General features: G+C 70.1%; 52 protein-coding genes and 1 pseudogene (2 of these 53 cut by a window edge). 23 read left to right on the top strand and 30 right to left on the bottom strand.

The genetic code is table 11. The features are described from left to right. Positions 1–618 carry the 5' portion of a helix-turn-helix transcriptional regulator gene (locus tag DFR72_RS26625; RefSeq protein ID WP_090063184.1) on the bottom strand. Its footprint begins 315 nt before the window's first position, so 618 of the gene's 933 nt are visible here — the first part of the coding sequence; the start codon lies at positions 616–618; the stop codon falls past the left edge of the window. 101 nt (positions 619–719) lie between these two features. Here DFR72_RS26625 and DFR72_RS26630 point away from each other — a divergent pair, with 101 nt between their 5' ends. Together DFR72_RS26630 and DFR72_RS26635 are read left to right on the top strand one after the other, a co-directional pair. Further along, the gene (locus DFR72_RS26630) at positions 720–1619 is read left to right on the top strand and encodes an MBL fold metallo-hydrolase (RefSeq protein WP_090063186.1); all 900 of its coding nucleotides are present in this window, start codon (positions 720–722) and stop codon (positions 1617–1619) included. Between the two features lie 5 nt (positions 1620–1624). Then, entirely contained in the window at positions 1625–3076 is a 1452-nt protein-coding gene (locus DFR72_RS26635) for a carboxylesterase/lipase family protein (RefSeq protein ID WP_090063188.1), read from the top strand. An 18-nt stretch (positions 3077–3094) separates the two neighbouring features. Here the strand turns inward: DFR72_RS26635 and DFR72_RS26640 are convergent, their stop codons facing one another. The 3 genes from DFR72_RS26640 to DFR72_RS26650 all read right to left on the bottom strand — a co-directional run bounded on the left by DFR72_RS26640 (position 3095) and on the right by DFR72_RS26650 (position 6271). Next, on the bottom strand, positions 3095–3319 hold the full coding sequence (locus DFR72_RS26640) for an Atu4866 domain-containing protein (protein WP_090063610.1): 225 nt from the start codon (positions 3317–3319) through the stop codon (positions 3095–3097). A 132-nt stretch (positions 3320–3451) separates the two neighbouring features. Beyond that, positions 3452–5680, bottom strand: a complete 2229-nt coding sequence (locus DFR72_RS26645) for a molybdopterin-dependent oxidoreductase (protein ID WP_090063189.1) — start codon at positions 5678–5680, stop codon at positions 3452–3454. Positions 5681–5692: 12 nt separating this feature from the next. Beyond that, a complete protein-coding gene (locus DFR72_RS26650; RefSeq protein WP_211335544.1) occupies positions 5693–6271 on the bottom strand; it encodes a TetR/AcrR family transcriptional regulator in 579 nt (192 codons plus the stop codon). 169 nt (positions 6272–6440) lie between these two features. On the opposite strand from DFR72_RS26650, the gene DFR72_RS26655 reads away from it, so the two are divergent. Then, positions 6441–7181 (top strand): ribonuclease activity regulator RraA, encoded by a 741-nt coding sequence (locus DFR72_RS26655; protein ID WP_090063192.1) that lies wholly within the window; start codon positions 6441–6443, stop codon positions 7179–7181. A gap of 37 nt (positions 7182–7218) precedes the next feature. Here DFR72_RS26655 and DFR72_RS26660 read toward each other — a convergent pair whose 3' ends face one another. The 4 genes from DFR72_RS26660 to DFR72_RS26675 form a co-directional block, all read right to left on the bottom strand. Beyond that, entirely contained in the window at positions 7219–8496 is a 1278-nt protein-coding gene (locus DFR72_RS26660; protein WP_090063195.1) for a mandelate racemase/muconate lactonizing enzyme family protein, read from the bottom strand. Further along, positions 8493–10502: an ABC transporter permease gene (locus DFR72_RS26665; RefSeq protein WP_090063196.1), complete on the bottom strand. Its 2010-nt coding sequence runs from the start codon at positions 10500–10502 to the stop codon at positions 8493–8495. The genes DFR72_RS26660 and DFR72_RS26665 overlap by 4 nt, the downstream gene beginning before the upstream one ends. Continuing rightward, positions 10499–11923, bottom strand: a complete 1425-nt coding sequence (locus DFR72_RS26670) for an ABC transporter substrate-binding protein (protein ID WP_090063611.1) — start codon at positions 11921–11923, stop codon at positions 10499–10501. Before DFR72_RS26670 ends, DFR72_RS26665 begins: the two co-directional genes overlap by 4 nt. A gap of 135 nt (positions 11924–12058) precedes the next feature. Further along, a complete protein-coding gene (locus DFR72_RS26675) occupies positions 12059–12802 on the bottom strand; it encodes a FadR/GntR family transcriptional regulator (protein ID WP_245983532.1) in 744 nt (247 codons plus the stop codon). Between the two features lie 74 nt (positions 12803–12876). On the opposite strand from DFR72_RS26675, the gene DFR72_RS26680 reads away from it, so the two are divergent. After that, positions 12877–14034: a mandelate racemase/muconate lactonizing enzyme family protein gene (locus DFR72_RS26680; RefSeq protein WP_090063200.1), complete on the top strand. Its 1158-nt coding sequence runs from the start codon at positions 12877–12879 to the stop codon at positions 14032–14034. Positions 14035–14037: 3 nt separating this feature from the next. Here the strand turns inward: DFR72_RS26680 and chvE are convergent, their stop codons facing one another. Then, positions 14038–15132: a multiple monosaccharide ABC transporter substrate-binding protein gene (chvE, locus tag DFR72_RS26685; protein WP_090063201.1), complete on the bottom strand. Its 1095-nt coding sequence runs from the start codon at positions 15130–15132 to the stop codon at positions 14038–14040. A gap of 278 nt (positions 15133–15410) precedes the next feature. On the opposite strand from chvE, the gene DFR72_RS26690 reads away from it, so the two are divergent. The 3 genes from DFR72_RS26690 (at position 15411) to DFR72_RS26700 (ending at position 16806) form a co-directional block, all read left to right on the top strand. Continuing rightward, positions 15411–15902, top strand: a complete 492-nt coding sequence (locus DFR72_RS26690) for an SRPBCC family protein (RefSeq protein ID WP_090063203.1) — start codon at positions 15411–15413, stop codon at positions 15900–15902. 117 nt (positions 15903–16019) lie between these two features. Further along, positions 16020–16427, top strand: a complete 408-nt coding sequence (locus tag DFR72_RS26695; protein WP_143086594.1) for a peptidase inhibitor family I36 protein — start codon at positions 16020–16022, stop codon at positions 16425–16427. A gap of 13 nt (positions 16428–16440) precedes the next feature. Further along, complete coding sequence (locus DFR72_RS26700) at positions 16441–16806, top strand: peptidase inhibitor family I36 protein (RefSeq protein WP_143086595.1); 366 nt, start codon at positions 16441–16443, stop codon at positions 16804–16806. A gap of 131 nt (positions 16807–16937) precedes the next feature. Here the strand turns inward: DFR72_RS26700 and DFR72_RS26705 are convergent, their stop codons facing one another. Beyond that, positions 16938–18917, bottom strand: a complete 1980-nt coding sequence (locus DFR72_RS26705; protein ID WP_170176408.1) for an AfsR/SARP family transcriptional regulator — start codon at positions 18915–18917, stop codon at positions 16938–16940. A gap of 196 nt (positions 18918–19113) precedes the next feature. Here DFR72_RS26705 and DFR72_RS26710 point away from each other — a divergent pair, with 196 nt between their 5' ends. The 5 genes from DFR72_RS26710 to DFR72_RS26730 all read left to right on the top strand — a co-directional run bounded on the left by DFR72_RS26710 (position 19114) and on the right by DFR72_RS26730 (position 24303). Further along, positions 19114–19683, top strand: a complete 570-nt coding sequence (locus DFR72_RS26710; protein WP_090063210.1) for an RDD family protein — start codon at positions 19114–19116, stop codon at positions 19681–19683. 74 nt (positions 19684–19757) lie between these two features. Beyond that, the gene (locus tag DFR72_RS26715; protein ID WP_245983533.1) at positions 19758–21410 is read left to right on the top strand and encodes a CocE/NonD family hydrolase; all 1653 of its coding nucleotides are present in this window, start codon (positions 19758–19760) and stop codon (positions 21408–21410) included. Between the two features lie 456 nt (positions 21411–21866). Continuing rightward, a complete protein-coding gene (locus DFR72_RS26720) occupies positions 21867–23003 on the top strand; it encodes a N(5)-(carboxyethyl)ornithine synthase (RefSeq protein WP_090063212.1) in 1137 nt (378 codons plus the stop codon). A 51-nt stretch (positions 23004–23054) separates the two neighbouring features. Beyond that, the gene (locus DFR72_RS26725) at positions 23055–23450 is read left to right on the top strand and encodes an HPF/RaiA family ribosome-associated protein (RefSeq protein ID WP_090063214.1); all 396 of its coding nucleotides are present in this window, start codon (positions 23055–23057) and stop codon (positions 23448–23450) included. 442 nt (positions 23451–23892) lie between these two features. Beyond that, complete coding sequence (locus tag DFR72_RS26730) at positions 23893–24303, top strand: STAS domain-containing protein (protein ID WP_170176410.1); 411 nt, start codon at positions 23893–23895, stop codon at positions 24301–24303. A 21-nt stretch (positions 24304–24324) separates the two neighbouring features. Here the strand turns inward: DFR72_RS26730 and DFR72_RS26735 are convergent, their stop codons facing one another. The 4 genes from DFR72_RS26735 to DFR72_RS26750 are packed head-to-tail and all read right to left on the bottom strand — an operon-like array spanning position 24325 to position 28823. Next, on the bottom strand, positions 24325–26091 hold the full coding sequence (locus DFR72_RS26735) for a tetratricopeptide repeat protein (RefSeq protein ID WP_090063217.1): 1767 nt from the start codon (positions 26089–26091) through the stop codon (positions 24325–24327). Then, positions 26088–27281, bottom strand: a complete 1194-nt coding sequence (locus DFR72_RS26740; RefSeq protein WP_090063218.1) for an ATP-binding protein — start codon at positions 27279–27281, stop codon at positions 26088–26090. Before DFR72_RS26740 ends, DFR72_RS26735 begins: the two co-directional genes overlap by 4 nt. Continuing rightward, positions 27278–27721: a hypothetical protein gene (locus tag DFR72_RS26745; RefSeq protein ID WP_090063220.1), complete on the bottom strand. Its 444-nt coding sequence runs from the start codon at positions 27719–27721 to the stop codon at positions 27278–27280. The genes DFR72_RS26740 and DFR72_RS26745 overlap by 4 nt, the downstream gene beginning before the upstream one ends. Before the next feature lie 19 nt (positions 27722–27740). Further along, entirely contained in the window at positions 27741–28823 is a 1083-nt protein-coding gene (locus DFR72_RS26750; protein ID WP_170176411.1) for an outer membrane protein assembly factor BamB family protein, read from the bottom strand. A 155-nt stretch (positions 28824–28978) separates the two neighbouring features. On the opposite strand from DFR72_RS26750, the gene DFR72_RS26755 reads away from it, so the two are divergent. The 5 genes and pseudogenes from DFR72_RS26755 (at position 28979) to DFR72_RS47150 (ending at position 32690) form a co-directional block, all read left to right on the top strand. Next, the gene (locus DFR72_RS26755; RefSeq protein WP_090063223.1) at positions 28979–29296 is read left to right on the top strand and encodes a hypothetical protein; all 318 of its coding nucleotides are present in this window, start codon (positions 28979–28981) and stop codon (positions 29294–29296) included. 74 nt (positions 29297–29370) lie between these two features. Then, the gene (locus tag DFR72_RS26760) at positions 29371–29751 is read left to right on the top strand and encodes a hypothetical protein (protein WP_090063225.1); all 381 of its coding nucleotides are present in this window, start codon (positions 29371–29373) and stop codon (positions 29749–29751) included. 43 nt (positions 29752–29794) lie between these two features. Continuing rightward, positions 29795–30337 carry an SMI1/KNR4 family protein gene (locus DFR72_RS26765; protein ID WP_090063228.1) on the top strand — a complete coding sequence of 181 codons (543 nt, stop codon included), beginning with the start codon at positions 29795–29797 and terminating at the stop codon, positions 30335–30337. A 130-nt stretch (positions 30338–30467) separates the two neighbouring features. Continuing rightward, positions 30468–32276: pseudogene (locus DFR72_RS26770) on the top strand (glycoside hydrolase family 3 protein); the annotation flags it as partial. Between the two features lie 27 nt (positions 32277–32303). Then, positions 32304–32690 (top strand): carbohydrate-binding protein, encoded by a 387-nt coding sequence (locus tag DFR72_RS47150; protein ID WP_245983557.1) that lies wholly within the window; start codon positions 32304–32306, stop codon positions 32688–32690. Here DFR72_RS47150 and DFR72_RS26775 read toward each other — a convergent pair. From DFR72_RS26775 to DFR72_RS26790, 4 genes are all read right to left on the bottom strand, one after another. Continuing rightward, positions 32687–33778 (bottom strand): glycosyltransferase 87 family protein, encoded by a 1092-nt coding sequence (locus DFR72_RS26775; protein WP_090063229.1) that lies wholly within the window; start codon positions 33776–33778, stop codon positions 32687–32689. The genes DFR72_RS47150 and DFR72_RS26775 overlap by 4 nt on opposite strands. 109 nt (positions 33779–33887) lie before the next feature. Next, the gene (locus DFR72_RS26780; protein WP_090063231.1) at positions 33888–34514 is read right to left on the bottom strand and encodes a response regulator transcription factor; all 627 of its coding nucleotides are present in this window, start codon (positions 34512–34514) and stop codon (positions 33888–33890) included. Next, complete coding sequence (locus DFR72_RS26785) at positions 34511–35503, bottom strand: sensor histidine kinase (protein WP_090063232.1); 993 nt, start codon at positions 35501–35503, stop codon at positions 34511–34513. The genes DFR72_RS26780 and DFR72_RS26785 overlap by 4 nt, the downstream gene beginning before the upstream one ends. Before the next feature lie 69 nt (positions 35504–35572). Next, positions 35573–36799 carry an aspartate aminotransferase family protein gene (locus DFR72_RS26790; RefSeq protein WP_090063233.1) on the bottom strand — a complete coding sequence of 409 codons (1227 nt, stop codon included), beginning with the start codon at positions 36797–36799 and terminating at the stop codon, positions 35573–35575. 76 nt (positions 36800–36875) lie between these two features. Here DFR72_RS26790 and DFR72_RS26795 point away from each other — a divergent pair, with 76 nt between their 5' ends. Then, positions 36876–37754: a LysR substrate-binding domain-containing protein gene (locus DFR72_RS26795; protein ID WP_090063235.1), complete on the top strand. Its 879-nt coding sequence runs from the start codon at positions 36876–36878 to the stop codon at positions 37752–37754. 43 nt (positions 37755–37797) lie between these two features. After that, complete coding sequence (locus tag DFR72_RS26800; RefSeq protein WP_090063236.1) at positions 37798–38802, top strand: LLM class flavin-dependent oxidoreductase; 1005 nt, start codon at positions 37798–37800, stop codon at positions 38800–38802. A 14-nt stretch (positions 38803–38816) separates the two neighbouring features. On the opposite strand, the gene DFR72_RS26805 is transcribed toward DFR72_RS26800, so the two are convergent. Then, positions 38817–40037: a lanthionine synthetase LanC family protein gene (locus DFR72_RS26805; protein WP_245983534.1), complete on the bottom strand. Its 1221-nt coding sequence runs from the start codon at positions 40035–40037 to the stop codon at positions 38817–38819. Positions 40038–40103: 66 nt separating this feature from the next. Here DFR72_RS26805 and DFR72_RS26810 point away from each other — a divergent pair, with 66 nt between their 5' ends. Next, positions 40104–40955 (top strand): aminoglycoside phosphotransferase family protein, encoded by an 852-nt coding sequence (locus DFR72_RS26810; RefSeq protein WP_090063239.1) that lies wholly within the window; start codon positions 40104–40106, stop codon positions 40953–40955. Positions 40956–40985: 30 nt separating this feature from the next. Next, a complete protein-coding gene (locus DFR72_RS26815; RefSeq protein WP_090063614.1) occupies positions 40986–44015 on the top strand; it encodes an AfsR/SARP family transcriptional regulator in 3030 nt (1009 codons plus the stop codon). Between the two features lie 18 nt (positions 44016–44033). On the opposite strand, the gene DFR72_RS26820 is transcribed toward DFR72_RS26815, so the two are convergent. From DFR72_RS26820 to DFR72_RS26860, 9 genes are all read right to left on the bottom strand, one after another. Further along, positions 44034–44807, bottom strand: coding sequence for an ABC transporter permease (locus DFR72_RS26820; RefSeq protein WP_090063242.1), 774 nt, complete (start codon positions 44805–44807; stop codon positions 44034–44036). After that, the gene (locus DFR72_RS26825) at positions 44804–45754 is read right to left on the bottom strand and encodes an ATP-binding cassette domain-containing protein (RefSeq protein ID WP_090063243.1); all 951 of its coding nucleotides are present in this window, start codon (positions 45752–45754) and stop codon (positions 44804–44806) included. The genes DFR72_RS26820 and DFR72_RS26825 overlap by 4 nt, the downstream gene beginning before the upstream one ends. Positions 45755–45820: 66 nt before the next feature. Further along, positions 45821–46933: a MalY/PatB family protein gene (locus tag DFR72_RS26830; RefSeq protein WP_090063615.1), complete on the bottom strand. Its 1113-nt coding sequence runs from the start codon at positions 46931–46933 to the stop codon at positions 45821–45823. A 96-nt stretch (positions 46934–47029) separates the two neighbouring features. After that, positions 47030–48505, bottom strand: coding sequence for an alpha/beta hydrolase (locus DFR72_RS26835; protein WP_245983535.1), 1476 nt, complete (start codon positions 48503–48505; stop codon positions 47030–47032). A gap of 74 nt (positions 48506–48579) precedes the next feature. Then, the gene (locus DFR72_RS26840; protein WP_090063245.1) at positions 48580–49329 is read right to left on the bottom strand and encodes a glucose 1-dehydrogenase; all 750 of its coding nucleotides are present in this window, start codon (positions 49327–49329) and stop codon (positions 48580–48582) included. Beyond that, positions 49330–50835 (bottom strand): aldehyde dehydrogenase family protein, encoded by a 1506-nt coding sequence (locus DFR72_RS26845; protein WP_090063246.1) that lies wholly within the window; start codon positions 50833–50835, stop codon positions 49330–49332. A gap of 8 nt (positions 50836–50843) precedes the next feature. After that, positions 50844–51692, bottom strand: a complete 849-nt coding sequence (locus tag DFR72_RS26850; protein ID WP_090063248.1) for an SDR family NAD(P)-dependent oxidoreductase — start codon at positions 51690–51692, stop codon at positions 50844–50846. A gap of 79 nt (positions 51693–51771) precedes the next feature. Further along, a complete protein-coding gene (locus DFR72_RS26855; RefSeq protein ID WP_090063249.1) occupies positions 51772–52857 on the bottom strand; it encodes a Zn-dependent alcohol dehydrogenase in 1086 nt (361 codons plus the stop codon). 245 nt (positions 52858–53102) lie between these two features. Beyond that, positions 53103–53294 (bottom strand): ferredoxin, encoded by a 192-nt coding sequence (locus tag DFR72_RS26860; protein ID WP_090063251.1) that lies wholly within the window; start codon positions 53292–53294, stop codon positions 53103–53105. A 45-nt stretch (positions 53295–53339) separates the two neighbouring features. On the opposite strand from DFR72_RS26860, the gene DFR72_RS26865 reads away from it, so the two are divergent. Continuing rightward, positions 53340–54500, top strand: a complete 1161-nt coding sequence (locus tag DFR72_RS26865) for an acyl-CoA dehydrogenase family protein (RefSeq protein ID WP_090063252.1) — start codon at positions 53340–53342, stop codon at positions 54498–54500. A 9-nt stretch (positions 54501–54509) separates the two neighbouring features. Then, positions 54510–55421, top strand: coding sequence for an acyl-CoA dehydrogenase family protein (locus DFR72_RS26870; RefSeq protein WP_090063254.1), 912 nt, complete (start codon positions 54510–54512; stop codon positions 55419–55421). Here DFR72_RS26870 and DFR72_RS26875 read toward each other — a convergent pair whose 3' ends face one another. Both DFR72_RS26875 and DFR72_RS26880 read right to left on the bottom strand, forming a co-directional pair. Then, the gene (locus DFR72_RS26875; protein WP_143086596.1) at positions 55422–56420 is read right to left on the bottom strand and encodes a hypothetical protein; all 999 of its coding nucleotides are present in this window, start codon (positions 56418–56420) and stop codon (positions 55422–55424) included. Then, positions 56420–57086, bottom strand: partial view of a hypothetical protein gene (locus tag DFR72_RS26880; protein ID WP_090063258.1) — the 3' portion only. It continues 326 nt past the right edge of the window; only the last 667 of its 993 coding nucleotides appear in the window; its start codon lies off the right edge, out of view — the gene reads right to left on this strand; its stop codon occupies positions 56420–56422. Before DFR72_RS26880 ends, DFR72_RS26875 begins: the two co-directional genes overlap by 1 nt.

A 57086-nucleotide genomic window follows, 5' to 3' on the forward strand; every position in this document is an offset into this window, starting at 1 on the left:
CTCACCCACGAGGGCGCTCAGTTCCCGGTCTTCCGGGTACCTGCCGGCGGTGAGGCGGAGGTTGCCGACCACCGCACGGGCCTTGACCGCCCAGTTCTCGTAGAGGGCGCGGGTGTGCGCGTCGAGGAAGACCAGCTTGGTCATGTTGGGACGGTCGGCGGGGCGTCGAGGACTGGACTGGTCGAGGTGGCCCGCGAAGAAGGCGTGGCCCAGCGCGTTCCACGCCAGCACGTCGCCGCGCCTGCCCAGCAGGATCGCCGGTTGGGCCAGCGTGGCGAGGAGTTCGGCGGTGTCGGGCGACACGCGTTCGGGCGGTGGCTTCGGCGCGGTCCGGTGGCGTCGTGGCTGGGCCAGTTCGCGGAGGTGGGCGTGTTCCTCCGGGTTCAGTTGCAACGCCCTGGCGAGTGCGGCCACGACCTCCTGCGACGCGTGCAGCGCCTGGCCCTGTTCCAGCCGGATGTAGTAGGAGGCGCTGACGCCGGCCAGGCCGGCGACCTCCTCGCGACGCAGACCGGGGACGCGTCGCCGTTCGCCGTAGGTCGGGAGACCGACCTGGTCCGGTCGCAGGCGCGCCCGGCAGGCCTGGAGGTACTCGGCGAGCTGTCCCTGTCCGCTCATCCGGCCAGTATGCGGAAGCCGGATGCGGCGAGCCTGACCACGCCAGGGGTAGGCAAGAGCGGGTCTGGTTGCCCACGGCCGGAGTTCGCAGCATCGACGGCATGGACACGATCGAACTGGGTGACGTCTCCGTCACCCGTGTGTGGGAGTACCACGGCTCGGTGGAGATGACGCCCGAGGTCTTCTTCCCCGAGAGCTCGCGGCAGGTCTGGGAGGACACGGAGCCGGAGTTCCTCGACCCCGCCACCGGGAACGTGCGTGCCGCCATCCAGACGTGGCTGTTGCGCAGCGGGGGCAGGACGATCCTGGTCGACACCGGGGTCGGCAACCACAAGGAGCGTCCGTACGCCCCGGTGTGGAGCCATCTCTCCACTGACTTCCTCGGCAACCTCGCCCGTGCCGGCGTCCGCCCCGAGGACGTGGACGTCGTCGTCAACACCCACCTGCACGTCGACCACGTCGGCTGGAACACCCGCCTCGAGGACCGCGCCTGGGTGCCGACCTTCCCCAACGCCACCTACCTGATGCCGAAGGACGACTTCGACTTCTGGAACCCCGCCAACGAGAGGACCGCCGTGCTCGGCCGCGGCAACCAGAACGTCTTCGAGGACAGCGTCGCCCCCGTGCACCAGGCCGGTCTGGTGCGGTTGTGGGAGCACGGCCACCAGATCGACGCCCACCTGCGCCTGGAACCGGCACCCGGCCACACGCCGGGCTCCAGCGTGCTGACCCTCGCCTCCGGCACCGACCGCGCGGTGTTCGTCGGCGACCTGGTGCACGCCCCGGCACAGGTCCTCGAACCGGACGCCAACAGCTGCTTCTGCGAGGACCCCGCCGAGGCCCGCGCCACCCGCCGCAGGATCCTGGGCGAGGCCGCGGACACCCGCACCCTGGTGTTCCCGGCGCACTTCCCCGGTGGGGGCGCAGTGGAGGTCGCGCGCGACGCGGACACGTTCGTCATCAAGGACTGGGCCTCCTTCTCCCCCTACGAGCAGAGGTGAGGCCGATGGAGGTCGTCACCGCCCAGGGCGCCGTGCGCGGACTGAGCCGGGACGGGATCACCGCTTTCCTCGGCATCCCGTACGCCGCCGCGCCCACCGGTGCCGGCCGGTTCGCGGCACCCGCGGAGCACGAGCCGTGGCGGGACGTGCGCGACGCCACCGAGTTCGGGCCCACCGCACCGCAGGCGCCGCGGCTGCTCGGCACCATGGACCTGCGCGCCTACTTCGGTGAGGGCTGGCACCGCGGCGAGGACTACCTCACCGTCAACGTCTGGACTCCGGATGCCGCCGCCACCGGCCTGCCCGTCATGGTGTTCGTGCACGGCGGCGGCTTCGTCGCGGGCTCCGGACGCGCCGAGATGTACGACGGATCTGCGTTCGCCCGTGACGGCGTCGTGCTCGTCACCGTGAACTACCGCCTCGGTGTCGCCGGGTTCCTCGACGTACCCGGCGCACCGGCCAACCGCGGCCTGCTCGACGTGGTCGCGGCCCTGCGCTGGGTGCGGGAGAACGTCGCCGGGTTCGGCGGCGACCCCGGCACCGTCACCGTGTTCGGCCAGTCCGCCGGGGCGACCATCGTCGGCGGGCTGCTGGCCACACCCGAGGCCGCCGGGCTGTTCCAGCGCGCGATCGTCCAAAGCGGAAGCGGTCTGGGAGCCTTCTCGCCCGGGCAGGCGTCCCCCGTCACCCGTGCCGCCGCCGAACTCCTCGGCGTCGAGGCGAGCGCCGGCGCCTTCGCGGGGATCTCCGACGAGCGTCTCGTGGAGACGGCGTCCAAGCTCGCGGGCATCGACCTGCGGACCGCCACGCACACCGATCCGCTGGTGGGGCTGAGCCCGTTCAGCCTGGTCCTCGACGCACAACCGGCGGACGCCACCGTCGCCGAGGTCGATCTGCTCGTCGGCGCGAACACCGAGGAGGGCAACCTCTACCTGGTGCCGTTCGGCAAGTACGACAGCTCGACCAGCGCCGACGTGGACGCCGTCGCGGCCAAGGCGCACCCCGATCCCGTGCGGCTGGTCAAGACCTACCGCGAACAGCGGCCGACGGCCACCGACGGCGAGATCCGGTCCGCCGTCCTGGGGGACGCCCTGTTCGGCGCGGGCACCTGGGCGCTCACCGAGGCCTACGCTCGTCGCTCGCGGGCTTTCGCCTACGAGTTCGCGTGGCGGTCACCCGTGCTCGGTGCCACGCACACGGTCGAGCTCCCGTTCGTCTTCGCGCGGACCGGCCTTCCCTCACTGCACGGACCGAACAGGCTGCTCGGCGAGGACGAAGCGCCGTCGTCCCTCACCGCGCGGGTCCACGACAGCTGGGTCCGCTTCGCCCGCACCGGAGATCCCGGCTGGCCGCGCTACACCGAGGACCGGCGCACCACCATGCGGTTCGACCTCGACAGCGGCACGGTCGACGACCCGCGCGGCGCGGAACGGCAGGCGTGGGAGCGGCCTGGCTGAGCTCACGTCCTGGACCGTTCAGGACGCGGCGACCTCCCGGTGCAGGACCAGGTGCTCGTGGTGGAGCACCCCGTCCCGCACGTCACCGGTGGCGGTGAACCCGGTGTCGTCGACGTAGTCGAGGTGCGCACCGGTCACCGTGTAGCTGCCGGTGTACGCACTGGCGCGGCTGCCGCGGGCCTCGTCGTACCGGCCGTCGGCGCGCAGCTCCTGCCGGATGTGGCCGTCCGCGGTGACCCACATGCCCACCACGTCGACGTTCTCCCGGATCTTCTGCTCGTTCACCCGGTTCGTCACGCTCCTGATCCTGCGAGCCTGAGGCTCAGGCGACCAGGGCTCGTTCTTCCTGGGTGCGGCACACCCAGGAAGAACCCTTCACCCGAGCGGTTCGAGCCTGGCCGGCACGTGCTTGTGCCACGGCGTTCCGGCCCACTCGTCGCGGTCCTCCGCGGCGGTGAGCTCGTTGGGAGCGACGCCCGTGCGCTCCTTCACCGTGAGCCCGAGGCCGTTGGGGAGCGAGATGTGCCCGGAGCGCATGGTGTCCGTGGCCTCCACGGACACCTCCGCGCTGCCGCGCCGGGTCGTGAGCTTGACCCGGTCGCCCGTCGTGACGCCGAGCCTCGTCGCGTCGGTGACGCTCATGCGCAGGCGGCCGTCCGGGTCGCGCCGTCGCCAGCTGGGGTCGCGCATGATCGTGTTGGCGGTGAAGGCGCGTCGTTCTCCCGCGGACAGCACGAACGGCCAGTCCGGATCCTGTTGTGGGACAGGCCGGTCACCCAGCGCGGCCACCGCGGCGAGCAGCTCCGGCACCGCGAGGTTGATCCGCTCACCGCGCAGGCGCCGCCACGAGACGTCGTACTCGTCGTCGGTGATGTTCACGCCGTGCGCACCGTTGACGATCGCCTCGAAGAGCCGCTCCCCTGCTTCGAGCCCGGACCCGTAGCCCGCTTTCTCGACTCCGGCCGGGTTCTTGCGGGCGCACTCGTGCGCGGCCATCCACAGCACCGCGGCTGCCGAGGCGTCGTGCGGCAGCGTCGGGCCGAGCGTGCGGTACAGCAGAACGGACGCGAGCCGCCGTTTCACCGGATCCGCGAGAGCGGAGAGGAACGCCTGCGCGAACTCGGCTCGCCCAGCCTGCGCTGCCGCACGCAGTGGCGCGTAGTCGTTTTCGGTGAGCGCGCCGGAGGCCTCGACGAGACGGGCGTGGATCTCCGGCTCGGGCAGCACGCCCTGCGGTGCGGGCACCACGGGGTGTCGCAGGTGGAAGATGTTGCGCGGGAAGTCGAAGTTGAAGAACGTGGCCTCGAACTTCTCGAACTGCGTCGGCGCCGGCAGCACGTAGTCCGCCAGGCGTGCGGTCTCGGTCATCGCGATGTCGATGACGACCACGAGTTCCAGTGCGGCAAGCGCTTCCCGCATCCGGGCCGAGTCGGCCAGGGAGTGCGCGGGGTTCGCGCTCTCGACCAGCATCGCCCGGTAGCGGGCCGGGTGGTCGGTGAGAATTTCCTCCGCGATCACGTTGCACGGCACCAGACCGCTGATGATCCGTGCGCCCGCGACCGGGCTGCGCGGTCCCTCGTCGCCGGCGTGCCCCCGGTCGCGGCCGATCGGCACCAGGCTGGAGGGCACGTACTGGGCGCCCTGCTTGCCGAAGTTGCCGGTGAGCAGCCAGACCAGCTTCTCGACGTAGCTCACGAGCGTGGAGTCGCGGTTCATCTGGACCCCGAGGTCCTCGAACACGGCCACGGAGTCCGCGGCGGCGATCCGGGCGGCGACCGCCCGCACCAGCGCCTCCTCGACGTCGGCGACGGCGCAGTAGTCGCCGACGGGCACCTGCCGCAGGACGGCGGTGACGGCGTCGAGACCGTCCGCGTGCTCGGCGAGCCAGTCCGCGGCGATCAGGTCCTCCTGCACGAGCACGGCGGCCAGCGCCGTCAGCAGGTAGAGATCGGTGCCCGGCCTGACCTGGAGGTGGAAGTCGGCCAGCTCCGCCGTCTCGGTCCGCACGGGGTCGATCACGACCATCGACCGGGCCGGGTCCTTCGCGATCTCCTTGAGCACCGAGCGGGCGCGCGGGAAACCGTGTGACTGGTAAGGGTTCTTGCCGACGAACAGCGCGACCTCGCAGTGCTCGAAGTCCGCGCGGGTCATGTTGCCGAGCATGCGGGCACTGACCCAGAACTCGCCGGTCTTCTCCTGCGCGAGCGCGGACGAGCGGTAGCGGGCGCCGAACGCGGCCAGCGTCGCGGGCGAGTAGGCGCCACCGAGGTGGTTGCCCTGACCGCCGCCGCCGTAGTAGAAGATCGTCTCCCCGCCGAAGGTGTCGCGGACCTCCCCCAGGCGCGCCGCGATCTCGCTGATCGCGGTGTCCCAGTCGATCTCCTCGAAGGTGCCGTCGGACCGCCGGCGCAGCGGGTGCGTGATCCGTCCCGTGTCACCGTTCTGGTGCAGGTCGAGGCGCAGCGCCTTGTTGCAGGTGTAGCCGGCTGACGCGGGATGGAGCTTGTCGCCGCGGATCTTGTCGAACGACCGGCCGTCGTCACCGACGAGGACCTCGATCCCGCAGTTGCACTCGCAGAGGATGCAGGCACTGGGTTTCCACATGGGCCAAGGCTCCTAGTCTCGTCGCTCCAGCAGGGGCGCGATCTCGACGAGCACGTCGTCGAGAGGGCCCAGATCTCGGTGGGCGCGGCAGAGGATGACCGCTCCCTCGATCGCGGACACGACCAGCGTCGCCAGCCGCTGCGCGCGTTGTAGCGCGAACCCGTTGTCCGTCAACGCTTTCGCGAGGCTGCTCTGCCACCCGGTGAAGATCTCCCGCACCACGTCACCGGCATCGGGGACGAGGTCGCGGCTGTCCAGGGCCATCGCGACGACGGGACAACCCGCCCGGTAGTCGGTCTTGGTCAGCGCCCGCTTCCAGAAGACGACGAGACGCTCCATCATCTGCCGGACGTCGCCCTGGGCCGCCGACTCGTTGACCATGGCGGTGATGTAGTCGCCGGCCTGGCGGACCGCACCCAGGACCATCTCGTTCCTGCCGCCGGGAAAGTGGTGGTAGACGGAACCCCGTGGCGCACCGCTGTGCGCCAGCACCGCGTCGACCGTCACGCCTGCGGCGCCACGTTCCCGCAGAAGCAGCACCGCGCTGTCGAGCATCCGCTGCTTGGTGCCGCGCCTGCCTTGCCCGCTCATCGCGCCGTCCCCGACTCAGGAATATGACAGAGACCATAGTCGGTGCCGTCCGCCGTCGCCACCGTGAAAGATCGAGCTGCCGACTTTCCTTACCCCGCAGAGGTTCGGCGGACTAGGCTTGGATCATCGAACTCTCCGATGGCCGGCCCGATCCGAGGGAGCTACCGACGTGGTCGAGACGCACGACATCGTTCGCCCGCCCGCCGAACTGAGTGCGGGCCTCGCGGCCATCGGCAGCGCGACGGCCAGCGCCGAGCTCAGCCGCATGGGCATCCGCAGCGCGTTCATCCGCGGCCCGGTCTCGGTGACGCCCGGCCTGCGCGTGGCCGGCCCGGCGCTGACGCTGCAGTTCCTGCCGAAGCGGGAGGACCTCTACCCCGTCGACGAGTACGAGGAGCCGGAGAAGCAGCTGCACCGGCACGTCATGTACCACGCCCAGCCCGGCGACATGATTGTCGTCGACGCGCGGGGTGACATGGCCAGCGGTGTGTTCGGCGAGATGATGCTGACGTACTTCAAGGGTCGCGGCGGTGCCGGTGTCGTGATCGACGGGTGCCTGCGCGACATCGGTGAAGCCAAGCAACTCGGCCTCGGGCTGTGGATCCGTGGCGCCACACCGAACTACCACGCCCAGACCGACATCGTCCCGGCCGCCGTCAACGTGCCAGTGGCGTGCGGCGGCACGCTCGTCGTGCCGGGTGACATCGTCGTCGCGGACGACGACGGGGCGGTCGTGGTGCCGGTCAAGCTCGCATCCGCCGTGCTGGCCGTCGCTCAGGAACACGCGGAATGGGAGGAGTTCTCCCGGATCCGGCTGTCCGAGGGCGGCGACCTGCGGCGGTACTACCCGCTGTCGGAGGAGGCGCGGCCCGAGTACGAGCGGTGGCGTGCCGAGCAGGGTGAGGCCTGACCGGTGGTGTTCCCCGGCAACGTCGCCGGGAACACCACTAGCTCCACAACCGGTCGTGGCTCGACTCCGCGTCCCAGTGCGTCGTCTCGGCGAAGAACACCGGGTCGCGCGGGTCGAGCTGGCGCCGCAGCAGTTCCTCGTCGATGTCGCCGAACCCCAGCCCCGGCGTGTCCGGCACCGTGATGTGGCCGTTCTGGATCAGCGGCCGGGGCAGGCCGGTGACGAGGTCGCTCCAGAACTCCACTTCGGCCGCGTGGTGTTCGAGCGCCAGGAAGTTCTCCGTGGCGGCGGCCAGGTGCACGCACGCCATGGTCGCGATCGGTGACGCCGCCAGGTGCAGCGCCATCGGGATCCCGCGTTCCTGCGCGTGGTCGCCGAGCCGTTTGGTCTCCGCGATCCCGCCCGCCGTCGCCGGGTCGGGGTGCACGACGCGGATGGCGCCGGCGTCGAGCAGCGGCCGGAACCCGTCGAGCAGGTAGATGTCCTCCCCCGTGCACGTCGGGACGGCGACGGCCTCGGTGAGCCGGCGCCACTGGTCGGTCAGCTGCCACGGGATCAGGTCCTCGATCCACGCCAGGGTGAACGGTTCCAGCGCACGGCCGATGCGGATGCAGGAGTCGAGGGCTATGTGGCCGAAGTGGTCGGCGGCGAGCGCGACGTCGTAGCCGACGACGGACCGAACGGTGTCCACATAGGACGCCAGGTGGTCGGCGCCCTTCGCGGTGACCTGGATGCCGGTGAACGGGTGCATCGTCGTCAGGTCGCCGCGGGCGCCCGGCGGCGCGATCAGCGCCCCCGGCACGTCCCACAGCAGGTCGATGCCCACGTCCATCTTCAGCATCGTGAACCCGCGCTGCTTGCGCTCCAGCAGCCGGGCACCCATCGCGTGCGGGTCCGGCAACGACGGAGTGTCCGCGTAGCACCGGATCTCGTCCCGGAACCGGCCCCCGATCAACGCGTACGCGGGCACCCCGTACGCCTTGCCGGCGAGGTCCATCAGCGCCATCTCGACGCCGGAGACCCCGCCGCCCTGGCGGCCGTGGTGCCCGAACTGCTTGATCTTGCGGAAGATCTTGTCGACGTTGCAGGGGTTCTCGCCGACGAGCCGGCTCTTGAGCACGAGCGCGTAGGTGGCGCTGGCCTGGTCGCGCACCTCCCCGTAGCCGGCCAGGCCCTGGTTGGTGTCGATCCTGATGATCGACGAGCGGAACGGCACGCCGGCCACGTTGGCGACCCGCAGGTCGGTGATGCGCAGATCGCTCGGCCGCGACGCCGTGGCGACGTGCTCCTCCGTGATCGCCGGCGTCTCGCTCATCCCTTCACGGCCCCTGCGGTGAGGCCCTCGGTCAGGAAGCGCTGCCCGAACGCGTACATGGTCACGACCGGGATGCTGATCAGCAGCGAGGCCGCGGCCAGCTGCCCCTGCGGCACGACGTCACCGAAGATCATCGACTGCATGCCGACGGGCAGTGTCTTGTAGTCGTCCTTGGTGATGAACACGAAGGCGAACAGGAACTCGTTCCACGCGTTGGTGAGCGTGAACAGCGCGACCGCGAGCAGGCCCGGCTTGGCCAGCGGCAGCACGATCCGGATGAACGCCCCGAACCGCGTGCAACCGTCGACCAGCGCCGCCTCCTCGAGGTCGGCCGGAATCGACTTGAAGTAACCGACGAGCAGCCACGTCGCGAACGGCAGGGTGAACGTCGGGTACGCGAGCACGAGCGCCCACAGCGAGTCGTTGAGCCCGATCCCGCTCATCATCTGGTACAGCGGGATGAACAGCAGCGCGCCCGGCATCACGTAGGTGAGCAGGATCGTCACCGTGAAGCTCTCCGAACCGCGGAACTTCAGCCGTGCCAACGCATAGCCCGCCAGCGCCGCGCAGACCAGGGCGATCAGGGTGGACGCCACCGACACCAGGATCGTGTTGACGTACCAGGTGCCGAACGCCCTGCCCGAGAACAGGTTGGTGAACTGCTCGGTGCTCCACGGGGTCGGCCAGAGGTCGTCGGTGCGCGCGACGATCTGGTTGTCGGACTTGAAGGCCGTGACCGTCATCCAGTAGAGCGGGGCGAGCACGAAGCCCAGCAGGCCCACGAGCGCGATCCCGCTGCCGGTGCCGCCGACCACGCGGGCGGCCAGCCGGTTCCCCCGCGCGGCGAGCACGGAGACGACCCGTCCGACGCCGGCCGCGAGCACCACGAACACGCCCAGCACGAGCGCTGCCTTCCACACGATGTGCGGCGACGCCCAGACCAGGACGAGCGCCGAGGCCACGACGACCACCCACGGCAACGCCTTGCGCTGCGCGGGGGTCAGTCTCCTGCGCCCCAGGTCGCCCGTGCCCGGGAGATCACTGCGCCGCATCATCCGCACGAGGATCACCACGAGGATGCCGATGATCGGCAGCATCACCAGCGTGACCGCCGCGCCCGCGCCCAGCTGCAGCTGCTGGATGGCCTTCGAGTAGGCCACCATCACGTACGGGGCGGTGGCGTCCCCCGGCCCGCCCTGGGTCATCAGCCAGATCAGGTCGAAGTTGTTGAACGTCCAGATCGACGACAGCAGCACCGTCACGATCATGATGTGGCGCAGCCCCGGCAGCGTGATGTGCTTGAAACGCTGCCATGGCGAGGCACCGTCCACAATGGCCGCCTCGTAGAGACCGCTGTCGATCGCCTTGAGCCCGGCCAGGAACGTCACCGTGAAGAACGGGATGCCCTTCCAGACGTTGACCAGGATGACCGCCGGCATGGCGAGCGCGGGATCGGACAGCCACTCCGCGGGCCAGGAGTCGACGAGCCCGACCGCCGCGAGGGCCGGCCCGATGCCCGAGTCGGTGAGCAGGACGTTGACGCTGCCGAAGATCGGGTCGAACAACGACCGCCAGGTGAAGGCCGTGACGACCGTCGGCACCACCCACGGCAGCAGGATCACGCCGGCGATGATCGCCCGGCCGCGGCGCATGTGGTGCAGCATCAACGCCGCGATGAGGCCGAGGACCACCTTGAAGATCTCGGCGTACGCGGTGAAGACGAACGAGTTGAGCACGCCCTTGTGGAACACGGCGTCGTTGATGAGGGCGACGTAGTTGTCCAGCCCGACGAAGACCGTCTCCGCACCGTGGCGTTCCGTCGTGCTGGTGAGGACCGAACTGACGATCGGGAACAGGATCAGGCCCGAGACCAGCAGCAGCGTCGGCCCGATGAACGCCGCGGCGAGGCGCCAGTCGCGCCCGAGCAGCCGCTGCGACCTGGTGAGCGAGGACGACCCGCCCGGCGCCGGACGAACCGGCGCCGGCCGCTCACGCAGGATGGTCACTGCTTGTAGCCCTGCTGCTCGAACACCTGGACGATCCGGGCGTGGGTCGAGGCGACGGCGTCGGCCGGCCGGGTGCCCTGGATGACCGACTGCATCATGTCGGTCAGCAGGTAGGCGGCGGTGGCGGCCTGCTCGCCGGGACTCGGCGCCTGCGGGAACGAGAAGCCGGTCCTCGTGGTCAGGGGAAGCGGCGTGCGGGTCTGCTCCCGCAGCGCGGGGAAGGCCGGGTCACCGCTGGTGTAGTACGGGTCGGAGTCCCAGACCTTGTCCCACGACGGGTTCACCAGGCACGGTGCCCCCTTCGCGACACCGAGCAGCGCGCTCCCGCTCACCATGTACTTCGCCACCAGCTTGGCGAGATCGGGGTTCTTCGCCCCCTTGAACACGACGAACGAGTTGGACTCGCCGAACGCGAGCGGCTTGTCGATCGCCGGTCCGGTGGCGCCGTTGAACGGGTGGGTGTTGGCGTAGACCGGGTTGTTCTTGGTCTTCGAGTCGGCGTAGACGCTGAACTGGTTGAGCGTGAGCCCCAGGATCTGGGCCAGCCAGTTCTCGTTGTTGCTCGAGTCGGTCCAGCTGCCGATCCCCGGCGGCAGCATCGGCGTGTACTTCGGGTTCGTGTAGATGTCGCCGATGAACGTGACGGCGGCGACGGTCTCCGGCGAGTTGAACACCACCTTCGTGCCGGTGTTGTCCGCGATCGCCCCGCCGTAGCAGTTGACGACGTTCGCGATGAAGCCGTTGGCGTCGCCGGAGCGGTTCACCGTGAGACCCCAGCCGAAGCGCTTCTTCGCCGGGTCGGAGACCGCCAAGGCGTTGTCGCGCAACTCCTCCCACGTGTAGTGGGGTTTGAGCGGGATCCCCTTCTCCTGGTACCAGTCCTTGCGCAGGTACATCGCGGAGGCGATGAAGTGGTACGGGATCGCGAACCAGCGCCCGCCGAACACGCAGTAGGTGCTCGCCTCCGTCGCGGGCTCCCCGTAGAGCTTGCGCATCTCGTCGACCACGTCGGTGACGTCGGTGAGGGCGCCGAGGTTGTGGAGCTGACCGACGAACCGCCGGTCGCTCACGAAGGCGAAATCTCGGCTGGTGCCCGCCTTCACCTCGGCGTCCATCTTCGCGACCATGTCCCCGGCGTCGCCGGAGACCAGGTCGTTGCGGACCGTGGTCCCGGTGGCCTGTGCGAACACCTGCAACGACCGGTCCAGGGCCTGGTTGGCGGCCTCGGAGTACAGCTTCTGAGAGAGCATCCCCACCGACCCGCCGCGCAGCGAGGCCGCCTGGTCGAGCAAGGCCTGGGGCACCTGGACGTCCACCTGCGGTGCGGATGCGGGGCCTGGCCCGCACCCGGCGAGACCGAGCACGCCCAGCGCGCTCACCCCCAGGAAGGTGCGCCTGGATAAGTCCGTTTTCTCTTCCATGACCACTCCTCTCGCGTCCGGTCGAGCGGACGCGTACCGACGGGGCGACGTTGCAACCGGCGGGACAACGAGGCGTGGGCCGCGCTGCCGGGTCGTTCATGCGGTGAAGAACGGTGATCTGGTGCTGTGGTGCGGCTAGCGCCGCCGTGCGGACCGTTTGGTCTGCTGCTCCTTCTCCGCGAGGAGGTTGGAGTTGTTGGCGAGGTGCTTGCGCATCGCGGCTCGGGCGGCCGCCGGGTCGCGCGCCACGAGCGCCTCGTAGATCTCCGTGTGGTCACAGGTGGCCTTGCGCAGCGCGGCCGGCGCCTCGTTGGTGATGCGCCGGCTGGCCGTGCCGAGCCACCGGGCGGAGTACATGATCCGGTCGAGGATGCGGTTGTCGGCCGCCCGGCAGATCTCCATGTGGAACTCGTGGTCGACCTCGAGGTAGGCGTTGGGATCGGATTCGAGCGCCGCCATGCGGTCGAGCTCGTCCCTGAGCCGGTCCAGCGTCTCGCCGGTGACGCTGGTCGCGGCCATCGCGGCGAGCTCGGGTTCGAGCAGCACGCGCATCTGGTGCAGCTCCTGCAGCAGCTCGCCGACGATCTCCGAGGGCATCCACTCGATCAGCAACGGGCTCAGGTAGTCCCACTCGGCCGGAGGGCGCACGACCACGCGGCGGCCCTGCGCGACCTCGACGATGTCGAGCGAGGCGAGGATCTTGAGCGTCTCCCGCGCCACCACGCGGGACACCCCGAACTCACGCGAGATGTCGAGCTCCGACGGAGCACGGCCGTCCTCGATCTCGCCGCTGACGATGCGCCGGGTCAGGTGTGCCGCCACCTGCACCGGCAGAGTCCGGACCTTGACAGCGTCCGAAGACTCTTGTCCCCTTTGCATGTCATCAGCTTATAGGACAAGTTAGACATCGCGACAGACTCCGTTCATCTGCACGACCCAGCGGCGGGAGAGCAATGCGGATCGTGAACGTCACGACGGCGGTGGTCGACTACCACGGCCAGGCCACGCTGGTCCGGATCGACACCGACGAGGGCCTCAGCGGGTTCGGCGAGGCCAATCCCGATGCCGGCGCGGGCGCCGTCGTCGGAATGATCGAGTTCCTGACACCCCTCCTGATCGGCGAGGACCCGCGCAACGTCGAGCGGTGCTGGGAGAAGCTCCGCCGCAACAAGGTCTTCGCCGGCCCCCAGGGCGGGGTGTTCGTGATCGCCCTGTCCGGCATCGAGCTCGCGCTGTGGGACCTCGCGGGCAAGGCCGCGGGCCAGCCGGTCTACCGGATGCTCGGCGGGAAGTTCCGCGACCGCATCCGCCTCTACGCCGACTGCGGTGACGGCGACGACCCGGCGGGTTCGATCGCCGGGTGCGTCGACCGGGCCCAGCGGATGGTCGGCGAAGGCTTCACGGCCATCAAGTTCGACATCGACAACCTCCACCACCCCGCGAAGTTCGACGCGTTCAACCACACGGTCAACGCCGCCGAGCTGCGGTCGATGACCGAGCGCGTGGCAGCCGTCCGGGAGGCGATCGGACCGGACGTCGACCTGGCCATCGACCTGCACGCCCGCTACGACGTGCCGAGCGCCTGCCGGATCGCGTGGGAGCTCGAACCGTTCCACCTGATGTGGCTGGAGGAACCGCTGCCGGCGGAGAACGTCGACGCGCTGGCACGGGTGCGCGCGCAGACCCGCACGCCGATCTGCGCGGGCGAGAACCTCTACCTGCGCTGGGGGTTCCGCGATCTGCTCGAACGCGGCGCCGTGGACGTCATCGAGCCGGACGTGCCGAAGTGCGGCGGCCTCGCCGAAGCCAAGAAGATCGCCAACCTCGCGGAGGTGCACTACATCCCGTTCGCACCGCACCTGGTGTCGACACCCCTGGGCACGATGGCCACGTCGCACCTGTGCGGAGCCATCCCCAACTTCTTCGTCCAGGAATGGCACGCGCTGGAAGAGCGCGCGGTGTGGGACAGCTACGTCCACGCCCCCGACGGGAGCGGCTCGATCGTGAAGGACGGCCACATCACGCTGCCCGACACCCCCGGCATCGGCGTGGAGCTCGACATGGACGGCGTGCGGGCACACGCCGTCGCGGGCTACGGGGTGTTCGAGTAGCGGCTAGCGGAGCTGGTCGTCGGTGTAGTACCCGGACTCCACGAGAACCTTGTGGTAGTTGGCCTTGTCGACGCTCACCGGGTTCAGCAGGAAGGCCGGGACGACCTTGACGCCGTTGTCATAGTCGTTGAGGTTGTTCAGCTGCGGCGGCGTGCGGCCCTTCAGCACGGCCTCGGCCATCAACGCCGTCACCTTCGCCAGTTCGCGGGTGTCCTTGTAGATCGTCGAGTACTGCTCGCCGGCGAGGATCGACTTCACCGAGCCGAGCTCGGCGTCCTGGCCGGTCACGGTCGGGAACGCGGGGCCGTAACCGCTGTTCTTCAAGGCGGTGAGGATGCCGAGGGAAATGCCGTCGTAGGGAGAGAGCACGCCGTTCACCTTGGCACGGCGGTATGTCGTGCCAAGGATCTCCTCCATGCGCTTGCGGGCGGTCTCACCGTCCCACCGGAGGGTCGTGACGGCCTGAAAGTCCGTCTGACCGCTGCGCACCACCAGCTTGCCGTTGTCGAGGTACGGCCGGAGCACGGACATGGCGCCGTTGAAGAAGAACGCCGAGTTGTTGTCGTCCGCCGAGCCGGCGAACAGCTCGATGTTGAAGGGACCCGTGGCGGCGCCGGGGCTGCCGTCGGGGTTGCGCAGGCCCAGCCCGGTCAGCAGCGACTCGGCCTGGTAGATGCCGACCCGGAAGTTCTCGAACGTCGCGTAGAAGTCGACGTTCGGGCTGTTGCGCAGGAGCCGGTCGTAGGCGATCACCGGGATCTCGGCGTTCGCGGCCGTGTCGAGCGGCTTGGTCAGCGCCGAGCCGTCCACCGAGGCGATGATCAGGAGCTTCGCACCCTTGGCGATCTGGTCCTCGATCTGCTTCACCTGGTTGGCCACGTCGTTCTCGGCGTAGCGGAGGTCGACCCGGTGCCCCCGTGACTCCAGGTCGCGCTTGATGTTCTCGCCGTCGCTGATCCAGCGCTCCGACTTGGTCGTCGGCATGGTCACGCCCACGAGCGCACCGTCGCCGGAGGCGGGTTGCTGACCGGCCGCCGGTGCGCCGCACGCCGCCGCCAACAGCGCGACCGCCAGCACGGCGAACCTCGGAAATCCCATTCCTGCTCCTCGCGTGGATCAACGTTGACGGGTCGCCACGGTCTCGGGGCAGGCCGGAAGCACGGCCTGTGTGTGATCGGCGCCACAAGCGGATGTGCACGTTAACAAGCGAACTTGGGTGAATCAAGCGCAGACGCGAAGACGTTGTCAGCTCCCGATTCGCATCTTGAATGGCTCCTCGCAGCTGTCGTGGACAGGGAACTCGCCGGACTCGAAGGACATGTGCGACAAAGCTGTTAGGGTGCGCCCCGTTCGCACGAGAACTGGAGCGCCGCGCCATGAAGTACACCGTCTCGTTGGAGATCGCCCTGCCGCGAGAGAAGGTGGTCCAGTTGCTCTCCGACCCGGAACACATGCCGAAGTGGCTGCGGGGCCTGGTGGAACACGAGCCGCTCAGCGGCGCGCACGGGCAGGTCGGCACCAGGTCGCGAGTGGTGATGCAGTCCGGTCAGCAGACGTTCGAGGGCATCGAGACCATCACGCGCCGGGAACCGGTGGAGTTGCAAGGGCTTGCGAGGGAAACCGTCGTCCACTACGAACGCGAGATCGTCGCCAAGGGCATGTGGAGCGCCGCGCGCGAGCGCTTCACCGAGACCGGCCCGGGGACGACGCTGTGGGTGAGCGAGAACGAGTACCGGTTCAGCGGCGTGCTGATGCGGCTGGTGGGGCTCTTGATGCCCGGCACGTTCCGCAAGCAGTCGCTGCAGCACATGCAGGACTTCAAGGCGTTCGCCGAGCACGGGCAGGACGTCCGCGAAGCGCAGGCCTGAACCGCGGTCTGCTGCAGGTTCGCCCGGCGGTTAGTCGCTGTTAGTGGACGGTTAGCGCGGTTCCCCAGTCTCGGTGACGGAGGCGAGATCGCCTCTTCCTGAGAAGGGGGAGTTCTCTTGATTCGCAAAACCCTGATGGCCCTGGCCGGTGCCGCGTTCGCGGCGTCGCTGGTGACGATGCCCGCGAGCGCGTCGTCCGTTCCGGAGATCAGCGAGCCGAGCGGTGACGTGTCGGCCGCCGCCTACAGCGACTGCCCCGCGGCGCGGTTGTGCATCTGGACGGGTCTCAACGGCACCGGTGGGATCGGCATCTTCGCCGTCGGTGACGCCAACCTCGGCGCGGCTCCCGGGCCCAGCGGACTCAACAACAACGCCGAGAGCATGATGAACCGCACCAGTCAGCGGTGGTGCCTCTACGACGGGGCCAACTACACGTCCCTGATGGCGGCCGGTGGGCCTGGTGGCGGGGCGAACCTCCTGCCCGAGTTCCGCAACCGGATCACCTCGTTGCGGGTGTGTCCCTGACCGGAGGTGAGTCGTGCTGGCCAGCAGAGCAGCAGCGCTCGTGGCCGGCGCGGTGATGGCGGGGTCGCTGTTCGCAGTGGCCCCTGCCGTCGCCGGGCCGGTGTCGCCGGCCGCGTGGAGGGACTGCCCCACGAGCCGGTTCTGCCTGTGGACCGGTGTCAGCGGCACGGAGCGGATCGTCATGCTCCAAGTCGGTGATCCCGACCTGGGCGACCCAGGTCCGCGGCCTGTGTTCAGGAGTGCGTACAACCGCACCACCGCGCCATGGTGCTTGTACCGCAGCACCTACTACAGGGACCTCATCACCGTCGTGAAGCCCGACGGTCTGGTGAACCTCCCGCCCGATGCCCGCGTGGCATCGGCGCAGCCCTGCCCTTAGGGCGTGTCCCGTAAGTCCGTTCGATGAGAGTCACGGTCGAGACTTATGGGACACGCCCTAGGCGCCGGTTCAGGTGACCGTGCACCGAGTGGAACGGCCTGTCCGCAGGCTGACCCACTCGGTGCGCGGGATCAGGCGTCGTCGTGTCCACAGTGGTCGAAGTACCGCTGGCACACCACGGCCAGTTCCCAGGCGTGTTCGGCCATGCCGCGCACCGCCGCTGTCTCGACGACGGCCCGCAGCGTCGGCAGTTCGGTGTCGAACCACGCGATCGGGTCGCAGGCATCGGCCTCCGCGTGGTGACGCAGTGCCTTGCCGGGCAAAGGCTTTAGCACGCCCGTGGGCAGCCGGGCGGCCATCGACTCCGCCATCTCGAGGCAGGCGCCGACCGCGCGGGTGAGCACGGCGCCCTGCTCGGGTTCGGCCTGTTCGGCTGCGAAACAGCGCAGCAGGTCGTGCATGCCGTAGCGGATCGCGGTGCCGCATCCGGCGGTGCTCACCAGGTGCCAGCTGACCAGGTCCTCCAGCACCCGTTCCGCCCCGGTCTGCCCGACGTCCAGCAGTGCGGCCGCGAGCCAGCCCGGCACCGTGGTGGCGGGCAGCAGACCCAGGCGGCGGAACAACATCTGGTGCGACTGCGACAGCTGCCGGTAGCTCGCGTCGAAGCTCGCCCGCACGTCGAGGTCGCCCACCTCCAGCCAGTCGAGCCTGGTGCGTTCGTCGGCGAGCCGGGCGGCCAGGTCGTCGACCGTCCAGTGTGGATGGTCGAGCAGCAGTGCCCCCGCGACGCGCAACGCCAGCGGCAACCCGCCGCAGTGCGCCACCAGCGCGTCGCCCGGCGGCACTCCGATGATCTTCGCCAGCAGCTCGGCCGACTCGTCGGCGTCGAGCAGGCCCAAGCGCACCAGTCGTGCGCCTTCCAGCTCGCCGAGCGTGCGTCTGCTCGTCACCAGCACCGCGCAGCCGGGTTCGGCCGGCACGAACGGCCGCACCTGGCGCGCGTCGGCCGCGTTGTCGACGACCAGCAACACCTCCCGGCCGGCCAGCAGGTCGCGCAGCAGTGCCGAGCACTCGTCCTCCGCGGCCGGCACGAGGTCCGCGGGAACGCCTAGCGCGCGCAGGAACTGTTGCAGCACAGCCATCGTGTCGTCGCCGCGCAACGTCGCGAAGAGCTGACCGTCCGGAAACCGCTCGCGCACCCGATGGGCCAGCTGCACCACGAACGCCGTCTTGCCGAGGCCCGCGGCACCCGAGACGGCGACGAGCGGTGAGCGTTCCCTGCCCGGCGCGGTGAGCACGTCCGCCAGCTCGGTGAGCAGCTCCTCGCGACTGACGAAGTCGGGCAGCGCCGGTGGCAGCTGGCGCGGCTGGTGTGCCTCGCGCGGCACCGGGAACGCGGGCCGCACGCCCGGTTCGCCCCGCAGGATGCGGGCGTGCAGCGAGCACAGCTGAGCCGACGGTTCGACGCCCAGCTCGTCCACCATGGTGCGGCGGAACGTGAGGAACACGTCGAGCGCCTCGGACACCCGGCCGCGCCGTGCCAGCGCGGTCATCAACTGGGCACGCACCCGTTCGCGCAGCGGGTGCGCGGCCGCGGCAGCGGTGAGCTCACCGATCAGATCGGCGGTGCCACCGAGCAAGAGGTCGGCGTCGGCGCGTTCCTCCAGCACCGTCATCCGCAGCTCGTCGATCTGTGCGGCCACCGGCTCGGTCAGGTTCAGGTCGGCGGGACCGTCCCAGCGCCCGAGCGCCTCGCGCAACCGCGTAGCGCCCAACGCCACGTCACCGCCCGCGATCAGCCCGCGCGCCGCCGCCAGGTCCTGCCGCACGAGCTCGACGTCGAGCTCCGCCGCGGTGCAGCGCAACACGTACCCCGTCGCCGCGGTCGCGATCCGCTCCTTGCCGAGCAGCCTCCGCAACCGCGAGATGATGCCCTGCAACTGCACCTTCGCCGACGCCGGCGGCACCTCACCCCACAGCTCGTCGAACATCCGGCCGACCGGCACGACCTCGTTCGCGTGCCACACGAGCAGGGCGAGCACCGTGCGCATCTGCGGTGTGCCCGAAGCGACCTCGGCCCCGTCGCATTCCACCCGAAACGGTCCGAGCAACCTGAAACACCACATCCCCCGGTACCTCCCCGCCGCTGAGGGTGGCACAGGGTCCGAGGCTGCCGCAGGTTGTTCGATGACATCCAAAACGTCAGGTGCGATGCACAGGATCTCGGTGCCGTCCAGGGGTTGATCAACCCATACTGGCGAGGGGGCGTCTCCGCTACGTTCGGTCCCTCACGACGGGGAAGGCATCATGAGCGTCATCGGCTCCGACCGGCCGCCGAGCCGGCTGGACGTTCTCAAACAGCACGTGGAACACGAGTTCGGGTCGGCGATCGCGCAACGGCTCGACACGTTCGAAGACGGGACCTTCTACGTCACGGCGGGCGGGTGGGCGCGCCTGCTGTCCTGGTTCGTGGACTTCGTCGTCTACCTGTTCTGCGCGTTCGCCGGATTCGTCGCGGTCGTGCTCGCCACCCGTGACAGCGAGATCTCCGACAACGCGGCGTTGCTGACCATCCTCGGTCTGCTGGTCGGCGTGCCGGTCCTCTACGGCCTGTTCTTCGGCAACGGCCGCGCGCTCGGCGCGGTGCTCACCGGAACCCGCCTGGTCCGCGCCAAGAACGGCCACCGGATCGGCGCGGCGGCCCCCTGGGCGATGCTCGTGCGCACCGTGCTGTTCCCCGCGCTGATCGCTGCCATGACAGTCGGCGGGGCGGTCGACGGCTCGCTCAGCAGGGTCAGCATCGACGACGGCGCCACCCGGCGACTGCACGCGGCCGGTTTCCTGCGCCTCGACGGGTACGGCCCGGCCGGGCGCTGACAAGACGGACAGCAGGCACGTGCCGGCCCGTCGGCGACGTCATCCGCACCGCGGGCCTGGTAGGAAAGATCACTGTGGGCACACGACCTCGCTTCGACCTCTCGGGCAGGGCGGCCGGCCTGATCGGCCAGCGGCTGCTGAAGCTTCCTCCTGCCCTCTCGCGCAACGTGACCGTGGAGCGGGATCTGCGGATCCCCACCCACGACGGGCAGACGCTGCTGGCGAACCACTGGGCGCCGGCCGACGCGTCGAGTGGCGCGCCCACCGCCGTGGTGCGAACGCCCTACGGGCGCACCGGGCCGCTCGACTGGCTGTACGGGCGAGCGCTCGCCGAGCGGGGCCTGCACGTGCTGACCGTCAGTTGCCGGGGCACGTTCGGCTCGGACGGCGACTTCCGCGCGATGCGGCACGAACGCGAGGACGGTCTGTCGACGCTGCGCTGGCTCGCTGCGCAGCCTTGGGGCAACGACGTGGTGCTGACCGGGAGCAGCTACCTCGGCTACACCCAGTGGGCCGTCGCGGCGGAGGCTCCCGCGCAGGTCAAGGCGATGGTGCCGCACGTGACGTCGTCGCGGCTCGCGCTGTCGTTCCTACGACCGGACCGCTTCGAGGTGGAGACGCTGCTGGGCTGGTCGGTGAGCACTGCGACGCAGGAACGCCCCGGGGGCATCTGGCGTGCGCTGCTCGGCATCGGCCGCAAGCGCGTCCGGGAGGCCATGCGCACGCTGCCGCTCGTCGACGCCGACACCGCCGCGCTGGGCCACGCCTGGCCGTTCTACCAGGACTGCCTGCACCACGACCAGAACGACCCGTTCTGGAAGAACGAGGACCACTCCCCCGCCGTCGGTGACGTGACCGTGCCCGTCAGCTCGATCGCGGGCTGGTACGACATCTTCCTCGCCGACCAGCTCCGCGACTTCCAGGTGCTCAGGGCGGCCGGACGCGACGCGCACCTGACGGTCGGGCCGTGGTGGCACGGCCACGTCGGCGGGATGGCCGCGGTGCTCGGTGACACGATCGGCTGGGCCGCCGCCCACGCCCGCGGCACCGAGCCACCGCGCAAGCCGCCCGTCCGCCTCTTCGTGATGGGCGTGGACGAATGGCGCGACTTCGACCAGTGGCCGCCCACCGGCTACACCGGCCAGCGCTGGCACCTCGCTCCCGGCGGCGAACTGCATCCCGCGCCGAGCCCGCCCGCACCGCCGACGTCGTTCACCTACGACCCCGCCGACCCGACGCCGTCGCTGGGCGGACCGAAGCTGGAGAGCCGCGGCGCCGGACCCGTCGACAACCGCAAGCTCGAGGCACGGGACGACGTCCTGGTCTTCACCTCGGCCGTGCTGGACGCCGACGTGGAGGTCATCGGTGAGATCGCGGCCGAGGTGTGGCTGCGCGCGGACCGCCCGTCCTGCGACCTGTTCGTCCGCCTGTGCGACGTGGACGGACGCGGCAGGTCACTGAACATCTGCGACGACCTGGTGAAGGTGCGGCCGGACGGGGTCACAAGGGTGACCGTCGCCCTGTCACCGACCGCGCACGTCTTCCGCCGCGGACACCGGATCCGGGTGCAGGTGTCGGCCGGGGCGTTCCCGCGCTTCGCCCGGAACCTGGGCGACGGCGGTCCGTCCCACACCGCGACAGAGCCGCGGGCGACCACCGTGGAGGTCTTCCACGACGCCGGCCACCCGTCCTCGATCGTCCTGCCGCAGCGGCAGCTCGCCGGCTGAAAGCGGCCCGGACATGAACAATTCTCCCGGCGATCGACCGCAATTCCGCCGAATCCTCGACCAGCCATCCCGCACAGCTAGGCCGAAAACACCGAAATTCGCTCCAGCAGGCCAACCCAGCAGGTCAGACGCACACAGCTGATCCCCAGAAAGTTTCTGCGGATTTTCCACCCCGCGGGTAAATCGATCACACTTGGCGGCTGCTGGTGTAGCATGGAGACAAAAGCGTCGATTTCACAACGGCCCGATGCTCGGACCATTTGCTCGAACATCACCCGGCTGAATCACGCGACCGGGGAGCGGAGCACCTGCGCGCGGGCGACCTCGACCTGGCGGCGCCCACCGCACTCCAGCTGCCCGTTCTCAGCGGCGACTGACCATCCGCCGTCCGTTGGGCGGCAGCGCGGGCCGGGCTCTCCTGAGCCGCGGCCACCAGCATCGAGGAACAGGACACACGTGGACCAGCTCAGCCTCGGAGTCATCGCCCAGACCCAGAAGGAGAACGAACGCAGGCTTCCCCTGCACCCGTTGCACCTGGACCGGATCGACGCGGACCTCCGCAGCCGCATCTACCTCGAACACGGCTACGGAGAACGCTTCGGCGTCTCCGACGCGCAACTCGCGGCGTCCGTCGGAGGGCTGCGCTCACGCGAGGAGCTCATCGCGGAGTGCGATGTCGTCCTGCTGCTCAAGCCGATCGCCGACGACATCGCGCAACTGCGCGAAGGTCAGGTGCTGTGGGGCTGGCCGCACTGCGTCCAGGACGAGAAGCTCACGCAGCTGGCCGTGGAACGGCGGCTGACGCTCATCGCCTTCGAGGCGATGAACCACTGGACCTCCGACGGCTCGTTCAGCCTGCACGTCTTCCACAAGAACAACGAGCTCGCCGGCTACTGCTCGGTGCTGCACGCCCTGCAACTCAGCGGCTCGACCGGTGACTACGGGCGACGGCTGCGTGCGGTCGTGATCGGTTTCGGGGCGACCGCACGAGGCGCCGTGACGGCGCTCAACGCGCACGGCGTGCACGAGGTCACCGTCCTCACCAACCGCGGCGTCACCGCCGTCAGCGCGCCGATCCACTCCGCGCGGATCGTCCACTTCGACCACGACGCCACCGATCCGGCGCGCAGCCACGCCTTCACCGACGACGGCCGCGTGCCGCTGGCCGGTTTCCTCGCGGAACACGACATCATCGTCAACTGCGTGCTGCAGGACACCGACGCACCGCTGACGTTCCTCACCAACGCCGACTTGTCCACCGTGGCCCCGGGAACGCTGGTCGTGGACGTCTCCTGCGATGCGGGCATGGGCTTCGAGTGGGCGCGCCCCACCACGTTCGACGAGCCGGACTTCCTGGTGGGCGACCACGTGCGCTACTACGGCGTGGACCACAGCCCGTCCTACCTGTGGAACTCGGCGACCTGGGAGATCAGCGAAGCGCTGCTCCCCCACCTGCGTCCGGTGCTCACCGGCGCCTGGGACTCCAGCGACATCCTCCGGCGCGCCGTCGAGATCCGCGAGGGCACCATCGTCAACCCCCGCATCCTCTCGTTCCAGCGCCGATCACCGGACTACCCGCACGCCCGACTCTGAGCCGCGAGGCGACGGTCGTGATCCCGGCATCCACAAAGGACAAGTGAGCAGATGAGCGAACTACCGCACGACTCCGCTGTCATCACCAACCGGTTGCACCTCGCCACCGGCTTCCTGGCGAACGAACACGACTGGGTCGCGGAACGCCTGGCCGCGCTCGGCTCGCGGCTGCGTTCCTTCCGCGAAGACCAGGTCGACCTCGAGATCAGCGTGAAGGACCGCCGCGGCGTCGAGCAGCGGGTCACCCTGGAGTGCTGGATCAACCGCAACCCCCGCCTGCACCTCGTCGCCACCTCGTCCGAGCCGGATCTGCCGGCCGCGCTCAACGAGGTCCGCAACGAGCTGATCCGTCAGGTCGACGAGGCCAAGACGCGCACCGAACCGCGCCACAACCGAGCGCTGAGGTCCGTGCCCGCGCTGACCGAGCACGATCAGCACGAGCGTTGACCAGGGGCAGACCGCGCGTGTGTCCACTCAGGACGGCGACCAGGCAGGCGAGCACCTGGCGTCGTCCGCAACGACAGTCCCGGCAAGGCCGGCGAAGAGCGCTCAACCCGCGTGACACGTCAGCCGGCGCCGTGAGCGGAAACATCTCGGTGGCCTCCTTGGCGCGTCAACGACTCGACACGTGCGCCGCCAAGGTCCGGAGCGGATGGGATGTCTCCTAAGGATAGGACTCCGCGGCGTTGCTGAACAGGGCCGATGAGGGGACCAAAGCTGCAACTCACCGCGATGCCGCGACGGCCGAACGGTCACAGATGACAACCCGATCGAGTGACGGGCGCCCGGCGCGGGTTGTGCCCGGACGCCGCCGATACCTATCCTGCGGCTTCTCAGCCCTCCGCCCGCCTGGACCCCGCGGTCGCCACGGTTCCCCGAGGAGACTCCCGTGAGCACCGTCCGTCTGCACAGGGCACCCGTGATCGCCCAGAACCGCCAGTTGCGCGGTCACCCCGGCACCACGCGATTCACCGTCACAGAACAGCTCGTCCGGCGAGGGTCCGTCGTCATCGCGGTTTTCGGCGAGGTCGACGCGCGCAGTGGTCCAGTGCTGCACACCCGTCTCCAGGAGCACGTCCGCAAGGCGGGACCGGACCTCGTCGTCGACCTCACCGCGGTGAGCTTCCTCAGCATCTCCGGTCTGGCCACCCTGATGGCCGTGTGGGAGGCGACCGTGACCGCCGAGGTCGAGTTCGTCGTGGTGGCCCGCACCCGCGCGGTCCTACGGCCGCTCAGGCTCACCGGACTGGACCGCAAGTTCGACGTGGTCCCCGGCCTGCTCCAGGCCGACGCCAGTTGATCGTCGTGCGCACCTTCCCGCTCAGGCTCCGGGCGGCGCGCTGACGGCGGACACGAAGATCCGTGCGAGTCTCCCGTTCTCCCACTGCAGGCCGAGCCGGTGCGCGGCGAGGTCGTAGTTGACGGTGACCTCGCCGGAGGCGCGGTTCTCCCAGCTGTTGTGCACCAGGGCACCGTGCGCGCGCACGTGGGCGTCGACCGGTCCGCGGTGCCCGTCGAGGTCGAGCCCGGAGATCACGCGGTCAGCGGCCGGGCAGTGCGCGACCTCGACGGTGACCTTCTTCACCATCCCGTCGAGCAACGCGATGTCGACGCCGTCAGTACTCGGCACCACGGGGTCCAGCGCGCTCTGCCGGACCGTCGAGTCGGGGAAGAGCCCGCGCAGTTCGGCGTACGGCGCGGAGTCCTCGGACGTGCCCAGCGCGGCGTACATCGTCGAGATAACACCGGTCAGCGTCGTCCCGGGGACAGCGGGCAGGTCGTCCGGGAGAGCCTCGGCCTTGCGGGGTGCCGGTCGCGGGTCCAGGCCGCCGAAGCCGGCCACCCGGTCCCAGATCCAGTCGGCCATCGACGCGGCGACGGGTTCGTCCGGACGCCCAGGCCGGCGCTTGACCAGCGCCCCGAACGCGACGACGACCAGGTACGCCCCGGCGTCGTCGGTCATCACCTGTTCCCAGACCTCGTTCTCGGGCCAGTCCGGGTGCGCTGCCTGGTCGGCCTCGATCTCGGTGCTCATGGCGATGATCTCGGCCGCCGACATCAGGCGGAACGGCTCGGCCAGCCCCCAGGCGGCACCGGAGCCGGGCTGCTGGCCGTCGTGCCACGCCAGCAGGTCCTCCGCGGCCATGGAACCGATCTTGTCGCTCTCGGGCTCGTCGGCGATCGAGGTCCCCGGTCGCAGGGTCGTGCGCAGTCCGCCGGGCATCACCTCGTCCAACGCCGCCAGCGCGGACGCCAGGTCGGTGCCGAGGAGCTGGTCGCGGAGCTGCCGCCAGCCCATCTCGATCACCCCGGTGCGGCGGATGTCCTCCAGCGTGATGGCCTGGGCGTGGGCGTTCTCGACGATCCGCAGCATCGTCCGAGCCGTCCCCACCAGGTTCTGCAGCAGGTCCTCGGTCGGGTTCTCGCGCAGCAGTCGCAGGCCGAGCTGCTCGGCGTCGACGAACCGGTACTGCACCAGGTAGGACCAGCCGAGCATCAGGGCGACCCAGGAGTTCGCGGCATCGGCCCGGACGGCCTCCTCGGCCGCGGGGACGAACCGGCCGGGAGGTGCGAAGCTCCCCAGCAGGTACGCCGCGCGCTTCCCGAGCGCGCCGGGCAGTCCGTCCGGCGCCGTCCGGGCGCACAGTGCCACCGCCTCGTCGAGCTGGTGCCACCCTTCGTCGTGCTCCCCGCACAGCGCCTGGGCGAAGCCCAGCTCCATCCAGTCGCCCCACTCCTCGTGGTCCTCGGCCAGCACCGTGCGTGCCCACCGCAGCGCCTCCGCGTGCTCGTGCTGGGCCAGCGCCAGGTGCCGCAGAGCACGAGCCGCGTTGACGAACTGGCCGTCGCGGCGGCCGGCGACCTCGAGGTAGAGGCGGCGGGCCTCGGCGACCTCGCCACAAGCCTCGCGGTGGTTGGCGAGCAACAGCGACACGCTGCTCCGCCCGGGCTGGACCGCGAGCACCCGCAACGCCAGCTCGGCGACCCTGGGATGCGCCGGCTGCGCCGCGAAGAGCTCCCAGGCCAGGTCCAGACTCCGCTCCACGGCGTCGTTGTCGTCGGCGGCCACACGGCCGAAGTCACTCATCGCATGCCTCGCCTGACCCGGTACGCCCGGAGTTGATCGAAGGTCCCGTCGTCGACGCCGAACTCGAGCACCGGCGCCACCTGGTCGAACCAGGACGTCGTGGACGGGATGACACCGCTGACCGCGGCCAGCACCGCGCCGGTGGAAACCGGCACCAGCTCACCCCTGCTCATCGACTCGACCATCGCCTGCTGCAGGACGGTGGTCGTCAGGTGGCTGAGGTCGGCGCCGGAGAACCCCTCGGTCGCCGCCGCGACGGCGGCGAAGTCGACGTCGTCGGCCGGCTTGCCCTCCAGCGCGCCCTGCACGATCGCCTCCCTGGCGGCCGCGTCCGGTGGCAGTACGAGCACGGTCTTGTCGATCCGGCCCGGCCTGCGCAGCGCGGGGTCGATGTCCCACGGCCGGTTCGTGGCGGCCAGGAAGTAGACGCCTTCGTTCGCGCCGGCCACGCCGTCGAGCTCTTCCAGCAGCTGGGTGACGAGCATCCGCATCGTCTGCGACCCGCCGCCGCCGGAGGTGCGCCGTCCGCCGAGCGCGTCGAACTCGTCGAAGAAGATCACGCACGGCTTGGCCGCGCGTGCGTTGCGGAAGACGCTCTGGATCGCCTTCTCGCTCTCCCCGACGTACTTGCTGAGCAGGTCCGCGAGGGTCACGTGGATGAAGGACGCTCCGAGGTCGCCCGCGATCGCCCTTGCGATGAACGTCTTGCCGCAACCGGGCGGGCCGTACATCAGCAGTGACCCGCCCGGCTTCTGCCCGAACGCCGCCGCCAGCTCGGGGTTGCGCAGCGGGGCCAGGAACGTGGTGTCCAGGTGCCGCTTCACCTCGGCGAGGCCCGCGACGTCGGCGAGCGTCACCGCCGGGCGTTCGGCGTCCCACAGCTTCTCCGAGGCGGCGGCGCTGCCGTCCTGGCGGTCGTGGTCGGCAGGGGCCGGGACCGGTGCGGTCTCGGCGGGCGGCGGCGGGTTCGAGGCGCGCATCCGTGCCGCCATCAGCCGGGCGCGCAGCACGCGGGCTCGTGCCGGATCACCGCCGGTGGCTTCGAACGCCTTCAGTTCGGTGGCGGCGCGGTTGGGATCGTGCTCCAGCAGCAGGGTGATGAAGTCCTCGCGCAACGCCAGGTTGCCGGGATCGGCCTCCACCTCGCGCGCGATCACCTCGACGAAGTCGTCACCCGAATCGCCGGTCACTGGCCGGACCCCTCGATCCAGCTCTTGAGCAGCCCCAGGTTCACCAGCGGGATGTAGTGGCCGATCCGCGGGTGGTCCAGCGTCACACCGAAGACACCGGCCCTGCCGAACGAGGCGACGTAGTCGATCGCCGCCGGCATCGGCACGCCGAACAACGGTGCCGCGCCGCTCTCCGGGTCGCCCGGCCCGAGGGCCCGGGCGGCTTCGCTCGCCCGTGCGGCGCTGCTGTAGAGGCAGATCATCGACCCCTGCTCGGCCGCCACGGCGTAGGGACGGGGCCGGTCGGCCGGCCCCCGCGCGACGAAGAACCAGTGCTCCAGCGCGGTCGCCTGCCGCCACAGCGCGATCTGCGCCGACGTGTCTCCCGGGGGCGCTGCTTTGACCGCCGCGTCGAGGCGGTCCAGCTCGGCGATCATCTCGGGATCGTTGTCCTTGATCATTCGGTTCTCTCTCGTCTTCTCAGCTGTCCGCAGTGGCGGTCGCGACCGTGAATGCCCGCACCCGCCCGGTTTCGAGACCGGAGACGAGCACGCCGCCGATCACGGCGAACAGACGGCCGGACATGTCGCCGTCCACCCAGTGCCTCCGCACGCCGACCAGGTCGACTCCGCTGACCGTGTCACCCATCCTCGCGTCCAGCAGTTCAACTCGCACATCGATGCGTTCCTCCGGAGCGAACGCGTAGGGCACGTCGGCGCGTCGCGCGATCACGACGCGGTCCGGGTCACCGGTACCTGTAACCGCGACCACTCTTCGCTTCTGCCACAGCGCTTTCCCGTCCTGTGAGCGGACCCGGGCCAAGCCATCGGTTCCCCAAAGGACGGTCTCGTCAGGACCTGGGAGCACGACGCCACCACGCCCCGCCGCCTTCTTCTTGCGCCAGCGGACCTCACCGGTCACGACGTCCACCGCCATCGCCCACAGCGAGTACGAGTGGAAGTAGACCGAATCGCAGGTGACCAGCGGGGTGTGCCGGTACGTCCACTGCTCACCGGGAACCCTTGTGGCCCAGAGCACGTCCAAGGTGTCACGGGAGAACCGGAGGATGTTCTGCCTGCCCCGGCCGTTGGCCGTGATGATGTCACCGTCGTCCGTGACGGCGAGGGTCGTCAGTGCCGAGCCGGCCAGGTCCGTCCTGCCGAGCAGGCGACCGTCCCGGCCCAGTCTCCGGATCGACGATCCGGAGACGACCACGATCTCCTGCCCGAGCACCGCGACGCCCCGCGGCTCCCCGGTCAGCGGATGGGTCCAGAGCTCGGCACCAGTGGCGGCGTCGTACCCGCAGGCCTGGAGCCGTTGCCCGACGTGCAGGACCGCGAGGAGGTCGCCGTCGACGACGATGGCCTGGTTCGGGCCGAGCGGAGGACAGGTCCGTCGCCACAGCACGGCACCGGTGGCGACGTCCAGCGCGGTCAGCGTCGTGACCGCCTCCGCGAACGAGCCCGGAGGACGCGTCTCCACGATGACCGTCCCGTCCGCGGCAGCCCAGTGCCGGGCCTCGTCCTGCGCCGTGGCGCCGCGGTGATCCCACACCTCGTGCACCGCTCTCCCACTCGCCGGCACGTTGACGTTGTGCTGCAACAGTTGTACACCGCAGCCCGGCCGTAACGCGGTGTCGGTCGTTCGACCGACTGTGCTCGGACGCACCGGCGGATATCTTGCGACCGATGTCCGCAAGCACCCTCCGGAGGAGCACCATGACGACCACCCGGCGCGTTCTCACCGGTCTGGCCGCCGCAGGTCTGGTCATCTCCGCCCTCGGCGCCGGATCCGCCTCCGCCGCGACCAAGGGCAAGATCTACATCTCCAACAACTGCGGCAAAGCGGTCTCCACCACGATCCACACCACCGACGGCAGGAACATCGCGGGCACCGCGGCCGCCCCGGCCGGCAGCTACTTCGGCTACCCGGTCAACCCCGGCAAGTACCAGGTCCGCGTTCCCGCGGGCAACAAGACCGTGACGATCCTCGACCTCGGCGGCAAGGCGCACTCGGTCGTCGTCAGGGCCTGCTGACGTTCGCGGATCTTCTTGTCGCGGTTCGCGATTCTCGCCCGGTGATCGGCCTGGCGGCCCTACTGTGTCGAAGCATGAGACTGGTGCCGTTGCAGTGGGCCTCGCTCGTGGTGATCTTCCTCGACGCCGTCGTCATCGTGTCCGGGTTCGTGACCGGCAGTGCGTTGCTGCCGCGGTCGGCGAACGTCGTGCTGACGGTGATCTCCTTGGCCCTCATGTCGTCGACGGTGGTGTTGGCCAGAGGCGGGTACAACTTCGAGAAGCCGACGCTGCCGGCGTGGTCGGTCGTGGTCGCGGTGATCGCGTTCTTCGGCGGGGCCTTCCTCTTCGCGTTCCCGCTGCTCACTGACACCACCACCCTCACAATGGCCGAGAACCAGCGCGGGTGGGCGGGCCTCGCGCTCGCCTTCGCCGGAGGCACGTTCGTCTACGCCGGGATCCGCCACCGCAAATGAGGAATCGGCAGGATGTGTCGAACAGTTGAAGTAGCGTGCGCGCGTGGAGATCACTGACGACCGCGTCTTCCCCGCCGCGCTGGCCGCGCTCAGCGCCATCGACTTCCCGTGGGAGTACGATGAGAAGGCCGACGAGCCCTCGCCGGGCAACATCGACTACGAGCCGTACCAGGAGTTCGACTCCGCCGAGGAGACGACCGGCTGGATCAGGTCGTGGACGGGCAACGAGGAACTGGACGGCGACGCGTTCCGGCCGTTCGGGCAGGACGGCACCGGCGGGCTCGCCGTGCTGTGGCTGGTGCGGGAGGGGCCGCTGACCGCGCAGCCCGTCGTGTTCTTCGGGTCGGAGGGTGAGGTCGGGCCCGTCGCGACGAGCCTGGGCGAGTTCCTCTGGTTGCTCGCGGGCGGGGTGGGGCCGCAGGAGGCCGTCGAGTTCGGCTCGGACAGCGGTGTCCCGAACGAGGAACTGCGGGCTGTCGCGGAGAAGTACTCCGGGGTCGGACCGCGCACGCCGGCCGAGGTGCTGGCGGCCGCACGGGCGGAGTTCCCCGACTTCGCCGAGAAGGTCCAGTCCTGGTGCCGCTAGACCCGTGAGGGGAACCGGAACGAGTACCGGCTCCCCGATGGTCTACACCACTTTGCGGACGCGAGCTACGCTCGGTGAACCCTGTTGTGCCGCAAGGTAAACAGGACCTCGTCCCCCGGAGGTCTGCCCTGTGAGAAAGTTCCTCGCGGCCGCACTTCTGCTCGGTGCCGCCGTCATCCCCACCGGAACGGCCGCCGCGGCCGATCCGATCTACAAGGACCCCGCCCAGCCGATCCCGGCTCGTGTCGCCGACCTGCTGGGCCGCATGTCGCTCGACGAGAAGGTCGGGCAGATGACGCAGGCCGAGCGCAACTCGGTCAGCAACGCCGACCTGGCGAACTTCCGGATCGGCTCGCTGCTGTCCGGCGGCGGTTCCGCGCCCTCGCCGAACAACGCCACGTCGTGGGCGAACATGTACGACGACTTCCAGCGCGCGGCGATCGCCACGCCGCTGGGCATTCCCATGATCTACGGCGTGGACGCCGTGCACGGCCACAACAACGTCGTCGGAGCCACGATCTTCCCGCACAACATCGGCCTGGGCGCGACGCGTGACCCCGCACTGGTGCAGCGGATCGGCCGCGCCACGGCCGAGGAGGTGTCGGGCACCGGCATCGACTGGGACTTCGCGCCGTGCCTGTGCGTCGCGCGCAACGACCGCTGGGGCCGCACCTACGAGTCGTTCGGCGAGACGCCCCAGGACGCCACGTCGATGACGACGATGATCACGGGCCTGCAGGGCTCGAAGCTGTCGGACTCCGGCTCGGTGCTCGCCACGGCCAAGCACTACATCGGCGACGGCGGCACGACCAACGGCACCGACCAGGGCAACACCCAGGTCAGCGAGGCCGAACTGCGGGCGACGCACCTGCCGCCGTTCCGCGACGCCATCGCCAAGGGCGTCGGCTCGGTGATGATCACCTACAGCAGCTGGAACGGCACGAAGCTGCACGGGCACAGGTACCTGATCACCGACGTGCTGAAGAACGAGCTCGGCTTCAGCGGCCTCGTCGTGTCGGACTGGAACGCCATCGACCAGATCGACGGCCAGGCCGGCTTCACCGCCGCCGAGGTGCGCGACTCGATCAACGCCGGCCTCGACATGATCATGGTGCCGACCGCGTGGCGCCAGTTCATCACGTACCTCAAGCACGAGGTGCAGGCGGGACGCGTGCCGATGTCGCGCATCGACGACGCCAACCGCCGCATCCTCACGAAGAAGTTCGAGCTCGGCCTCTTCGAGAAGCCGCTGACCGACCGCACGTACACGCCAACCGTCGGCAACGCCGCGCACCGCGCGCTGGCCCGCGAGGCCGCGCGCAAGTCGCAGGTGCTGCTGAAGAACCAGAACGGCGTGCTGCCGCTGTCCAAGACCTCGTCGAAGATCTTCGTCGCGGGCAAGAGCGCGGACGACATCGGCCACCAGAGCGGCGGCTGGACGATCTCCTGGCAGGGCGGCAGCGGTCCGGTGACACCGGGAACCACTGTGCTGCAAGGCATCCGCTCGGCCGTGTCCACGTCCACCACCGTCACGTACAACCGCAACGGCACCGGCATCGACGGCACGTACCAGGCGGCCATCGCCGTCGTCGGCGAAACCCCGTACACCGAGGGCGCGGGCGACCGGCCCGGCGGCCTGGGGCTCGACGCCGAGGACATCGCGACCCTGAACACCCTGCGCGCCACCGGTGTCCCGGTCGTCGTGGTGCTCGTGTCCGGCCGCCCGCTGGACGTCGCGGCGCAGCTGCCGCAGTGGCACGCCCTGGTCGCGGCCTGGCTGCCCGGCACCGAGGGCAACGGCGTCGCGGACGTCCTGTTCGGCGACCACAAGCCGACCGGCACGCTGCCGTTCACGTGGATGCAGAGCGCCTCGCAGCAGCCGATCAACGCCGGTGACGGCAAGGCCGCCCTGTTCCCGTACGGCTTCGGCTCGCAGTTCCCCGCCACGCAGAACGCCTACGGGATCATCGGTGCGTCCTACTACGACGAGCAGCGCGGCACGCAGGTCGAGCGGTGCACCGACTCGGGCTGCGGGCAGAACGTCGGCTACCTGACGCCGGGCGACCACGTGGCCTACGCGGACGTCGACTTCGGCGCCACGCCACCGACCTCCGTGACCACGCGGATCGCGTCCGGCTCCACGGCGAACGGCACCCTGCAGTTCCGCCTCGACAGCCCGACCGGCCCGCTGGTCGCGACCGTCTCGGCGGCGAGCACGGGCGGGTGGCAGACGTGGGCCAGCCGCACCTCCGCCGCGTCCGGCGCCACGGGCGTCCACCGGCTCTACCTGGTGGCGACCGGCGGCACGGGCGGTGACCTGGCGAACGTGAACTGGTTCCAGTTCGCCCGCTAGAAACCGACAGCTGAACGGGGTTCCGGGTGAGAGCCCCGTTCAGCCTTGTCCCGCACGACGCTTCGCCACGCGCACCAGACGAGGAACCCCAGGCCCAGCCAGACGTAGGTGTTGCCGACGACGTGCTGCCACCACGTCCACGCCAGCTCTCGGTCGCCCGCCGTGGGCAGCAGCCAGTGCGGGCCGACCGCGAACACCGCCATCACCGCGATCCGCACGCGGCCCTTCAGCAGCAGCAACGCCGGCGCGATCCACACCCAGTGGTGCGACCAGGACACCGGCGAGATCAGCAGACCCGCTGCCGCGACCGCGACGAGAGCGGTGAGGTCGTCGCGCAACCGGGGCAACAGCACGACCGTCAACGCGAGCAAGGCGATCGCGCCGGCGAACCACACGAACTCCGGGGCGCCGAGCCGGAACAGCAGGCCGCGCAACGACTGGTTCGCGCTGTAGGCCAGGCCGCCGACGCGTTCCGGGTCGAGCATCGCGTGGAACCAGAACTGCTTCGACTGGCCCGGTGCCAGCACCCAGCCGGCCAGACCGCACGCCGTGAACGTCGCCACGGCGGTCAGCGCGGGCCGCCACCGCCCGCGGCACAGGAAGAACAGCACGAAGATCGCCGGGGTCAGCTTGATCGCGGCGGCCAGCCCGACCAGCAGGCCGCGTGGCCAGGGGGGCCGCGGCAGCAGGCAGTCGGCGGCGACCAGGCCGAACAGGACCAGGTTGACCTGTCCCATGTCGAGGGTGATCCGCAGCGGTTCGAGCAGCAGGCACAGCGCGACCAGGCCGAAACCCGCCCACCTGCGGACCGCCGCCGTGAAGAGACCGATGCCCACTGCCGTGAACAGGACCGCGGTGAGAGCCAGGGGAAGTGGCGCCAGCACGCCGAACACCATCGCCGCGAAGGGCGGGTAGGTGAACGGCAGTCCTCTGGGGCCGTGGAAGTCCGCGGTGTAGAGGTCGGTGCCGGCGAGCCACGCCTCGCCGCCGGCGAGGTACACGCGCAGGTCCAGCACGCCGATGCCGAAGCTCCGCACCAAGACCCAGACGAGCAGACCGGCAACCGTTGCGCCCCAGAGGTTTCTCACAGGACAGAACACTGCTGTGCGACGGGGTCGCGCCGGATCGGCCGGAGAGCGGGAAGATCATGGCCGTGGGGACGACATCGAGAGCCGGAACTGGCCACCTGGCCAACGGTCAGCCGGCCACCACGTGCGCGCGGAACGCCCACGCGACGATCTCGACGCGGTTGCGCGCCCCCACCTTCGTCTGCACCGACGCCAGGTAGGCCTTCACCGACGACACCGAGACCTTGAGCGAGGCCGCGATCTCGTTGTTGCTCAGTCCTTTCGCGACGTGCCGCACGACGTCCAGCTCACGTTCGCTCAGCACCTCGGCGTCGGTGGACGCGACCGGGGACGTCGACCGGCGCAGCACCCGCAGCACCACCTGCGGCGACACGAGGACGTCACCGCGCGCCGCCGACCTGACCGCCTCGGCGAGCAACCCCGGGCTGGCGTCCTTCGTGAGGAACCCGCACGCGCCGAGGTCCAGTGCCTTGTTGAGCACCTCGTCGCTGTCGAACGTCGTCACGACCACGACACGGGTGTGCGGGGCGAGCTGCCGGGTGACCTCCAGACCGTCGAGGCCCGGCATCCGCACGTCCACCAGGCACACCTGCGGTTCCAGCGCACGAGCCTGCTGGACCGCGCTGACCCCGTCCGCGACGTCGGCCACCACGCTGATGTCGGGCTGGGACTCGAGGATCAGCCGGAAACCGGCGCGCACCATGTCCTGGTCCTCGGCGATGAGCACGGAGATCACGCGCGCACCTGCAGCGGCAGTTCGGCGGTGACGATCCAGCCGTCACCGGTGGCTCCCGCGAAGAACCGCCCGCCCAGCTCCTGCACCCGTTCCCGCATGCCCACCAGACCGAACCCACCGGAATGCGCCGGACGTGCCGTTCCGTTGTCCACAACGGACAGCATCACCGCACCGGCACCCAGCCGCACGTCCACCTCCACGTCCGTCGCGTCGACGGCGTGCTTGCGGACGTTGGTCAGCGCCTCCTGCACCAGCCGGAGCACCGACCTCCCCAGCTCCGGCGGCACGTCCGAGGCGAGCTCGACGTTCGCGCGCACCTGCAGCCCGGACTTCTCCACGAGCTGGAGCAGATCGGCGGAGAGGTCGCCGGTCGCGGCCGCGGCACCGTTGTCCCGCAACGTCCTGACCATCAGGCGCATCGCGCCCAGCGCGTCGGTGCCGCCGTCGACGACGCCGTCCAGCATCGCGCAGGCCCTGTCCTTGTCCTGCTCCGCCACCACGCGGGCGGCCTGCGCCTGCACCAGCATGCCCGTGACGTGGTGCGCGACCACGTCGTGCAGCTCACGGGCCATGTCGAGGCGTTCGTCCCGCCGCACCCGTTCCTCCGCCGCAGCCGCCCTCTCCGCCCGCGACCGCTCCCACAGGCGCACGTACAGCCCGGCGGCCACGGCGGCCACGCCGAGCACCAGCACCAGCGGGAGGTAGGTGGAGCGGAAGCTGACCCAGGTGGCGTGCATGGACACCAGCTCCAGCGCCACGAGCGCCGCCACCGCCGGCCACGACGACGCCTTCCAGGCGAGCCAGAAGGCGACTCCCAGCACGAGGACCGCCTGCACGGTCGCCACCGGAGGGGTTCTCCACACGTGGTTGCCGACCCCGGGAGCGTCCTGGAACAACGCCCGGCTGAACCCGTTGCTGAGACCGGTGATGACGAACACGGCCGCGCAGACGATCACGGTGGCGACGAACGGCCGATGGTGTACCCGCATGCGGGCGATGGTAGGCAGGGCCGGTGGCCGCCCGCCTCGACCGTCCAGCCGAGACGGGTGGCCAAGTGGTCAGGCGGCGCCGATCGCCTCGTCGAGAATGCCGATCCCCAACGCCAGCTCCTCCTCCGTCGCCGTCAGCGGCGGCGCGATCCGGAACACCCCGCCCATCCCCGGGATCTGCACGATGTTCATGTGCAGCCCGAGGTCCAGGCACTTCTGGGTGATCGGCGCGGACAGCGACTCGTCCGCGATCTCCAGCCCCACCAGCAGCCCACGCCCGCGGACGTCCGTCACCAGGTCGTGCTTCGCGGCGATGTCCTCCAGCCCGTTGCGCAGCAACGCCCCGAGCTTCGCCGCACGCTCGTCCAGCCGTTCCTCGGCCAGCACGTCGAGCACGGTGTTGCCGACCGCGGCGACCAGCGGGTCCGACACGTGCGTGGTGAAGAACAGGTAGCCGCGGGCGTGCGCCTCGGCCTCGATCTCCGCGGACGTGATCACGGCGGCCAGCGGCAGTCCCGCACCGAGGGTCTTGGACAGCGTCAGGATGTCCGGCACGACGCCGTCGCGTTCGAACGCGTACCAGTTGCCCGTGCGGCACAGCCCGGTCTGCGCCTCGTCCATGATCAGCAGCATCCCGCGCTCGCGGCACTTCGCGGACAACGCGGCGAAGTAGCCGAGGGGCGGTTCCAGAATGCCGGCCGACGAGAGGATCGGCTCGACGATGCAGGCCGCCAGCGAGCCGACCGACTGCGCGTCGATCAGGTCGAACGCCAGGTCGAGCTGCGTCTGCCAGTCACCGGACGGCGCCGGGATGGCGAAGTTGCCGGGGGTCGCGGGCCCGTAGCCCTTGCGGCCCGCGCTGTAGGTCGCGGCGGCCGCGGCGGCGGTCATGCCGTGCCACGAGCGGGCGAACGCCACCACCTCGTACTTGCCGGTCACGAGCTTGGCCATGCGCAGCGCGGCCTCATTCGACTCCGCTCCGGTGGTGAGCAGCTGCACCTTCGACAGCGACTCGGGCAGCGTGCCCGAGAGCCTGCGGGCCAGGTCCACGACCGGGCGGCTGAGCATGCCGCTGAACAGGTGGTCGAGGTTCGCGATCTGGCGCTGCACCGTCTCGACGATGCGCGGGTGGGAATGGCCGAGGATCGCGCTCATCTGCCCGGACGTGAAGTCCAGGACCCGGCGGCCGTCCTCGGTGAACAGGAAACTCCCCGACGCGCTGTCGATGATCTCGCGCGTGAACGTGCCGCCGTAGCGGACGAGGTGGCGGTCGACGTCGTCCCAGAAGGTGTCCATGGGAGAAAGCTACGAGCGGGTGAGCATCAGGTCCATCTCACGATTCCACGCTCGCTGTTCGGAAATACTGCACAGCATGACGCTCAACCCGTGGCGCCTGCGCCTGCTCAGCCAGCTCGACGCGCTGGGGACCGTGCGAGCCGTGGCGCAGGCCGCGAACCTGAGTGCCTCGAGCGTGTCCCAGCAGCTCGCGGTGCTCGAGACCGAGACGCGCACGCAGCTGATCGAACGGACCGGGCGGCGCGTCCGGCTCACGTCGGCCGGGCTCATCCTGGCGAGGAGGGCGCGGTCGATCCTCGACCACATGGACGCCGTCGAGGCCGAGCTCAGAGGCCTGAACGACGAACCGTCGGGCCTCATCCGGCTCGGCGCGTTCCAGAGCTCGATCCACACGCTCGCCGTGCCCGCGATCCAGGCCCTCCGGTACCCGCACCTCGACGTCGAGATCGTGGAGATGGAACCGCACGCCAGCATGCCCGCGCTGCTCGCCGCCGAGGTCGACGTGATCATCACGACCACCGACTTCGTCGAACTGCCGGTGCCGGGCGACATCGACGTGGTGCCGCTCGGCCAGGACCCGATCGTGCTGGTCACGCCGCCGAACCACCCCGCGGCCGACGTCGCCGCGTGCAAGGACGAGCCCTGGGCGTTCGACATCCCCGGCTCGTACATGGCGAAGCTCGCGACGCGCCTGTGCCGGCAGTCGGGGTTCGAGCCGCGCGTGGTGGGCCGGTTCAGCAACTACATGCTCACGCTCGAGCACGTCGAGGCCGGCCTGGCGGTCGCGGTGCTGCCCGCGCTGGCCGTGGACCGCCGGTTCGACGTGGTCACGAGGGAGCTGCCGGTGACGCGGAGGATCACCGCGGCCGTGCGCCGTGACTCGCGCGCCGCGATCACCGTGGTGCTCGACGCCCTGCACACGGTCGCCGGGGTTCCAGCATCTGGACGTAGTTGAGACGTCACCTAAACTCGGAGGGAGACCCGATCGAGGAGGAACGGTGCCGCGGAAGTCAGAGCCGTTGCGAAAGCTGGGTTTTCTCACCATCGGGCTGTTCGACGAGCACGATCCCGGTGCGGGCCACCGCTCCACGCTGGACGTGATCGTGCTGGGCGAGGAACTCGGCTTCGACAGCGCGTGGGTGCGGCACCGGCACCTGCAGTTCGGCATCTCGTCGCCGGTCGCGGTCCTCGCCGCCGCGACCCAGCGGACCAGCCGGATCCAGCTCGGCACCGCGGTCATCCCGCTGGGCTGGGAGAACCCGCTGCGGCTCGCCGAGGACCTGGCGACGGTCGACGTGCTGTCCGGCGGCAGGCTCAACCCCGGCATCAGCGTCGGGCCTCCAATGCACTGGGACGACGTGAAGCACGTGCTCTACCCGGAGACGGCGGACGTCGAGAACTTCAGCTACGACCGCGTGCAGCGGCTGCTCGACTTCGTGGGCGGCGAGAAGGTCGCGTCGTTCAGCGGCGTCGAGGGCATCGAGGTCTGGTCGGACCGCGTGCAGCCGCACTCGGCAGGGCTGCGCGACCGGATCTGGTACGGCGGCGGCAGCCTGCGGTCGGCGAGGTGGGCGGGCGAGCACGGCCTGAACCTGCTGGCCAGCAACGTCGTCCAGGCCGAGGAGTCCGAGGACTTCGCCGAGATCCAGCGCTCGCAGATCCGCACGTTCCGCGAGCACGGCGGCGGCCGCGTCTCGCAGGGCCTCGTCGTGATCCCGACCGACTCGGCCACCCCTGAACAGCGCGCCAAGTACGAGGCCTACGTCGAGGGACGCACCGCGCGGACCGGCAAGCCGTTCGGCCCGCGCAAGTACATGTTCGAGCGCGACCTGATCGGCACGTCCGCCGAGATCGCCGAGCAGCTGTACGCGCACCTCGCCTTCCAGGAGGTCGACGAGGTGGCCTTCGCGCTGCCGTTCAGCTTCGCCCACGAGGACTACGTGCAGATCCTCACCGACATCGCCACGAAGCTCGGCCCGGAACTGGGCTGGTCACCCGCTTAGTGCTGCGACGCCACTTACGCCCACCAGGTGTCCATGCGTGGCACCGACCTCAGGTCACCCCGTTCCACGCGGTCGGCGTGGAACAGGAACCCCGCGATGCCCGCCGCGCCCTGCATCCAGCCGATGCCGGGCGGCAGCAGCGGGTCGTCGTTGCGGTGCTCGATGAACCGCCAGCACACGCCGGACCCGTCCGGGATCGCCCGTTCCACCACGACGTCGGCCAGGTGGAGCGCGAAGTCGGTGTGCTGCCCGGCGTCGAGCAGCACGTCGCCGACACCGGCCGTGCCGCAGCAGCGGCCGTCGTTGTCCCAGAAGCCCGGGTACTTCCGTTCGGGCAGGCCGGAGACGCGGACGCTGTGCAGGCAGCGGCGATGCCACTCCGCGACGTCCGCGCCCGCCACCTCGGTGATGCCCGCGTGCCGCAGAGCCGGCCACAGCAGCGAGGTCCCGGTCGGGCCGTGGCACCAGCCGTAGCTGAACGGATCCGGGTCCACGACAGGCACGCGGCGCCGCACCCGGAACCCTCCGTCGCCGGTGTCCGCCAGCGCCACGAGGTGCTCGGCGCCTTCAGCCGCGGCCTCCACGAGGTCGGGTCGCCCGAACTCGGCACCGGCCAGGGCGAACGCGGCGGCAACGCCTGCGACACCGTGCGAGAAGTTGGGGCTGTGCCAGTCGTTCGTCGTGAAGCGCTCCGGCACCCAACGCCAGTTGGCGCCGGACTCGGCCTGCTCCCGTTCGGCCAGCAGCACCCCGGCGGCCGTCCGGGCCAGCTCATCCGCGCCTTCGACGTCGTGGCGGTGGGCCCACACCGCGCCCAGCAGCACGCCCGCCGTGCCCACGGCCACGTCGTGCACGCGAGCGCCCGGCAGGTACCTCGGCGGCTCCAGGAACTCCTGCGGCCATCCGTCCGGAGTGGACAGTTCCAGCAACCTGGTGACCGCGGTCCCGGCTCCGGGAGCGCCCAGGGCCGTCAGCACGCTGATCGCGCTGACCAGGCCGTTGAAGAACGTGGCGTCGGTCGTCACCCCGATGCTCCCCTGGACACGCGCTACGACGGCGTCCGCCAGCTCCTGCTCGCGCGCCGTCCACTCCCGGCTCAGGCGGATCTCCGCCAGCACGTGCGCCAGCCCGCCGACGCCCGCGTACATGCCCTCCCGGTACCGGACTCCCAGCTCACCACCTGGGAACTGCGGGATCCACACACCGCTGTCGTCGTGACACACCTGATCCAGCACCCATCGCCAAGCATCCTCGGCGGTCCCCCGGCACGTCCCCATCCGCCGATCATTACATTGGCGGAGGTGACTGTGCAGCGAACGCTCGCGGCCGCCGGGCTGACGGACGCGAAGACGACGCCGCTGGGTGGCGGCACCTACAACTCGGTGTTCCTGGTGTCCGCGCACGAGGGCGAGTTCGTGCTGAAGATGTCGCCCGGCGACCAGCCCGGCCTGACCTACGAGCGCCACCTCATGCGGACCGAGGCTATGTTCTGCGCGCTCGGGTCCGCGGTCGCGCCGGTGCCGGAGGTCGTCTACGCGGACGACACCGCGCTCCTGGCGACCTGCCTGCCGGGCCGGCCCGTCTTCGGACGGTCCGATGTCGACCGTCCGAGGCTCCGCCGCGAGCTCGGGCAGGCGGTGAGGGCGTTGCACGAGGTGACCGGGCCCGGCTTCGGCTATCCGCAGCTCGGCCTGCACGACACGTGGACCGGGGCGTTCTTCGGGATGTTCGACGCGGTGCAGGCCGACGCCGAACGCTACGGAGTGCGGCTCCCGACGGCCGATCTGCACCGCCACGCCAAGGCGTTCGACGAGGTGGAACGACCGGCGCTGGTCCACTTCGACCTGTGGGACGGCAACGTCCTCGCCGACACCGGACTCACCGGGCTGGTCGACGGCGAGCGGGCGTTCTGGGGCGATCCGGTCGCGGACTTCGTGTCGCTCGCGCTGTTCGGGTCGATCGAGGACGACGCGGACCTGCTCGCGGGCCACGGCTTCGAGTTCACCGACTCGGCGCGCGTCCGGCTGGCCGCCTACCAGGCCTACCTCTACTCGATCATGCTGACCGAACGGGTGCCGCGCGGCAGCACCGACCAGGAGATGGAGCGCGTGATCATGGACGCACTGACGCGCGCACTGGGCGTTCTCGCCTGATCGCGGCAGGTGATCTGGGAAGCTGGAACCGTGCGCGTGGCATTGCTGGGCCCGACGAACGTCGAGACCGAGGACGGCACACCGGTCGACATCGGTGGTGCCCGCGTCCGCATGCTCGTCGCACGCCTCGCGCTCGACCCCGGCCGACCGGTGCCGGCGACGACGCTGATCGACGACCTGTGGGGCGAGCAGCCGCCGGCCGACGCCGTGAACGCGCTGCAGTCGCTCGTGTCGAGGCTGCGCAAGGTCTGCCCGGTCGCGCTGGAGCCGGGCGGCTACCGGCTGGGCGTGACGACCGAGGACGTCGACGTCTTCCGGTTCGAACGGCTGCGCGCCGCCGGGCGGCTGGACGAGGCGCTCGCGCTGTGGCGCGGTGACGCGCTGGCCGATGTGCGGGAGGCGCCGTTCGCCGCGCCGACGGCCGCGCGGCTCGAGGAAGCACGCCTGTCCGCGCAGGAAGACCGCGGCGAGCTCGACGTCGCCGCACTGACCGCGCTGCACGAGAAGCACCCGCTGCGGGAACGCCTGGCCGGGCTGCTGATGCGGGCGTTGTGCGCGCAGGGCAGGCAGTCCGACGCGCTGCACGTCTACACCGAGGTCCGCGGCAGGCTCACCGACGAACTGGGGGTCGATCCCTCGCAGGAGTTGCAGGACGTCCACCTCGCGGCGTTGCGCGGTGAGCTCGGGCCACGGCAGGTGGCCGACCGTTTGCCGGTGCGGCTCACCAGCTTCGTCGGGCGCGACGACGAGCTCGCGGAGATCGCCGGACTGCTCGGCGGGGCTCGCCTGGTGACGCTGGTCGGGCCCGGCGGCGCGGGCAAGACGCGGCTCGCCACCGAGGTCGCGGCGCGGCATCCGTTGCACGGCAAGGGCCGCGTGTGGTTCGCCGCGCTGGCCGGCGTCCGGGCGGCGGAGGACCTCGCCGGCGTGGTGCTCAGCGCGTTCGAGGTGACGTTCGCCGGGGATCCGCGGCGGCGGGCCGGCGAGGGCATGGCCCGGATCGCCGAGGTGCTCGACGCCGGGGAGTCGTTGCTGGTCCTGGACAACTGCGAGCACCTGATCGGCGCGGCGGCCGAGTTCACCACCGAGCTGCTGCGCCGGGTGCCGAACCTCCGCGTGCTCGCGACCAGCAGGGAACCGCTCGCGATCGACGGCGAGTCGCTGTGCCCGATCGGCCCGCTCGCCGTGCCCAACGGTCAGGCGGACGTGTCCGCGTTCGGCGCGGTGCGGCTGTTCCTCGACAGGGCGAGCGCGGTGAAGCCCGGGTTCCGGCTCGACGAGTCCACTGTGGACGACGTGAGGATGATCTGCCGCAGGCTCGACGGCATGCCGCTCGCGCTGGAACTGGCGGCGGCACGGCTGCGGTCGATGACGGTCCGGCAGATCACCCAGCGCCTGGACGACCGGTTCCGGCTGCTCACCTCGGGCAGCCGCACCGCGCTGCCGCGCCAGCGCACGTTGCGCGCGGTCGTCGAGTGGAGCTGGGACCTGCTGACCGAGGAGGAGCTGCTGCTGGCCCGGCGGTTCGCGGTGTTCCCCGCCGGCGCCGACCTCGCCGCGATCGAGGCCGTCTGCCTGCCGGACCCGTTCTACGTGCTCACGTCCCTGGTCGAGAAGTCCATCGTGGACGTCATCGAGATCGAGGGCGAGCCGCGGTACCGGATGCTGGAGACGATCCGGGTGTACGCGGACGAACAGCTCGAGGCGTCCGGCGAGAAGCGGGAGGTCGTCGGCCGGTTCCGGCACTACTACCGCGAACTGACCGCGCGCTGGGAGCCGCTCACCCGCACCGCGCGGCAACTGGAGGCGATCGACGTCTACGAGGCGGAGCAGGACAACGTCGTGGCGGCGTTGCGCGGAGCGATCGACGACCGCGAGGTCGAGCTGGCGGCGGACCTGCTCGGCGGCACGTTCTGGTACTGGCTCGTCAAGGGCGACAACGAGCGCGCGGAGATGTCGGTGCGCGACGTGCTCGCGCTCGGCGACCTGCTGCCCGCCGACCGCTTCGCGACGTTCCGGGCCATGCAGCTCATCATGGCCGCCGTGCCCGGGGTGACGGACGCGGAGGAGGCTGCGGCGGTCATCGAGAGCTGCGTGAACTCCGGCGCCGTCCAGAAGTACCCGTCGCTCGCGATCGCGCTGCCCATGCTCGCGTTCCTCAGCCAGAACACCGAACTGGCGCGCCGCGAGGTGGAGCGGGCGGCGGCGAGCGAGGACCCGTGGTCGCGGGCGGGCGCGGAGTGGGCGTACAGCTTCATGCTGGTCGACGACGGTGACCTGGAAGGTGCCGAACGGGCCCGCGACCGCGCGTACGACCAGTTCACGGCCATCGGCGACCGGTGGGGCTCGGCGATGACGCTCGGCATGAAAGCCGCGTTCGTCTCGCACACCGGTGACAACCAGGGGGCGATAGACCTCTACCAGCGCGGGCTGGAGGTGGCGACGGAGCTGCGGTCGCAGGACGACGCCGTGCAGCAGCGGTGGCGGCTCGCGGTGGAGTACGCGCGCATGGGTGATCACGGCGCGGCCGCGCGCGAGGTGGTCGCGGCGGAGCAGTTCGTCAGGGACGTCGGCAACGACCAGCTGTCCACGATGCTCGACTACGCGAAGGCCGAGGTCGCGCTGCGCGCGGGCAGGACCGAGGAGGCACGCGCGCTGAGCGTCAAGTTCAAGCAGCGCGCCATCGCGTCGTCCCTGCTCGGGACGTTCGTCACGGAGTGGATCGCGATGCTCGACGCGCGCGTCGCGATCGCCGACGGCAGGTTCGACGACGCCGAGACGTCCGCCGCGGTGGCAGTCCAGACGACGTCCGACCGCGCCGACATGCCGGATCTCGCGGCAGTGGCGGAACTCCTGGCCCAGGTGCGGCACCTGCAGGGCCGCGACGACGCCGCGCGGCGGTTGATGGAGCTCGCCCAGCTCATCCGCGGTCGGCTCGACATGGGCGATCCGGACGTGCGGCACCTCGTCACCGAACTGGGTGAGCCCGCACCGCTGACGCTCACCAAAGCCGAGGCGCTGCGACGGGTGCGCGAAGAAGCGGGCCTCAGCACCGGCTGAGACCCGCCTCCCGATCGGTCACACGCGCTTGCGGTAGGCCCACATCGCCAGCGGGAAGAACACCGCGACCGCGCCGGCCATCCAGAGCAGCGACCCGGTGAGCGGCCCGGCGATCGCGCCGCCGTTGAGCAGCCCGCGCAACGCGTCCGACAGCAGGCTCACGGGGCTGATGTCCGCCCACGCCTTGAGCCAGCCCGGCATCGTCGAGGTGCCGACGAACACGTTGCTGCCGAACGTCAACGGCATGATCAGCACGATCATGATGCCCTGCACGGCCTGCGGCGTCTTGAGCAGCATGCCCACGAACACCGACGCCCAGCAGAAGCACAGTCCGAACGCGATCGCGAGCCCCGCCGCGATCAGCAGTTCCGCCGGACCCGTCTGCACCCGGTAGCCCATGACCGTGGCGACGATCATCAGCACCACGACGCACACCACGTACCGCACGACGTCCGCCAGCACCGCGCCCACCAGCGGCGCCGACCTCGCGATCGGCATCGCGCGGAACCTGTCGAAGACGCCCTTGGAGACGTCCGTGTTCAGCTGGACGCCCGCGGTCATGCTGGCCTGCAGGATGTTCATCACCAGGATGCCCGGCACGAGCATCTGCAGGTAGGCGTCGGTGTTCCCGGCGAGCGCACCACCGAAGAGGTAGGTGAACATCACCAGCAGGATGATGGGCGCGATCGTCACGTCCGCCAGCTGCTCGGGGTTCTTGCGGATCTTGAGGATCCCCCGCCAGGCCAGCGCGAAGCCGTGGCGCACTCCCCTGTCCAACGCGATGGTGCTCATACCAGGCTCCCCTCGTTCCGCTTTCCGGTGAGCGAGAGGAAGACCTCGTCGAGCGAGGGCAGCCGCAGCGCCAGTTCGTCCGCGGTGATGCCGGCTTCGTCGAGCTTGCGGACCAAAGTGGACAGCAGCACCGGGTCGTTCACCGGCGCCGTCAGCAGTCCCGTGTCGTCGTCCCTCGTCGGCCGGACCCCCGTCAGGTCGCCGAGGATCCGGTACACCACGTCGAGATCGCGCAACGACGTCGGCCGCACCTGCAGCGTCTGCCCGCCCACGCGCCGCTTCAGCTCGTCCGGCCTGCCCTCGGCCACGACGCGGCCGTGGTCGAACACCGTGATCGAGTCCGCGAGCTGGTCGGCCTCCTCCAGGTACTGCGTGGTGAGCAGGACCGTCACGCCGTTGGCGACCAGCTTGCGCACCACCGCCCACACCTCGTTGCGGGCGTGCGGGTCCAGGCCGGTGGTCGGTTCGTCCAGGTACAGCACGGACGGGTTGCCGACCAGGCTGGCCGCGAGGTCGAGCCGCCGGCGCATCCCTCCCGAGTACGTCTTGGCCGCCCGCCCCGCGGCGTCGGTGAGCTCGAACTGCTCCAGCAGCTCACGCGCCTTCGCCTTTGCCCCCGCACGCGGGTAGTCCAGCAGCCTGGCCAGCAGCACGAGGTTCTCTCGACCGGAGAGGTCCTCGTCCACCGACGCGTACTGGCCGGTCAGCCCGATCAGCGACCGGACCGCCCTCGGGTCCTTCACCACGTCGTGGCCGTGGACCGTGGCGTGCCCCGCGTCCGGGCGCAGCAACGTGGCCAGCACCCGCACCGCCGTGGTCTTGCCCGCGCCGTTCGGCCCGAGCACCCCCACGACCTTCCCCTCCGGCACCTCGAGGTCCACGCCGTCCAGCGCCTTGGTCTCCCCGTAGTGCTTGACCAGGCCTTCTGCCCTGATCGCGAGTGCCATCGTTCCTCCCTCAAGTTCAGGGGGAACTGTGCGCCGCACCGCTGGCAGACCACGCACAGCGCGCTGTCAGCGGCTGGCAGCCATCCTGCGCACGGCCTCGGTGATGATCTCGGGCGAGGTGCCGATGTTGAACCGCACGTGGCCCGCTCCGCCGCTGCCGAACCCTGCGCCCGACATCAGGGCGACCTTGCCCCGCTCGACGAAGAACGCGGCCGGGTCGTCGCTGAGGGCCCGGCAGTCGAGCCAGGCCAGGAAGGTCGCCTCGGAGGGGTCGTAACCGATCTCGGGCAGGTGCTCGGTGAGCAGGTTCTTCAGCAGCTTCCGGTTGTCGTCGAGGCTGGCCAGCAGGGCGTCGAGCCACTCGCCGCCCTCCCGGAGCGCGGCCGCGTGCGCGATGGTGCCGAAGTGGCTCGGCCCGTGGCTGACCTCCTCGGGCAGCCGCGCGAGGTCGTCGGTGCCGGAGATCGCGACCGCCGCCCGCATGGCCGCCAGGTTCCAGCCCTTCGACGCGGACATGAGCGACATCCCGTTCTCGTCGACGCTCAGGTACGGCACGAACCGGGTGCTCCGGGAGACCAGCGGTGCGTGGATCTCGTCGGCGATCACGCGGACGCCGTACGTCTGGGCCAGGCTCGCGAGGGCCGACAGCTCCTCGGCGGTGTGGACGGTGCCCGTCGGGTTCTGCGGGTTGCACAGCAGGTACACCGGGCGGTCGGCCTTGACGTGCTGGAACGTCCACTCCAGCACGTTCAGGTCGAGGCGGCCGAGCCGCAGCGGCGCCTCGACGACCGCGCGGCCCATGCTCCTGACGAACAGGTAGAAAGGCGGGTACACCGGCGGGCTGACGATCACGGGGGCGCCGGGCCCGGACACCAGCTTGATCAGCTCGACGATGCCGAGCATCACGTCGGACACGAGCGCCGTGCGTTCCACCGGGAGCTGCCAGCCCCAGCGCTGTTGCGCGAACGCCGCGAGCGCCTGCTGGTAGTCGTTGCCGGCCGGGTAGCCCGTGTCGCCGAGTTCCAGGGCGTCCGCGACGGCCTTCCTGACGGGATCGGCCAGGTCGACGTCCATCTCGGCCACCCACAACGGCAGCACGTCGTCCGGGAACTGCCGCCACTTCACACTCGTGCGCCGCCGCAACCGTTCCAAGGGCACCTGGGTCAGCGGGTTCAGCATGAACCCCAACGTAGGTCACCCGGGATGAGCCGTCACGTCGTGCGGTGATCTGTTTCAGGAAGGGCCCCGCAGGCGAGGCCCTTCCTGAAAGCGAACTCAGGCGAACGGCGCCTTGTCGATGCCGCACGTCTTCTGAGCAGGCAGCACACCGGTGAACAGGTACTCGCGCTTCACCTTCTCCGCGCACGCGCTGCGCACGTACATGGAGGTGTGCCCGTAACCCTCGACGGTCAGGAACCCCGTGCGGGCCATCTCCGCGGCGCCGTCACGGGCACCGTGCAGCGGCGTCGACGGGTCGAACCTGCTGTTGATGAACAGGATCGGCGCCGACGTCCGGCGGTTCCACGGTCCGGTGTAGCGGTCGTCGTCACGGCCCTGCCAGAACGCGCAGGCCATCATGTCGAACACCACGGCACGGCCCCAGTAGGGCACGCGCTGGTCCTCGCTCCTGCCGTACTTCGAGTACACCGCCGGGTCGCGCGGGAAGTTGCTGTCCGAGCACTGCACGGCGTTGAAGCCCTCGAAGCGGTTCGTGACGTAGTCGGCCGACGCGGTCAGCGAGGCCGGCGCCTCCCAGACGCCCTGCAGCACCCGGGCCGTGTCCTGCCAGGTGTCCGGCTGCGCCAGCGCGTCCCACACCAGGCTGATCAGCGAGACGCGGTCGAACCGGCCGTCCGGCGTGGTGACCGGGGACGCGGTCACGCGGGCGACCAGGTCCGCCCACTTCTGCTTGAGGTCGCCGCCCGCGAACGCGCAGTTCGCGCCCGGTGCCGCACACAGCTTCAGGAACTTCTCGAACGTCTCGGCGACACCGCGCGGCACGTCCTGGCGGGTGTCCAGCGGCACGGTCGTGCCCTGGTCGCCGTGCCCGGTGGCGTTGCCGATGAAGTCGAGCGCGCCGTCGAACGCGAGCGCGCGGACCTTGTCCGGGAACATGTTCGCGTAGATCGCGCCGAGGTGCGTGCCGTACGAGATGCCGTGGTACGTCAGCTTCTTGTCGCCCACCGCCTTGCGCAGCAGGTCGAGGTCGCGGGCCGTGTTGGCGGACGAGACGTGGTCCAGCAGGTCGCCGGACTTCTCCTCGCACCGCCGGACGAACTCGCGGTAGCCGTCGTAGAACGCGGGTTCCTCCGCCGCGGTGTCCGGGTAGACCGGGATGGAGTTGAGGAACTGCTGCTGTTCCTCGACGCTGTCGAAGCAGCGCACGGTCGCCGAACGGCCGATGCCACGCGGATCCCACGACACCACGTCGAACCGCGCCCGCAGTTCGGACGAGAACAGCCACTCCCACTTGCCACGAGCCCGCAGTCTGTCCACACCGGACGCTCCGGGCCCGCCGAAGTTCACGAACAACGAGCCGATCCGCTTCGCCGGGTCGGTCGCGGGCAGTCTGATCAGCGCGAGATCGATCTTCGCGCCGGACGGCTGGTCGTGGTCCAGTGGCACCTTGGCCGTCGAGCACTGGAACCCGTCCTGGCAGTCCTGCCAGGACAGGACCGGCGCCTGTTCGGTCGCCACCGCGGCCGGCGCCGGCCCGATGAGCAGCGCGGCCGTCAACAACAGTGATTTCACATGAAGCTCCCCAGGTTCGACCTCTCGACCACGAATACGCCGTCGAGATCAACTGGGTTGCCTACTGGTAACCGTCAACCGTTCAGCGCGTGCGTCGCCGTCGCCCCTCCGTCGACCACGAACTCCCCGCCCGTGCAGTAGGCGCTGTCGTCACCGGCCAGGAACAGCACGACGTTCGCGACGTCCTCGGGCTGCCCGATCCGGCGCAGCGCCAGCTTCTTGCCTATCGGCGAGACGTCGATCGGACGGCCCAGGGCCGTGCTGACCATCGGGGTGTCGATGGCGCCGGGGTGCACGGAGTTCACGCGGATCCCGTGCTGTCCCAGTTCCATCGCGGCGACCTTGGTCATGCCGCGGATCGCGAACTTCGACGCCGTGTACGCCACCAGGTACGGCATGCCGCCCAGGCCCTCGACCGACGACACGTTCACGATCGACCCGCCGCCGGCCTGCTTCATGGACGACACGACCGCACGCATGCCGAGGAACGTCCCGACCTGGTTGATGCTGATCACCCGCTGGTAGTCGGCGAGCGTGGTGTCGGCCAGTGCGGAGAAGTGCAGGATGCCGGCGTTGTTCACGAGAACCGTGATGTCGCCGAACGTCGCGACGGTGAACGCGACGGCGTCCGCCCACTCGTCCTCCGACGACACGTCCAGGTGGCAGTACTCGGCACCGAGTTCGGCCGCGAGCTCCTTGCCCTGGTCGTCGAGGACGTCGGTGATCATCACCCGTGCGCCCTCTGCGACGAACCGGCGTGCCGCGGCCGCGCCCTGACCCCGGGCGGCGCCGGTGATCAGGGCGACCTTCCCGTCGAGCCGCATCTACATCATCTCGTCGGTCAGCGGCATCATCACGGTCTTGAGCTCGGTGTAGGCCTCGTAGGCGCTCTGCCCGCCCTCACGGCCGAGGCCCGACTGCTTGTAGCCACCGAACGGGATGTGCGGTTCGAGCTGGAAACCGTTGATGCCGACCATGCCGACGCGCAACGCCTTCGAGACGCGGAACGCGCGGCGGACGTCGTTGGTGTAGACGCCGGCGCCCAGGCCGTACTCGGTGTCGTTCGCGATGCGGATGGCCTCTTCCTCGTCGTCGAACGGCACGACGGTCAGCACCGGGCCGAAGATCTCGTCACGCGCGATGGCCATGTCGTTGTCGGCATCGGCGAAGATCGTGGGTGCGACGAAGTTCCCGGACGCGTAGTCGCCGTCGAGCCGGGTGCCGCCGGTGACGAGCCGGGCGCCCTCCTCCTGGCCGCGCTCGATGTAGCCGAGCACGCGTTCGAGCTGTTTGCCGTTGATCAGCGGGCTGGCCAGCACGGCGGGGTCGAACGGGTCGCCGAACGTCACCGCGGTCGCGAGCATCTGCGCCATCGAGAGGAACTCTTCCTGCGCGTCCCGCTGCACCAACGCCCGTGTGTGCGCCACGCACGCCTGGCCCGACAGGCCCATCGTGACCATGCCCATGCAGGTCATCGCGGCGAGGCCGACGTTCGGGGCGTCCGCGAACACGATCGCCGGTGACTTCCCGCCCAGTTCCAGGGACACGCGCTTCATCGTCCCGGCGGAGGCCTCGACGATCCGGCGGCCGATCGTGCGGCTGCCGGTGAAGCTGATCTTGTCGACGCCGGGGTGGGTGATCAGCGCCTCGCCGGTCGGGTTGCCGGGGCCGGTGACGAGGTTGACGACGCCCTCGGGCAGTCCGGCCTCGATCAGCAGCTCGACCATGCGGATCACGCAGAACGACGCGTACTCCGACGGCTTCACCACGACAGTGCAGCCGGCGGCCAGCGCGGGCGCGAGTTTCTGGGCGAACAGCACGAACGGCGCGTTCCACGGCAGGATCGCCGCGACGACCCCGACCGGTTCGCGGAACGTCATCGCGAGGTGGTCGCCGCCCTGGTACGGCGGCAGGGTCTGGCCGCCGACCTTGTCGATCCAGCCCGCGTGGTGGTCGAAGATGTCCGCCGCGATGCCGACCGAGGTGGCGTAGATCTGCCCGAACGACAGCGGCACGCCGTTGTCCAGTGCCTGCAGTCCGCGCAGCTCGTCCGAGTGCTCTCGCAGCAGGTCTCCGTACCTGCGCAGGACCTTGATGCGCTCGCCCGCCCGGCTGCGCGGCCACGTGCCCTCGTCGAACGCCTTGCGGGCCGCACGCACGGCCGCGTCCACGTCCTGCGCCGAGGCGACGGCGAAGCTGCCGACCTCCTCACCGGTGGCGGGGTGGTGGTGGGTCCAGGTCTCGTCCGCCTCGCGGAACTCGCCTCCGATGAGGAGCCGGCCGTCCTTGAGGCCCAGCGAATCGCGGTGCGGTTGGACGGTGAGCGTCACAGCTCCTCCTAGAACGACATCGTTTCCGTGCAGGCGAAAGTCCTCTGGGGATCCCGGTCGGCGAAGTAGCCGTCGAGATCGGTGAACGCGCCGAACTTCTGCTCGACGGTCGGTGGTGCCATCAGCGCGACCATGCCGCCGTGCACGACGAAGACCTGGCCGTTGATCCTGTCGCCGGACGGTCCGGCCAGGTGTGCCACGAACTCGGCGACGTGCTCGGGCGCCAGCGAGTCGTCGCCTTCTGGCGCATCGCCGAAAACGTGCGCGGTCATCTGGGTTCGGGCACGTGGGCAGATCGCGTTGGCACGCACGCCGTAGCGGCTCGTGCCACGGGCGGTCGCCACGGTCAGCGCCGCGATGCCCGCCTTGGCCGCCGCGTAGTTGGCCTGCCCCTCCGAGCCGAGCAGGAACGCCTCCGACGAGGTGTTCACGATCCGCGCGTAGACCGGTTCACCGGCCGCCTTCGACTGCTGCTTCCACAGCGCGACGGCGTTGCGCGACAACAGGAAGTGCCCGCGCAGGTGCACCCGCACGACCAGGTCCCACTCCTCGTCGGTCATGTTGAACAGCATCCGGTCGCGCAGCACGCCCGCGTTGTTCACGACGACGTGCAGCCCGCCGAACTGCTCCATCGCGGCGGTGACGAGGGCGTCCGCGGTGCTCCGCTCGCCCACGTCCCCCTCGACCACGACGCACTTCGCGCCCAGTTCCTCGATCTCGCCCGCAGCGGCCTCGGCCGAGCCCGGCAGGTCGTTGAGCACGATCGACGCACCGGCCCTCGCGAGCTCCAGCGCCTCCGCGCGGCCGAGTCCGGCACCGGCGCCGGTGACCACGGCGACCTTCCCCGCAAGGTCCACAGGAGACTCCCAGAAGAGATGTGTCAGGAGAGATGTGTCAGGAGGAACGTGTCAGGAGGAACGTGTCAGGAGGAACGTGTCAGTCGAAGAGGATCACCTGGCGGATCAGCGATCCACCGCCCCGCAGGGCCTGCAGGCCCTCGTTCACGTCCTCGAGCCTGATCCGCTTGCTGATCATGCCTTCGAGGTCCAGCCGGCCCTGCCGCCACAGCGCGATCATCCGAGGGATGTCGCGGCGGAAGTTCGCCGTCCCGTAGAACGAGCCGTGCAAGGTCTTGTCGTGCAGGAAGAGCTCCTGGGCGCTGAACGACACCATCGCGTCCGCCCGGCCGGCGCCGACGACGACCGTGTGGCCACCGCGGCGGGTCAGGTCCCACGCCTGGCGGATGGTCGCGGGCAGGCCGACCACGTCGAACACGTAGTCGAAGCCCATGCCGGAGTTCAGCTGGTTGTTCAGGTCCGCGACGCCGTCGGGCGTCGTCGCGTGCGTCGCGCCGAAGTTCCGCGCCACCTCGTGCTTCTCGAGCACCGGGTCGACCGCGACGATCCGCGCCGCGGCAGCGAGCCGGGCGCCCTGGATCACCGCGACACCGACACCACCGCAGCCGATCACGGCGACGCTGGAACCCGGTTCGACCTTGGCGGTGTTGAGCACGGCCCCGACGCCGGTCAGGATGCCGCACGAGAGCAGCGCCGCGATCTCCCACGGCACGTCGTCGTCGACCTTCACGGCGGCATCCGCGGGCACGACCATCTCCTCGGCGAACGCGCCGAGCCCCGCGTACCCGAAGGCCGGGTTGCCACCGACGACGAACCTCGGTGACGTGAACGCGGAGATGGTGTGCACGAGGCACAGATGCGACTGGCCCGTCACGCACTGGGCGCACTTGCCGCACGGCGGCACGAACGTGATCGCCACGTGGTCGCCGACCGCGAGCGACGTCACGGCGCTCCCGATCTCGACGATCTCACCGGCGCCCTCGTGACCGACGACGCCGGGTGTGAGGGCCGGCAGCGTTCCGTCCATTGCGGACAGATCGCTGTGGCACACCCCGCAGGCCTTGATCCTGATCCGGATCTCCTGCGGCCCCACCGGGGCTGTGGTCACGTCGTCGCGGAGCTCGAGCTTGTCGTCGCCTACCTGGTTGAGCACGGCAGCCTTCACCGGTATCACTCCTCGCTGAGCTCACACGGCCTGGTGCCGCGGCCGACAGCCTTCGCCCCGTATTTCGACGTTCAGACGGGTGCATCGTGGCACCGGCTCCACGTCCTCATCCTGGTTGGCTGTGGGCGTGGGGCCGGTGCCGCGAGGCGCCCTGCTGAGCGCCGGAAAACGCGGCGAAGGTTGCCGGTCGCGGCACCACGTACCCGTCGCACACTAGAATCTGTTCTTGTTCATGACAAGGCCCATCAGCGTGAGAGACGCAGCGCGCCCATGGGACACGAAGCCACGGCCCGTTCCGCCGACTCCTCTTCCGACGGGGCCAGCTCACCGTCCCGGATCTGCAGAACCTCATCATCGTCAAGGTCAAACACCTCGGGCAGGATTGACATGCACGCCCCGTGCGCCTCACACACCGAAGGGTCGACGCCGACCTTCATCGCGGCCTCCTGACATCAAGTAGAACTTGTTCTAGAGTAGCGGTCATGCGCATCGGTTTCACGCCCGAACAGGAGCAGTTGCGCCAGGAGTTGCGGGCGTACTTCGCCGCGCTCATGACGCCCGAACGCAGGGCCGGGCTCGCCGGTGGCGGTGACTACGGCGACGCAGCGGTCTACAAGGACACCGTTCGCCAGATGGGGCTGGACGGCTGGCTGACCATCGGCTGGCCGCAGGAGTACGGCGGCCGCGCCCGCCCGATGATCGAGCAGCTGATCTTCCTGGACGAGGCGTCCGCGGCCGGCGCCCCGGTGCCGTTCCTGACGCTGAACTCCATCGGCCCGACGATCATGTCCCTGGGAACGCCCGAGCAGAAGGCCCTCTACCTGCCGAAGATCGCGTCCGGTGAGCTGCACTTCGCCATCGGCTACTCCGAACCGGAGGCGGGCACCGACCTCGCGGGCCTGCGCACGCGCGCGGTCCGCGACGGCGACGAGTACGTGATCAACGGCCAGAAGATGTGGACCAGCCTCATCCAGTACGCGGACTTCGTCTGGCTGGCCTGCCGCACCGACCAGGAGTCGCAGCGGCACAGGGGTTTGAGCATCATCATGGTGCCGACCTCCGCTCCCGGCTTCTCCTGGACGCCCGTGCCGACCATGTCCGGACCCACGACCAGCGCCACCTTCTACGACGACGTGCGGGTGCCCGCGGCGAACCTCATCGGCGAGGAGCACAAGGGCTGGAAGCTCATCACCAACCAGCTCAACCACGAGCGCGTCGCCCTCTGCTCGGCCGCGCCACTGCAGACCGCGCTGCGCGAAGTTCGTCAATGGGCGGACGAAACCGGTGCCGTGGAACAGGAATGGGTGCGCCTGCACCTCGCCCGCGTGCACGCCAGGACCGAGTTCCTCAAGCTCATCAACTGGCGGATCGCCTCCGGTTCCGACGAGGCCCCTTCCCCGGCGGAGGCCTCGGCGACCAAGGTGTTCGGCACCGAGTTCGCGACGGAGGGCTACCGGCTGCTGATGGAGGTGCTGGGCGCCAACGGGATCGTGCGCACGGGCTCCGCGGGAGCGCTGCTGCACGGCCGGGTGGAACGCATGCACCGGTCGTCGCTGATCCTGACGTTCGGCGGCGGCACCAACGAGATCCAGCGGGACATCATCGCGCGCGTGGGCCTCGGGTTGCCCGCTGTGCCCCGGTAAGGAGACTCCGTGGACTTCACCCTGACCGAGGCACAGCGCGAACTGGCCGCGCTGACCCGCAAGATCCTCGACTCGTCCGACACGCCCTGGCTCGACCTGGTCAAGTCGGGCGTCGTGCCGGAGCAGCCCGACGAGTTCGGCGTGCTGGAACAGTGCTCGGTGCTGGTCGAACTGGGCCGCGCGGTCTCCCCCGTGCCCTACCTGCCCACGACGGTCGCGGCGTCGGCCCTCGCGGAGTTCGGAACTCTGGAGCAGCGCAACCGCTGGCTGAAGCCGGGGACAGTGCTGTCCGTGGCGCTGACCGAGGTCGGCGGCGTCATGACGACCGTGCCGTTCGCCCAGAGCGCCGAGGCTTTCCTGGTGGCACAAGAGGACCAGGTGTTCCTCGTCGGTGCCGACGAACTAGAGGTCACCGCGCAGGAACTGGTCGACGGCTCGGAGGCGGGATCGTTCGTGCACGCAGGCGGCGAGGTGGTGCCGGGGCTCTCCCCGGACCGGCTGGTCACGCGCTACACGCTGGGGTTGTGCGCTCTGCAGCTCGGCGTCACCGAACGCGCCCTGGAGCTGACAGCCGAGTACGCGCGGACCCGCGTGCAGTTCGACCGGCCGATCGGCAGTTTCCAGGCCGTGGCACAACGTCTGGCTGATGCGTACATCGACGTCGCGGCGATCCGTCTGACGCTCTGGCAGGCCGCCTGGCGACTGTCCGAGGGCCTGGACGCGGCGGCCGAGGTGGCCACGGCGAAGTTCTGGGCCGCCGACGCCGGGCACCGCGTGGCGCACACCGCCGTGCACGTCCACGGCGGCACCGGCATCGACATGAGCCACGACGTGCACCGCTACTTCACCGCGGCCAAGCGCCACGAGTTCGAGCTGGGCGGCGCGACCGCCCAGCTCCTCAAACTCAGCGCCGTGCTGTGATCAACTGCAGACCCACAACCACCGCGCGGGACGTAGGTGGCGATCGGCGTTGGTGTAGGTACCGATCAACGTCGCGGCATCGGTGATCTCGCCGTAGTGGTCCCACATCGGCAGGAACGGTGCCTGGACGACGGTCCGGCCGCTCGGGCGCCACAGGGTCGGCGCCAGAGACCGGTCGGTGCCGAACACCGTGCCGCTGCCGTTGCGGCCGAACGGGCGGACCCCGCCGGCGTGTGCGGCCACCTTGGTGCCGGTCAGATCCCACTCGGTGATCTGGCTCTCGCGATCGTTCAGGCGTTCGAAGTTCAGCACCCGGCCGTTGTCGAACACCAGCGGGGACTGCGCGCCGGGCAGCTCGACCTTGGCACCGGTGTCGGTGTCGACGACCCAGCCCGACTCCCGTGAGATCGATGAAGAGTCCGCCAGCATCACGATCCTGCGCTGCGCGTCGATACCACGCGGGTAGCCCACGCCGAATGTCTTGCGCGGCCCGCTGCGCGGCCACATCACGACGGTGGCGTAGCTGTAGGTGAACTGCGGAGCCACGAGCCCGACCACGTCACCCGCGTCGTTGATGCCGAGCGCCCACGACTGCTCGCCGGGCTCGGTCTCCAACATCGTGTACACGCCGGCCTCGTAGCGGAAAGCCTTGAACGTCACGGAATCGCTGCCGGCCGGCCGATGCTCCTGACGGCCCGCCACCACGCTCACGTTGTTGACCGCCGCGGGAATGACGTCGGTCTGCGACACCCCCGGCATCTCACGCAGGACGTTGTTCACCCACAACAAACCGTACTTCGAGCCCGTTTCACCGCGCACGCCGACGATCCGGCTGTTGTTGGTGCTGCTCCCCGTCATCTCCGCCTGGAACGCGACGGCCGGCAACGGCAGGTCCTGCACGGTGTACTGGCACGCCGCCGCCACGGCCTGCGGTGCCACGGTGGCCGAGGCCACCGCGAGCACCGTCATCAGGCCCGCGAACACTCGCCCGCGTCGCATCAGCTGCACTGCCAAAGCCAGCGCGCGGGGCGGAGCTGCTGGTCGGCCTGGTAGGTGCCGATCAACGTGGCCGCGTCGGTGACGTCGCCGTAGTAGTGCTCCATCGGCAACTTGTCCGCCACCACAGGGCTGCGGCTGTTGGCGCGCCACAGGGTGGGGCCGCTACCGAGGTTCGGCTGCAGCGTGCCGAACACGGTACCGCTGTTGTTCCTGCCGAACGGCTGGTACCCGCCCCGGTGCTCGTTCACCTTGGCACCGGTGACATCCCACTCGGCGATCTGACCTTCCACGCCCTCGCCGCGCCAGTCGTAGGCCAGCACACGCTCGTTGTCGAGCACCATCGGCGACCGGGCGCCGGGCAGCGCGATCCTGGCACCGGTGTCACCGTCGACGATCCACCCCCACCCCTCCACCGCCAGCACGATCTCGCGCTGGGCGTTGACGCCGATCGGGTAACCCGGACCGAAGGACTTGCGCGCACCGTTGCGCGGCCACAGCACGACCGTGCGCTCGGCCGGGTTCTCCCGCTTCCAGACTTCGCCCAGCGCGTCACCCGTGTCGTTCACGGCCACCGCCCTGGAGTTCTCGTCCGCCGCGGTCTCCAGGAAGGTGTACGTACCGTTCTCGTAGCGGAACGCCTGGGCCGCCGTCCGGCTCATCGCCCGC

The sequence above is a fragment of the Lentzea flaviverrucosa genome (assembly GCF_003350445.1).
Taxonomy (GTDB): Bacteria; Actinomycetota; Actinomycetes; order Mycobacteriales; family Pseudonocardiaceae; genus Lentzea; species Lentzea californiensis.

Excerpts from the sequence above, each read along its gene's own strand:
- DFR72_RS26630 (WP_090063186.1), top strand. The coding sequence starts at position 720 with ATGGACACGATCGAACTGGGTGACGTCTCCGTCACCCGTGTGTGGGAG.
- DFR72_RS26635 (WP_090063188.1), top strand. The coding sequence starts at position 1,625 with ATGGAGGTCGTCACCGCCCAGGGCGCCGTGCGCGGACTGAGCCGGGAC.
- DFR72_RS26640 (WP_090063610.1), bottom strand. The coding sequence starts at position 3,319 with ATGTGGGTCACCGCGGACGGCCACATCCGGCAGGAGCTGCGCGCCGAC.
- DFR72_RS26645 (WP_090063189.1), bottom strand. The coding sequence starts at position 5,680 with ATGTGGAAACCCAGTGCCTGCATCCTCTGCGAGTGCAACTGCGGGATC.
- DFR72_RS26650 (WP_211335544.1), bottom strand. The coding sequence starts at position 6,271 with ATGAGCGGGCAAGGCAGGCGCGGCACCAAGCAGCGGATGCTCGACAGC.
- DFR72_RS26660 (WP_090063195.1), bottom strand. The coding sequence starts at position 8,496 with ATGAGCGAGACGCCGGCGATCACGGAGGAGCACGTCGCCACGGCGTCG.
- DFR72_RS26670 (WP_090063611.1), bottom strand. The coding sequence starts at position 11,923 with ATGGAAGAGAAAACGGACTTATCCAGGCGCACCTTCCTGGGGGTGAGC.
- DFR72_RS26675 (WP_245983532.1), bottom strand. The coding sequence starts at position 12,802 with ATGCAAAGGGGACAAGAGTCTTCGGACGCTGTCAAGGTCCGGACTCTG.
- DFR72_RS26680 (WP_090063200.1), top strand. The coding sequence starts at position 12,877 with ATGCGGATCGTGAACGTCACGACGGCGGTGGTCGACTACCACGGCCAG.
- chvE (WP_090063201.1), bottom strand. The coding sequence starts at position 15,132 with ATGGGATTTCCGAGGTTCGCCGTGCTGGCGGTCGCGCTGTTGGCGGCG.
- DFR72_RS26690 (WP_090063203.1), top strand. The coding sequence starts at position 15,411 with ATGAAGTACACCGTCTCGTTGGAGATCGCCCTGCCGCGAGAGAAGGTG.
- DFR72_RS26710 (WP_090063210.1), top strand. The coding sequence starts at position 19,114 with ATGAGCGTCATCGGCTCCGACCGGCCGCCGAGCCGGCTGGACGTTCTC.
- DFR72_RS26725 (WP_090063214.1), top strand. The coding sequence starts at position 23,055 with ATGAGCGAACTACCGCACGACTCCGCTGTCATCACCAACCGGTTGCAC.
- DFR72_RS26735 (WP_090063217.1), bottom strand. The coding sequence starts at position 26,091 with ATGAGTGACTTCGGCCGTGTGGCCGCCGACGACAACGACGCCGTGGAG.
- DFR72_RS26745 (WP_090063220.1), bottom strand. The coding sequence starts at position 27,721 with ATGATCAAGGACAACGATCCCGAGATGATCGCCGAGCTGGACCGCCTC.
- DFR72_RS26755 (WP_090063223.1), top strand. The coding sequence starts at position 28,979 with ATGACGACCACCCGGCGCGTTCTCACCGGTCTGGCCGCCGCAGGTCTG.
- DFR72_RS26760 (WP_090063225.1), top strand. The coding sequence starts at position 29,371 with ATGAGACTGGTGCCGTTGCAGTGGGCCTCGCTCGTGGTGATCTTCCTC.
- DFR72_RS26785 (WP_090063232.1), bottom strand. The coding sequence starts at position 35,503 with ATGCGGGTACACCATCGGCCGTTCGTCGCCACCGTGATCGTCTGCGCG.
- DFR72_RS26790 (WP_090063233.1), bottom strand. The coding sequence starts at position 36,799 with ATGGACACCTTCTGGGACGACGTCGACCGCCACCTCGTCCGCTACGGC.
- DFR72_RS26795 (WP_090063235.1), top strand. The coding sequence starts at position 36,876 with ATGACGCTCAACCCGTGGCGCCTGCGCCTGCTCAGCCAGCTCGACGCG.
- DFR72_RS26820 (WP_090063242.1), bottom strand. The coding sequence starts at position 44,807 with ATGAGCACCATCGCGTTGGACAGGGGAGTGCGCCACGGCTTCGCGCTG.
- DFR72_RS26825 (WP_090063243.1), bottom strand. The coding sequence starts at position 45,754 with ATGGCACTCGCGATCAGGGCAGAAGGCCTGGTCAAGCACTACGGGGAG.
- DFR72_RS26830 (WP_090063615.1), bottom strand. The coding sequence starts at position 46,933 with ATGCTGAACCCGCTGACCCAGGTGCCCTTGGAACGGTTGCGGCGGCGC.
- DFR72_RS26840 (WP_090063245.1), bottom strand. The coding sequence starts at position 49,329 with ATGCGGCTCGACGGGAAGGTCGCCCTGATCACCGGCGCCGCCCGGGGT.
- DFR72_RS26860 (WP_090063251.1), bottom strand. The coding sequence starts at position 53,294 with ATGAAGGTCGGCGTCGACCCTTCGGTGTGTGAGGCGCACGGGGCGTGC.
- DFR72_RS26865 (WP_090063252.1), top strand. The coding sequence starts at position 53,340 with ATGCGCATCGGTTTCACGCCCGAACAGGAGCAGTTGCGCCAGGAGTTG.
- DFR72_RS26875 (WP_143086596.1), bottom strand. The coding sequence starts at position 56,420 with ATGCGACGCGGGCGAGTGTTCGCGGGCCTGATGACGGTGCTCGCGGTG.